Origin of the sequence: Amycolatopsis sp. CA-128772 (genome assembly GCF_002904295.1) — a bacterium.
Lineage (GTDB): Bacteria > Actinomycetota > Actinomycetes > Mycobacteriales > Pseudonocardiaceae > Amycolatopsis.
In genome coordinates, this window is record NZ_PPHG01000083.1 from 115,213 (window position 1) to 171,105 (window position 55,893).

The 55,893-nt window shown below is 69.7% G+C and carries 55 protein-coding genes and 1 pseudogene (2 of these 56 cut by a window edge); 28 read left to right on the forward strand and 28 right to left on the reverse strand.

Translation table 11 applies throughout. The features are described from left to right. From C2L59_RS35585 to C2L59_RS35610, 6 genes are all read left to right on the forward strand, one after another. Nucleotides 1–1,575: the 3' portion of a phosphoenolpyruvate carboxykinase (GTP) gene (locus tag C2L59_RS35585; RefSeq protein WP_103353923.1), read on the forward strand. It extends 246 nt beyond the left edge of the window; only the last 1,575 of its 1,821 coding nucleotides appear in the window; its start codon lies off the left edge, out of view; its stop codon occupies nt 1,573–1,575. Nucleotides 1,576–1,656: 81 nt separating this feature from the next. Continuing rightward, on the forward strand, nt 1,657–2,499 hold the full coding sequence (locus C2L59_RS35590) for a TIGR03621 family F420-dependent LLM class oxidoreductase (protein ID WP_103353924.1): 843 nt from the start codon (nt 1,657–1,659) through the stop codon (nt 2,497–2,499). 14 nt (nt 2,500–2,513) lie between these two features. After that, nucleotides 2,514–3,356, forward strand: a complete 843-nt coding sequence (locus C2L59_RS35595; RefSeq protein ID WP_103353925.1) for an LLM class F420-dependent oxidoreductase — start codon at nt 2,514–2,516, stop codon at nt 3,354–3,356. Beyond that, nucleotides 3,353–3,961 carry an ATP-binding cassette domain-containing protein gene (locus C2L59_RS35600; protein WP_103353926.1) on the forward strand — a complete coding sequence of 203 codons (609 nt, stop codon included), beginning with the start codon at nt 3,353–3,355 and terminating at the stop codon, nt 3,959–3,961. Before C2L59_RS35595 ends, C2L59_RS35600 begins: the two co-directional genes overlap by 4 nt. A gap of 53 nt (nt 3,962–4,014) precedes the next feature. Then, on the forward strand, nt 4,015–5,286 hold the full coding sequence (locus C2L59_RS35605) for a hypothetical protein (RefSeq protein WP_103353927.1): 1,272 nt from the start codon (nt 4,015–4,017) through the stop codon (nt 5,284–5,286). Between the two features lie 31 nt (nt 5,287–5,317). Beyond that, nucleotides 5,318–5,896: an EndoU domain-containing protein gene (locus tag C2L59_RS35610; protein ID WP_103353928.1), complete on the forward strand. Its 579-nt coding sequence runs from the start codon at nt 5,318–5,320 to the stop codon at nt 5,894–5,896. Here the strand turns inward: C2L59_RS35610 and C2L59_RS35615 are convergent. Both C2L59_RS35615 and C2L59_RS35620 read right to left on the reverse strand, forming a co-directional pair. Beyond that, complete coding sequence (locus C2L59_RS35615) at nt 5,893–6,165, reverse strand: helix-turn-helix domain-containing protein (RefSeq protein WP_103353929.1); 273 nt, start codon at nt 6,163–6,165, stop codon at nt 5,893–5,895. The two genes, C2L59_RS35610 and C2L59_RS35615, sit on opposite strands and share 4 nt — an antisense overlap. Before the next feature lie 114 nt (nt 6,166–6,279). Beyond that, nucleotides 6,280–7,899: an alpha/beta hydrolase gene (locus C2L59_RS35620; protein WP_103353930.1), complete on the reverse strand. Its 1,620-nt coding sequence runs from the start codon at nt 7,897–7,899 to the stop codon at nt 6,280–6,282. Between the two features lie 187 nt (nt 7,900–8,086). Between C2L59_RS35620 and C2L59_RS35625 the strand changes: the two genes are divergently transcribed. Both C2L59_RS35625 and mctP read left to right on the forward strand, forming a co-directional pair. Next, on the forward strand, nt 8,087–8,365 hold the full coding sequence (locus C2L59_RS35625) for a DUF3311 domain-containing protein (RefSeq protein WP_103353931.1): 279 nt from the start codon (nt 8,087–8,089) through the stop codon (nt 8,363–8,365). Then, nucleotides 8,362–10,017, forward strand: coding sequence for a monocarboxylate uptake permease MctP (gene mctP, locus C2L59_RS35630; protein WP_103353932.1), 1,656 nt, complete (start codon nt 8,362–8,364; stop codon nt 10,015–10,017). The genes C2L59_RS35625 and mctP overlap by 4 nt, the downstream gene beginning before the upstream one ends. A gap of 4 nt (nt 10,018–10,021) precedes the next feature. On the opposite strand, the gene C2L59_RS35635 is transcribed toward mctP, so the two are convergent. Both C2L59_RS35635 and C2L59_RS49950 read right to left on the reverse strand, forming a co-directional pair. Beyond that, the gene (locus tag C2L59_RS35635; RefSeq protein WP_103354003.1) at nt 10,022–10,615 is read right to left on the reverse strand and encodes a hypothetical protein; all 594 of its coding nucleotides are present in this window, start codon (nt 10,613–10,615) and stop codon (nt 10,022–10,024) included. Between the two features lie 19 nt (nt 10,616–10,634). After that, the gene (locus tag C2L59_RS49950; protein ID WP_255410331.1) at nt 10,635–10,766 is read right to left on the reverse strand and encodes a hypothetical protein; all 132 of its coding nucleotides are present in this window, start codon (nt 10,764–10,766) and stop codon (nt 10,635–10,637) included. A 195-nt stretch (nt 10,767–10,961) separates the two neighbouring features. Here C2L59_RS49950 and C2L59_RS35645 point away from each other — a divergent pair, with 195 nt between their 5' ends. Then, complete coding sequence (locus tag C2L59_RS35645) at nt 10,962–11,537, forward strand: peroxidase-related enzyme (RefSeq protein WP_103353933.1); 576 nt, start codon at nt 10,962–10,964, stop codon at nt 11,535–11,537. Here the strand turns inward: C2L59_RS35645 and C2L59_RS35650 are convergent. The 3 genes from C2L59_RS35650 to C2L59_RS35655 form a co-directional block, all read right to left on the reverse strand. Then, nucleotides 11,534–12,466 carry a bifunctional helix-turn-helix transcriptional regulator/GNAT family N-acetyltransferase gene (locus C2L59_RS35650; RefSeq protein ID WP_103353934.1) on the reverse strand — a complete coding sequence of 311 codons (933 nt, stop codon included), beginning with the start codon at nt 12,464–12,466 and terminating at the stop codon, nt 11,534–11,536. The genes C2L59_RS35645 and C2L59_RS35650 overlap by 4 nt on opposite strands. A 215-nt stretch (nt 12,467–12,681) precedes the next feature. Then, a complete protein-coding gene (locus tag C2L59_RS48315) occupies nt 12,682–12,831 on the reverse strand; it encodes a hypothetical protein (protein ID WP_199199414.1) in 150 nt (49 codons plus the stop codon). A gap of 260 nt (nt 12,832–13,091) precedes the next feature. Beyond that, nucleotides 13,092–14,282, reverse strand: a complete 1,191-nt coding sequence (locus C2L59_RS35655) for an ATP-binding protein (protein WP_003058004.1) — start codon at nt 14,280–14,282, stop codon at nt 13,092–13,094. 108 nt (nt 14,283–14,390) lie between these two features. Here C2L59_RS35655 and C2L59_RS35660 point away from each other — a divergent pair, with 108 nt between their 5' ends. After that, the gene (locus C2L59_RS35660; protein WP_103354004.1) at nt 14,391–14,873 is read left to right on the forward strand and encodes a hypothetical protein; all 483 of its coding nucleotides are present in this window, start codon (nt 14,391–14,393) and stop codon (nt 14,871–14,873) included. A 60-nt stretch (nt 14,874–14,933) separates the two neighbouring features. Here the strand turns inward: C2L59_RS35660 and C2L59_RS35665 are convergent, their stop codons facing one another. After that, entirely contained in the window at nt 14,934–15,662 is a 729-nt protein-coding gene (locus C2L59_RS35665) for a MerR family transcriptional regulator (RefSeq protein WP_103353935.1), read from the reverse strand. Nucleotides 15,663–15,833: 171 nt separating this feature from the next. Here C2L59_RS35665 and C2L59_RS35670 point away from each other — a divergent pair, with 171 nt between their 5' ends. Next, on the forward strand, nt 15,834–16,379 hold the full coding sequence (locus tag C2L59_RS35670; RefSeq protein ID WP_103353936.1) for a DoxX family protein: 546 nt from the start codon (nt 15,834–15,836) through the stop codon (nt 16,377–16,379). 63 nt (nt 16,380–16,442) lie between these two features. Here C2L59_RS35670 and C2L59_RS35675 read toward each other — a convergent pair whose 3' ends face one another. Beyond that, a complete protein-coding gene (locus tag C2L59_RS35675) occupies nt 16,443–17,732 on the reverse strand; it encodes an acetyl-CoA C-acetyltransferase (protein ID WP_103353937.1) in 1,290 nt (429 codons plus the stop codon). Between the two features lie 92 nt (nt 17,733–17,824). Here C2L59_RS35675 and C2L59_RS35680 point away from each other — a divergent pair, with 92 nt between their 5' ends. After that, nucleotides 17,825–19,159 carry a 3-oxoacyl-ACP reductase gene (locus C2L59_RS35680; RefSeq protein ID WP_103353938.1) on the forward strand — a complete coding sequence of 445 codons (1,335 nt, stop codon included), beginning with the start codon at nt 17,825–17,827 and terminating at the stop codon, nt 19,157–19,159. A 1-nt stretch (nt 19,160) separates the two neighbouring features. Then, nucleotides 19,161–20,000, forward strand: a complete 840-nt coding sequence (locus C2L59_RS35685; RefSeq protein ID WP_103353939.1) for a MaoC/PaaZ C-terminal domain-containing protein — start codon at nt 19,161–19,163, stop codon at nt 19,998–20,000. Here the strand turns inward: C2L59_RS35685 and C2L59_RS35690 are convergent. Continuing rightward, nucleotides 19,992–20,648, reverse strand: coding sequence for a TetR/AcrR family transcriptional regulator (locus C2L59_RS35690; RefSeq protein ID WP_086843734.1), 657 nt, complete (start codon nt 20,646–20,648; stop codon nt 19,992–19,994). The two genes, C2L59_RS35685 and C2L59_RS35690, sit on opposite strands and share 9 nt — an antisense overlap. Nucleotides 20,649–20,774: 126 nt before the next feature. On the opposite strand from C2L59_RS35690, the gene C2L59_RS35695 reads away from it, so the two are divergent. From C2L59_RS35695 to C2L59_RS35705, 3 genes are read left to right on the forward strand one after another with little or no spacing between them, the layout of a single operon-like run. Beyond that, nucleotides 20,775–21,431, forward strand: a complete 657-nt coding sequence (locus C2L59_RS35695) for an SCP2 sterol-binding domain-containing protein (RefSeq protein ID WP_199199420.1) — start codon at nt 20,775–20,777, stop codon at nt 21,429–21,431. 57 nt (nt 21,432–21,488) lie between these two features. Beyond that, nucleotides 21,489–22,040: an SCP2 sterol-binding domain-containing protein gene (locus C2L59_RS35700; protein ID WP_103353941.1), complete on the forward strand. Its 552-nt coding sequence runs from the start codon at nt 21,489–21,491 to the stop codon at nt 22,038–22,040. Between the two features lie 17 nt (nt 22,041–22,057). Next, on the forward strand, nt 22,058–22,540 hold the full coding sequence (locus tag C2L59_RS35705; protein WP_103353942.1) for a SitI3 family protein: 483 nt from the start codon (nt 22,058–22,060) through the stop codon (nt 22,538–22,540). 36 nt (nt 22,541–22,576) lie between these two features. On the opposite strand, the gene C2L59_RS35710 is transcribed toward C2L59_RS35705, so the two are convergent. Genes C2L59_RS35710 through C2L59_RS35730 form a run of 5 tightly spaced genes read right to left on the reverse strand, consistent with a single transcriptional unit; the run spans nt 22,577 to nt 29,757 of the window. Continuing rightward, nucleotides 22,577–23,368: a DUF6339 family protein gene (locus C2L59_RS35710; protein WP_103353943.1), complete on the reverse strand. Its 792-nt coding sequence runs from the start codon at nt 23,366–23,368 to the stop codon at nt 22,577–22,579. Then, a complete protein-coding gene (locus C2L59_RS49475; RefSeq protein WP_233223855.1) occupies nt 23,368–24,264 on the reverse strand; it encodes a hypothetical protein in 897 nt (298 codons plus the stop codon). Before C2L59_RS49475 ends, C2L59_RS35710 begins: the two co-directional genes overlap by 1 nt. Continuing rightward, nucleotides 24,261–26,189: a hypothetical protein gene (locus C2L59_RS35720; protein WP_146060478.1), complete on the reverse strand. Its 1,929-nt coding sequence runs from the start codon at nt 26,187–26,189 to the stop codon at nt 24,261–24,263. Before C2L59_RS35720 ends, C2L59_RS49475 begins: the two co-directional genes overlap by 4 nt. Beyond that, nucleotides 26,186–27,187, reverse strand: coding sequence for a PD-(D/E)XK motif protein (locus C2L59_RS35725; RefSeq protein ID WP_103353945.1), 1,002 nt, complete (start codon nt 27,185–27,187; stop codon nt 26,186–26,188). The genes C2L59_RS35720 and C2L59_RS35725 overlap by 4 nt, the downstream gene beginning before the upstream one ends. Further along, on the reverse strand, nt 27,187–29,757 hold the full coding sequence (locus tag C2L59_RS35730) for a Z1 domain-containing protein (protein ID WP_103353946.1): 2,571 nt from the start codon (nt 29,755–29,757) through the stop codon (nt 27,187–27,189). Before C2L59_RS35730 ends, C2L59_RS35725 begins: the two co-directional genes overlap by 1 nt. Nucleotides 29,758–30,033: 276 nt before the next feature. On the opposite strand from C2L59_RS35730, the gene C2L59_RS35735 reads away from it, so the two are divergent. Next, nucleotides 30,034–31,125 (forward strand): DNA cytosine methyltransferase, encoded by a 1,092-nt coding sequence (locus C2L59_RS35735; protein WP_103353947.1) that lies wholly within the window; start codon nt 30,034–30,036, stop codon nt 31,123–31,125. Here C2L59_RS35735 and C2L59_RS35740 read toward each other — a convergent pair. The 7 genes from C2L59_RS35740 to pdhA all read right to left on the reverse strand — a co-directional run bounded on the left by C2L59_RS35740 (nt 31,108) and on the right by pdhA (nt 38,406). After that, complete coding sequence (locus C2L59_RS35740) at nt 31,108–31,503, reverse strand: very short patch repair endonuclease (RefSeq protein ID WP_199199421.1); 396 nt, start codon at nt 31,501–31,503, stop codon at nt 31,108–31,110. The genes C2L59_RS35735 and C2L59_RS35740 overlap by 18 nt on opposite strands. An 81-nt stretch (nt 31,504–31,584) precedes the next feature. Then, nucleotides 31,585–32,052 carry an FxsA family protein gene (locus C2L59_RS35745; RefSeq protein WP_103353949.1) on the reverse strand — a complete coding sequence of 156 codons (468 nt, stop codon included), beginning with the start codon at nt 32,050–32,052 and terminating at the stop codon, nt 31,585–31,587. Between the two features lie 104 nt (nt 32,053–32,156). Continuing rightward, nucleotides 32,157–34,103, reverse strand: a complete 1,947-nt coding sequence (locus C2L59_RS35750; RefSeq protein ID WP_103353950.1) for an ABC transporter ATP-binding protein — start codon at nt 34,101–34,103, stop codon at nt 32,157–32,159. 20 nt (nt 34,104–34,123) lie between these two features. Beyond that, complete coding sequence (locus C2L59_RS35755; RefSeq protein ID WP_103353951.1) at nt 34,124–34,708, reverse strand: TetR/AcrR family transcriptional regulator; 585 nt, start codon at nt 34,706–34,708, stop codon at nt 34,124–34,126. A 146-nt stretch (nt 34,709–34,854) separates the two neighbouring features. Beyond that, complete coding sequence (locus C2L59_RS35760) at nt 34,855–36,192, reverse strand: dihydrolipoamide acetyltransferase family protein (protein ID WP_103353952.1); 1,338 nt, start codon at nt 36,190–36,192, stop codon at nt 34,855–34,857. A 16-nt stretch (nt 36,193–36,208) separates the two neighbouring features. Then, nucleotides 36,209–37,201, reverse strand: a complete 993-nt coding sequence (locus tag C2L59_RS35765; RefSeq protein WP_103353953.1) for an alpha-ketoacid dehydrogenase subunit beta — start codon at nt 37,199–37,201, stop codon at nt 36,209–36,211. Beyond that, nucleotides 37,201–38,406 (reverse strand): pyruvate dehydrogenase (acetyl-transferring) E1 component subunit alpha, encoded by a 1,206-nt coding sequence (pdhA, locus tag C2L59_RS35770; protein ID WP_103353954.1) that lies wholly within the window; start codon nt 38,404–38,406, stop codon nt 37,201–37,203. Before pdhA ends, C2L59_RS35765 begins: the two co-directional genes overlap by 1 nt. Before the next feature lie 372 nt (nt 38,407–38,778). Here pdhA and C2L59_RS35775 point away from each other — a divergent pair, with 372 nt between their 5' ends. After that, nucleotides 38,779–40,197, forward strand: coding sequence for a M20/M25/M40 family metallo-hydrolase (locus C2L59_RS35775; protein WP_199199415.1), 1,419 nt, complete (start codon nt 38,779–38,781; stop codon nt 40,195–40,197). Here the strand turns inward: C2L59_RS35775 and C2L59_RS35780 are convergent. Beyond that, a complete protein-coding gene (locus C2L59_RS35780) occupies nt 40,194–40,754 on the reverse strand; it encodes a TetR/AcrR family transcriptional regulator (protein WP_103353956.1) in 561 nt (186 codons plus the stop codon). The two genes, C2L59_RS35775 and C2L59_RS35780, sit on opposite strands and share 4 nt — an antisense overlap. An 82-nt stretch (nt 40,755–40,836) precedes the next feature. Here C2L59_RS35780 and C2L59_RS35785 point away from each other — a divergent pair, with 82 nt between their 5' ends. Next, nucleotides 40,837–41,841, forward strand: a complete 1,005-nt coding sequence (locus C2L59_RS35785; protein WP_103353957.1) for a saccharopine dehydrogenase NADP-binding domain-containing protein — start codon at nt 40,837–40,839, stop codon at nt 41,839–41,841. On the opposite strand, the pseudogene C2L59_RS50495 reads toward C2L59_RS35785, so the two are convergent. Both C2L59_RS50495 and C2L59_RS47615 read right to left on the reverse strand, forming a co-directional pair. Continuing rightward, nucleotides 41,838–41,984, reverse strand: a pseudogene (locus C2L59_RS50495) (transglutaminase family protein); the annotation flags it as partial. The gene C2L59_RS35785 and the pseudogene C2L59_RS50495 overlap by 4 nt on opposite strands. Nucleotides 41,985–41,994: 10 nt before the next feature. Further along, entirely contained in the window at nt 41,995–42,189 is a 195-nt protein-coding gene (locus tag C2L59_RS47615; protein ID WP_158263132.1) for a hypothetical protein, read from the reverse strand. A gap of 128 nt (nt 42,190–42,317) precedes the next feature. On the opposite strand from C2L59_RS47615, the gene C2L59_RS35795 reads away from it, so the two are divergent. The 5 genes from C2L59_RS35795 (at nt 42,318) to C2L59_RS35815 (ending at nt 47,901) form a co-directional block, all read left to right on the forward strand. Next, the gene (locus C2L59_RS35795; protein WP_199199416.1) at nt 42,318–43,253 is read left to right on the forward strand and encodes an ABC transporter substrate-binding protein; all 936 of its coding nucleotides are present in this window, start codon (nt 42,318–42,320) and stop codon (nt 43,251–43,253) included. A gap of 25 nt (nt 43,254–43,278) precedes the next feature. Next, entirely contained in the window at nt 43,279–44,211 is a 933-nt protein-coding gene (locus C2L59_RS35800; protein WP_103353959.1) for an amino acid ABC transporter permease, read from the forward strand. Beyond that, entirely contained in the window at nt 44,208–44,981 is a 774-nt protein-coding gene (locus tag C2L59_RS35805) for an amino acid ABC transporter ATP-binding protein (protein ID WP_103353960.1), read from the forward strand. The genes C2L59_RS35800 and C2L59_RS35805 overlap by 4 nt, the downstream gene beginning before the upstream one ends. Before the next feature lie 57 nt (nt 44,982–45,038). Then, a complete protein-coding gene (locus tag C2L59_RS35810) occupies nt 45,039–47,354 on the forward strand; it encodes an oxidoreductase (protein WP_103353961.1) in 2,316 nt (771 codons plus the stop codon). A gap of 64 nt (nt 47,355–47,418) precedes the next feature. Continuing rightward, nucleotides 47,419–47,901: an SRPBCC family protein gene (locus C2L59_RS35815; protein ID WP_103353962.1), complete on the forward strand. Its 483-nt coding sequence runs from the start codon at nt 47,419–47,421 to the stop codon at nt 47,899–47,901. On the opposite strand, the gene C2L59_RS35820 is transcribed toward C2L59_RS35815, so the two are convergent. Beyond that, nucleotides 47,891–48,463: a hypothetical protein gene (locus tag C2L59_RS35820; protein ID WP_103353963.1), complete on the reverse strand. Its 573-nt coding sequence runs from the start codon at nt 48,461–48,463 to the stop codon at nt 47,891–47,893. The genes C2L59_RS35815 and C2L59_RS35820 overlap by 11 nt on opposite strands. Before the next feature lie 165 nt (nt 48,464–48,628). Here C2L59_RS35820 and C2L59_RS35825 point away from each other — a divergent pair, with 165 nt between their 5' ends. The 3 genes from C2L59_RS35825 to C2L59_RS35835 are packed head-to-tail and all read left to right on the forward strand — an operon-like array spanning nt 48,629 to nt 53,084. Beyond that, nucleotides 48,629–50,443 carry an NHL domain-containing thioredoxin family protein gene (locus C2L59_RS35825; protein WP_103353964.1) on the forward strand — a complete coding sequence of 605 codons (1,815 nt, stop codon included), beginning with the start codon at nt 48,629–48,631 and terminating at the stop codon, nt 50,441–50,443. Between the two features lies 1 nt (nt 50,444). Further along, complete coding sequence (locus tag C2L59_RS35830) at nt 50,445–50,777, forward strand: co-chaperone GroES (protein ID WP_103353965.1); 333 nt, start codon at nt 50,445–50,447, stop codon at nt 50,775–50,777. Between the two features lie 24 nt (nt 50,778–50,801). Then, on the forward strand, nt 50,802–53,084 hold the full coding sequence (locus C2L59_RS35835; protein ID WP_233223856.1) for a VanW family protein: 2,283 nt from the start codon (nt 50,802–50,804) through the stop codon (nt 53,082–53,084). A gap of 4 nt (nt 53,085–53,088) precedes the next feature. On the opposite strand, the gene C2L59_RS35840 is transcribed toward C2L59_RS35835, so the two are convergent. Next, entirely contained in the window at nt 53,089–53,796 is a 708-nt protein-coding gene (locus C2L59_RS35840) for a leucine-rich repeat domain-containing protein (protein WP_103354007.1), read from the reverse strand. After that, a complete protein-coding gene (locus tag C2L59_RS35845; RefSeq protein ID WP_103353966.1) occupies nt 53,796–54,632 on the reverse strand; it encodes a helix-turn-helix transcriptional regulator in 837 nt (278 codons plus the stop codon). Before C2L59_RS35845 ends, C2L59_RS35840 begins: the two co-directional genes overlap by 1 nt. A 110-nt stretch (nt 54,633–54,742) precedes the next feature. On the opposite strand from C2L59_RS35845, the gene C2L59_RS35850 reads away from it, so the two are divergent. Next, nucleotides 54,743–55,893, forward strand: the 5' portion of a protein-coding gene (locus C2L59_RS35850; RefSeq protein WP_103353967.1) for an MFS transporter. 265 nt of this gene lie beyond the right edge of the window; only the first 1,151 of its 1,416 coding nucleotides appear in the window; it begins with the start codon at nt 54,743–54,745; its stop codon lies off the right edge, out of view.

Genomic DNA, 55,893 nt, shown 5'->3' on the forward strand with positions numbered 1-55,893 from the left:
CGGACCTTCATCTGCTCGGAGCGTCCCGAGGACGCCGGTCCGACCAACAACTGGATGGACCCGGCCGAGATGAAGGCCACCATGACCGAGCTCTTCCGGGGCTCGATGCGCGGCCGCACGATGTACGTCATCCCGTTCTGCATGGGCCCGCTCGGCGACGAGAATCCCAAGCTGGGTATCGAAATCACGGATTTCGCCTACGTCGTCGCCTCGATGCGCGTGATGACCCGCGCGGGCAAGGCGGCCCTCGCGAAGTTCGTCGCGCCGGACGGATCCGAGCGTGAATTCGTGCCCGCGCTGCACTCCGTCGGCCAGCCGCTCGAACCGGGCGAGCAGGACGTTTCCTGGCCGTGCAACGAAACGAAGTACATTTCGCACTTCCCCGAAGAGCGCGCGATCTGGAGCTACGGCTCGGGTTACGGCGGCAACTCGCTGCTGGGCAAGAAGTGCTACTCCCTGCGCATCGCCTCGGTGATGGCGCGCGACGAGGGCTGGCTCGCCGAGCACATGCTGATCCTCAAGCTGATCTCCCCCGAGGACAAGGTCCACTACGTCGCGGCCGCGTTCCCGAGCGCCTGCGGCAAGACCAACCTCGCCATGCTGCAGCCGACCATTCCGGGCTGGCGCGCCGAGACCCTGGGCGACGACATCGCCTGGATGCGCTTCGGCGAGGACGGCCGCCTGTACGCGGTGAACCCCGAGTTCGGCTTCTTCGGCGTCGCGCCGGGCACCGACTGGCACACCAACCCGAACGCCATGCGCACCATCGAGAAGGGCAACACGGTCTTCACGAACGTCGCCCTGACCGACGACGGCGACATCTGGTGGGAGGGCATGGAGAACCGGCCCGAGCACGCGACGTCGTGGAAGGGCCAGGACTGGACGCCGGACTCCGACGAGAAGGCCGCCCACCCGAACTCGCGCTACTGCACGCCGATGTCGCAGTGCCCGATCCTCGCGCCGGAGTGGGACGACCCGAAGGGCGTGCCGATCTCGGCGATCCTGTTCGGCGGCCGCCGCAAGACGACGGTGCCGCTGGTGAACGAGGCCCGCGACTGGCAGCACGGCGTCTTCATGGGCGCCACGATGTCGTCGGAAACGACGGCGGCCGCAGCCGGCGCGGTCGGCAACGTCCGCCGCGACCCGATGGCGATGCTGCCGTTCCTCGGCTACCACGCCGGTGACTACTTCAAGCACTGGCTGAACCTGGGCAAGAACGCCGACGCGAACAAGCTGCCGAAGATCTTCTACGTCAACTGGTTCCGCCGCGGCGACGACGGCCGCTTCCTGTGGCCGGGCTTCGGCGAGAACTCGCGGATCCTGAAGTGGGTCGTCGAGCGCGTCGAGGGTCGCGGGAACGCGGTCGAGACGCCGGTCGGCTTCGTGCCGCGCGCCGAGGACCTCGACACCGAGGGCCTCACCGAGCCGCTCGAGGACATCCAGGCCGCCCTGGACGTCAAGCCCGAGGAGTGGCGCGAGGAGCTGCCGCTGATCGAGGAGTGGTTCGAGAAGATCGGCGAGGTCCCGACCTCGCTGCGTGACGAGCTCGACGCGTTGGCCCAGCGCCTGGGCTGAGCTGAGAGAGACAGAAGGGGACGCTTCCCGGCCGCATCCGGGAGGTGTCCCCTTCTTCCGTTTTCCGGGTAGCTTCGCGCCATGAGACCGTTCCGCTTCGGCGTCGCGATGTACGTGCCCGGCTCCCGGGCCGAGTGGATGGCGAAGTGCCGCAAGGCCGAGGACCTCGGCTACGACGTCGTCGGGGTGGTCGACCACCTCGGGCGGGTCGCGCCGGTGCCCGCGCTGCTCCTCGCCGCCGAGGCCACCGAGCGGATCCGGCTGAACACCTACGTCCTCAACGCGAGCTTCCACAACCCGGTGCTGCTGGCGCGGGACGTCACCGCGCTCGACGAGTTCACCGGCGGCCGGGTGGAGCTCGGCATCGGCGCCGGGTACGTCCGCACCGAGTTCGAAGCCACCGGGATCGACTGGGCCACGCCCGGCCGCCGGCTCGGCCGGCTCGTCGACGTGGTCACCGAAATCGAGCGCGTGTTCAGCGGTCGCCGGCGGCCGCCGCTGCTGCTCGGCGGCCGCGGCGACCGCATGCTGACCTTCGCCGCCGAGCACGCCGACACCATCGCCCTGACCGGCACGGCACCGGGCGCGGCCGAGGGCCGGCTCGCCCTGGCCGGTTCCGCCGCGCTGGCCGAGCGCGCCGGCTTCGTGAAGCGGGTGCTCGACGGCCGGGACACCGAGCTGAACCTGATGGTCCACTTCGTCCGGATCACCGACGACCGGCGGGCGGCCCTGGAGGAAGCCCACCAGCTCGTGCCGCACCTCGGCGTCGAGGAGCTCGGCGCGCTGGCCACCGTCCTGGCCGGCACCGCGGACACCGCGGCCGAGCAGCTGCTGCGCACGCGGGACACCCTGGGTGTCAGCTATTTCACGGTCCTCGAAGACGACCTGGACCGGCTCGCTCCCGTGATCGAGCGCCTTCGCTGAGTACCTTGGTCGGCATGACTGGGGAATTCCGTTTCGGTGTCAACATGGTCGTGCCCGGCAGCCGCGCCGCCTGGGCCGAGAAGTGCCGCAAGGTCGAGGACCTCGGGTACGACGTCCTGTCCGCGGCCGACCACCTGGGCATGGCCCCGCCGTTCCCGGCGCTGGTGCTGGCCGGCGAGGTCACCTCGCGCGTCAAGCTGAACACCTACGTGCTGAACTCCGCGTTCTACAACCCGACGCTGCTGGCCCGGGAGGTCACCGGCACCGACCAGTTCACCGACGGCCGCCTGGAGCTGGGCCTGGGCGCCGGGTACGTCCAGGCGGAGTTCGAGGCGGCCGGGCTGCCGTTCCCGTCCGCCGGCGAGCGCGTCGACCACCTCGAGCGGACGATCACCGAGCTCAAGCGGCTCTACGCCGACCCGGAGCACAAGCCGGCGCCGGTCCGGAAGTCCGGCCCGCCGTTGCTGATCGGCGGCCGCGGCGACCGCGTGCTGGGCCTCGCCGTCGAGCACGCGGACATCATCGGCTTCACCGGCGGCGTGAGCGCGGAGCAGGTCGACGAGCGTGTCGCGTTCGTCCGCGCGAAGCTCGGTGGGCGCGAGGTGGAGTTCAACCTGCTCGGCCAGTTCGTCACCATCACCGACGACCGCGCGGCGGGGCTGGCCGAGCTCGCCCAGCGCCTGCAGGGCCGGCTGACCGTCGATCAGCTCAGCGAGCTCCCGACGGCCTTCGTCGGCACGCCGGCGCAGATCGCCGACCAGATCCGCGGCCACCGCGAGCGGTACGGCTTCACCTACTTCACCATCCTCGAGATGCACCTGGAGGAGTTCGCGCCGGTCCTCGAGCACCTCCGGTGATCGACGCGAAGGCGCTCGGCGTCCGGGCCGGCGAGCTGTGGCTGTTCGACGACCTGGACTTCGCCGTCGACCCGGGCGAGTGCGCCGCGATCGTCGGGCCCAACGGCGTCGGCAAGTCGACCCTGCTGCGCTGCCTCTACGGCATGCAGCAGCCGCAGCGCGGGCGCGTGCTGGTCGACGGCCAGGTGCCGGACGAGCGGGACGTCGGATTCCGGCGCAAGGTGTCGGTGCTCTTCGACGACTCCGACTTCTTCGCCGAGCTGACCCCGGTGCAGCACCTCGAGCTGCTGGCCGGCTCGTTCGGCGCCGATCTCGGCGACCACGAGGAGCTGCTGTGCGACGCGGGGCTGGGCGAACGCACGCGCGTGACGGCCGGGCACTTCTCCGCGGGCCAGCGGCGTCGCCTGCTGCTGCTCGGCGTCACCGCCCGCCCGCACCGGGTGCTCCTGCTGGACGAGCCGGAACGCGCGCTGGACACCGCGGGCAAGGAGTGGCTGGTCGAGGTGATCGCCCGGTCGACGGCGGCCGGCGCGGCGGTCGTGGTGGCCACCCACCACCCACCGCTGCTGGAGGCCGCGGACAGCGTGCTTGAACTGTTTTGCTGACACAGCGGCGCGAAGCGCCTCGGTTGCGGGCGGCGGTGGGGGCAAGGGTGGAAATGGCGCCGAAACGGGTGCGGATCCCCGGCCGCAAGCGGTTCGGCGGGATCTTCAGCGGCGACACGGCCACCTTCGTCTTCCTGTTCGGCTTCGGGTTCCTGTTCACCGCGTTCTTCCACGTCGACGCCTGGCGCCCGGCGTTCTACGGATCGTCCATTGTGGACTTCCCGGCCGTGCTCGGGCTGCTGACGCTGTGCTGCGCGGTGGGCTGGCGGGGCCTGCTGCGCCGCGGCTTCGCGTGGGTCGAACCGGCGCAGCTGACCTGGCTCGACTTCGCCCCGGTGGACCGCGGCCGCGTGGTCACGCTGCGGCTGTCCGGCGCGTGGACCGGGGTCGTCGCGGTGACCGGCTACCTGGCCGCGCTGCTGCTCGCCGTCGGCGGCGCCGGGGCGGACCAGTGGCGGGCGGCGTTCGCGATCGTCGTCGCGACCGGGGTGGCGGCCTTCGCGTCGGCGAGGCGGACGTCCCTGCGCCCGGACGCACTCGGCCCCCTCGTGCTCGCGGTCCTCGGCCTGGCGATCGCCGCGCTCGGCCTCGGGCCGGCCGCCGTCCAGCTCGTCGCGGCCGGGGTGCTGGTCGCGGCGCTGCCCCTGGCGTTCGGCGGCGAGCCGGTGTCGCGCGCCGGCCGGGCGGCGCTGCTCGCCGGGTGGGACGGCCGGGTGCTGCGCTCGGTCGCCGTCACGTTCCTCGACCCGATGATGCTGCTCCCGCCGTCGGCGCCGGTGGGCGGGCACTCGCTGCGCCGTCCGACGCCGCTGCGGCTGGCCTGGGCGGGGACGCTCGGCCGGGCGCGGTACGCGGGTGCGGCGCTGCTGGTCGGCCTCGCGGTCGTCGTCGCGCACATCGCGGTGCCGACGGTGCCGGGTGCGGTCCTGATCGGCATCGGCGGGTACGTCGCGCTGACGCCGTTCGGCGGCGGGCTCGGCGAGCTCTGGCGCAACCCGGGGCGCCGGCGGTGGCTGGGGTCGGCCGACCGCGCCCTGGTGCTGGCCCACGGCCTGGTGCTCGCCGGCGTGGGTTCCTGCTGGGCGGCGGTGCTCGTCGTGGTCACCCTCGCGGGTGGGACGTCGTTCGCCGCGGGCGCGTGGCTCGCCGTGCCGCTGTCGGTGCTCTCGATCCTGCGCACGGTCACCCGGACCGCCGTTGACTACGCGAATCCCGCGTTCGTGGACACTCCGATGGGCCCGATGCCGGCCAACCTCGTCCGGCAGCTCTTCCGCGGTCTCGACCTCCAGCTGGTGGGCATCGTGCTGCTCGCCGCCGCCGTTTGACCTACCCTCGGTGCGACGAAGGGAGCAGCCAGTGGGCGGCGGACACGCACCGGGCGTCGGGCGGAGGGCGACCAGCGAGTTCCCGGCCGGCTGGAGCGACGAGCAGATCATCTCGGTGGTCAAGGACGTCGCCAACGACCCCAGCGAAGCCCGCCGCCGGCAGCGCAACGGCCGCTGGCGCTGCGCCGGCGAGCGGTTCAACGTGCACCTGATCGTGCTGGTCGAGGACAACGGCCAGGTGCACACCGCCTACCCGGTGGCCGGCCCCGGCGTGGTCCGCAACCCCGACACGGCCCGCGACCCGGCGAACCCGACGGTCGCCGACCTCCAGAGCAACCGGATCAGCTTCTTCGCCGACAGCGTCCTGACCCACCTGGCCAACCGGCTCTCGCCGGAGGACTACACGCATTACCGAACGCTGCTGTGGTCCGGCGAGTGGGAGGAGCTGGCCGACGTACTGGCCGCCCACGCGGTCAAGCTCGGCTTCGGCTTCTCGGCCGACGAGTTCTCCGACTTCGAGAAGCTGCTCAACAGCTACGACCTGCCGGTACCGGCCTGCGCGTTCCTCAACGACCGCGAGCACATCCTCAAGCAGCTGCGCCCGGTCTAACTGGCCTGCGAAAGCGGCGACGACCCGGCGGCCGTGACGGCCGCGCGCAGCTCTTCCAGCGGCAGGCCGACCGCGTCCGCGATGGCCGCGACCGTGAAGAACGCCGGCGTCGGGATGCGGCCGGTTTCGATCTTCCGGAGCGTCTCGACGGAGATCCCCGCCTCGGCGGCGACGTCGACCATGCTCCGGCCGGCCCGCGCCGCCCGCAGCGCCTGGCCGAGGCGTTCGCCCCGTTCACGCTCGTCGTCTGTCAGCGGCACTCGCACCATGACAGGGATTCTAATACCAGTAGTTGTCCACTGCCTGTGGACAACTCTGTGCACAGGTGTGGAAAAGGCCCCGCCGGACCGAAGTCCGGCGGGGCCCCACCACATCTGGTGCTCTCAGGCGCCCGCGGGCACCGGAAGTGGCATGCCGGGCAGGCTCTGGTCGTTCGGCACGACGCCGTCGACCAGGTAGGCCTCCACGACCTTGTCCACACCCGCGTTGCCGCCGGCGTAGATGCCGTGGTCACCTTCGCCGGTGATCGTCAGCATCCGCGAACCCGCGAACGCCTTGTGCGCGCGCCGCGCGCCCTCGATCGGCGTCGCCGGGTCGTGCTCCGACTCGACGATCAGCACCGGCGGGACACCCTTGCCGTCCAGGACGGGCAGCGGGGACGGCGGCTTCTTCCAGAACAGGCACGGCTGGATGAACCAGCCCGCGCCGAGCAGGGGCAGCTGCTGGTCGATCAGCTTCTGCGACTGCTTGATGGCGCTCTGGGGCGAGCCGGTCCACGGACCCTCGTTGCACGGGATCGTCCAGAACGACGCGTCGTAGGCGTCGCCGTCGGTCGGGACCATCAGCGGCTGCGCGCCGGAGGTCTCGTTGCTCTTGTCGGCGGCCTTGACCTTCTGCGCGGCCGACGACTTGGCCTGCGCCGACGCGGTGCCCTGGGTCAGCGTGCGGACGCTGACCAGGTAGTCGGCCAGACCCGGGAAGGACCGCTTCGAGTAGATGTTCGACGCGATGAAGGAGTCCAGGCCGTTGGCCGAGACGCTCGAACCGTCGGGCAGGGTGACCGCGCCCTGGGTCAGGGCGTAGCGGACCTGCTCGTAGGTCTGGCGGGCGGCCTCGCCGGTGGTGCCGAAGTGGTAGAGCTTGTCGTACTTCGCCACCCACGGGAGGAAGTCGGCCCGGAAGCGGCGCTCGAAGCCGAGCGGCTGCCAGTCGAACGACTTCTGCCAGGTCGTGGTGAACTCCGTCGAGGAGTCGAGGACGAACCGGCCGGTGCGCGTCGGGTAGGCCTGCGCATAGTGCGCGCCCATCCAGGTGCCGGCCGAGTAGCCGACCCAGTTGATCTTGTCGCGGCCGAGCAGCACGCGCAGCAGGTCGATGTCCTTGACCGTCTGGTCGGTGTTGATCAGCGGGCCCAGCTCGCCGGACTTCGCCTGGCAGGACAGCGCCGCGTACTTCGTCGCCTGGAGGATCAGGTTCAGGTTCTGCTTGCTGCGGTCACGCGGGTCGAGGTCCGAGCCGGTGCCGATGGCGCCACCGCAGGTGATGTTCGTGCTTTTGCCGGTGCCGCGCGGGTCGAACCCGACGATCTCCTGGTGCTCGCGCAGCTTCGGCTGGTTGCGCAGCCGGGCCGGGAAGTTCCGCCCGGGCGCCCCCGGGCCACCCGGGTTGGTGACGACGCTGGCCGTCGCGTCCTTCGTCGCCTTCAGCCGGCTGACCGCGATGGTCAGGTCGATCTGGGCGTTCGCCTGGTACCAGTTGCGCGGCGTCTTGTACGTCGCGCACTCCATGTCCTCGGCGCCCGCGGGCGGGGCCGTCGGCAGCTCGGCGGGGACGGCGCACTTGTGCCAGTCCAGCTTCTGGTTCGCGTACTGCGGCGGGATGTTCGTGGAGTTCAGCGGCTGCTTACCGGCCGCGACCTCCTGACCTGCGAACGCAGGCGTGAACCCGGCCAGCAGGGTGCCGGCGATCGCCGGGATCACCACCGCGTAGCGGAGTCGTGTCATACGGTTGCCCCTTTTGGGTATTCGCGTGTGGAGTCGGGCTATTGATATAGGGCCCGTCCGGGGAGGGCAACCGACGTTGGTCGGCATCGGCGACCGCGGCGATCAAATCGATATCGGACAGACGTGACTCGCTGTCACCCAGGTTCTAAGGTCAGGCGGTCGGTTACGAGGGTGTTAGGTGAGGTCGATGTCGACGGTGAAGCACGACGGAAAGGTGCGCGGGTTCCGGTTCAGCCCGTGGAACCTGCTCCTGATCGTCCCGCTGCTGGTCCTGGTCACGCCCCTGTTCAACGTGGACGGTCCGCGGCTGTTCGGGATGCCGTTCTTCTACTGGTTCCAGTTCCTCATGGTCGGGGTCGGGGTGCTGAGCACCTGGATCGTCTACCTGATGACGCGGGACAAGCCGACCGCTGACGCGCCGGACAAGCTGAGCGTCGACGACCTGGACGAGGGGGACGCTCGATGAGCAACCTGCAGTGGCCCGAGCTGATCATCTTCACGATCCTGTTCGCCCTGGTCACCGTGCTCGGCTTCATGGCGTCGCGGTGGCAGCGGGGCAGCACGCTGGACCACCTGGACGAATGGGGTCTCGGCGGCCGCAAGTTCGGCTCGTGGATCACGTGGTTCCTGCTCGGCGGTGACCTCTACACGGCGTACACGTTCGTCGCGGTGCCCGCGCTGGTGTTCAGCGCCGGCGCGCTCGGCCTCTACGCGCTGCCGTACACGATCGTCGTCTACCCGATCGTCCTGCTGCCGGCGCTGCGGATGTGGTCGGTTTCGCGGGTGCGCGGCTACGTCACCCCGGCCGACTTCGTGCGCGGCCGCTTCGGCTCGCCGATCCTCGCGCTGCTGGTGGCGATCACCGGCATCGTCGCGACCATGCCGTACATCGCGCTGCAGCTGGTCGGCCTCGAAGCCGTGCTGCGGACGATGGGCATCAACGGATCCGGCATCGTCGGGCACCTGCCGCTGCTGGTCGCCTTCGTCATCCTGGCCTTCTACACCTACCAGTCCGGCCTGCGGGCGCCCGCGCTGATCGCGTTCGTCAAGGACATCCTGATCTACATCGTGATCCTGGTGGCGATCATCTACCTGCCCTCGAAGCTGGGCGGCTGGTCGCACATCTTCGACGCGGCGGCGAAGAAGCTCGGCACGCCGAGCCCGGCCACCGGCAAGCCGGCCGGATCGATCCTCCTCACCGCCAACAACCAGCTGCAGTACGCGACGCTGGCGCTGGGCTCGGCGCTCGCGCTGTTCCTGTACCCGCACTCGCTGACCAGCGTGCTCGCCTCGCGCGGCCGCAACGTCATCAAGCGGAACATGGTCGCGCTGCCGGCGTACTCGCTGGTGCTGGGCCTGCTGGCGCTGCTGGGCTACGTGGCGATCACCGCGGGCGTCAAGCCGCTGACGAACGCGGCGACCGGCAAGGCGGACGGCAACACGATCGTCCCGGTGCTGTTCGACAGCCAGTTCTCGTCCTGGTTCGCGGGCATCGCGTTCGCCGCGATCGGTATCGGCGCCCTGGTGCCGGCCGCGATCATGTCGATCGCTGCGGCCAACCTGTGGACCCGCAACATCTACAAGGAGTACATCCGCAAGAACGCGACGCCGCAGGAAGAAGCGAAGCAGGCGAAGCTCGCTTCGCTGGTCGTGAAGCTCGGCGCGGTGGCCGTGATCATCCTGATCGACCCGCAGTTCTCGATCGACCTCCAGCTCATCGGCGGCGTGCTGATCCTGCAGACGCTGCCGGCGGTCGCGCTGGCGCTGTACACGCGCTGGTTCCACCGCTGGGGCCTGATCGCGGGCTGGGTCGTCGGCATCGGCTGGGGCCTGATCATGCTGTACGGCATCCCCAACCCGGCCAACGGCAAGCAGCACTTCGGCGGTTCGGCGCTGGCGCTGGGCAACATGTCGATCTTCGGCTGGCACCCGTTCGCGGGCTCGGCGGTCCAGATCTACGTCGGCTTCGTGGCGCTGATCGCGAACCTGGTGGTGGCGGCGATCGTCACGGTGATCGCCCGCCGGCTGAAGATCTTCAACGGCACGGACGACACCAACGCCGAGGACTACCACGCCGACGAGAACGACAAGGACCTGCGCCCGATCGGCGTCCACTAGTCCGTCAAGGACGAAGGGCCGCGCGGGAAACCAGGTAGAGCACCAGCCCGTTGAGCAGGTGCCAGAGGAAGTGCGTGCCGGCCGGGACGTAGTCGCAGACGTCCCGGTCGAGCCCGCGCAAGCTCAGCGACAGCGCGAAAACGGCGCCTGACACGGCGAAGCGCGTCCAGTGCGCGTCGCGCTCGAAGGCGAGTACGGCGGCGAAGACGCCGAAGCTGATGACGGCGCCGAGGTAGAGCCCACCGCCCAGCACCGCCGTGCCGACGGTGAGGACGAGAAACCCCGGCGCACCAACCCAAGCCCACCGCCGGCTCAGGTGCTCGCGCACGAAGAGCACGGCGTACACCAGCATGAACACCAGAACCGCCACCGAATCCGCGACGGCCGCCCACCGCGTCGCGAGGAGGTGGAAAACGCTGCTCGCCACGAAAACGAGCCCGATCAGCCCGGCCAGCACCCGCCCGCTCCGATCCCCCTTGGCCAGCCGCCAGACGAGCACGGCGGCCACGAGGAAGGCGAGGTTGCTGAGACTGTTGAGCGGCTCACCCCAGAGCCCGGGCGCGACGCGTTCGCAGTACCCGTCGACGTAGTCCGTCACGAACACAGCCAACCAGGCATCACCCGCACGCGGCCAGCCGCTGCTCGAGGAAGGCCCGTTGCGGCGCGGAAGCCGGCAAGGCCAGCGCGCGCCGGTAGTGCCGCGCGGCCTCGGCCGGGTCGCCGGCCCGCAGGTGCAACGCCCCGAGCACCGCGGGCAGCGGCAGGTGCCCGGTTCCGCGCGACCCGGAAGAGCCAGCCGTTCCGGTCCGAGCGCCCGGGTCAACGTGGCGAGGATCGGCCCCGTGCTCTGGCGGAACAGCCGCTCGACGAGGTAGCCCGCGACCACGACAATGCCCTCCAGGCGAACAACGCGCCACGGAATCGACACGACTAGCGTGAAGCCCATGAGCGACGCGGTGAGCCGGTTCCCGGTGACGGAACTCGAAGACCTGCCCGACGACCTCCGCGAGCGCGTCGGCGTGATCGCGGAGAAGTCCGGGTTCACGCCGAACATCTTCCGCGCCCTCGGCCACCGGCCGGCCGAGCTGCGTGCGTTCCTCGACTACCACGATGCCCTGATGGACCGCTCCGACGGCCTCACCAAGGCCGAGCGCGAGCTCGTCGTCGTCGCGACGTCCGGTGCCAACCACTGCACGTACTGCGTCGTCGCGCACGGTGCCATCCTGCGCATCCGCGCCAAGGACCCCGAGCTGGCGGACCGCGTCTCCAGCAACCCGTGGCAGGTGGAGCTGGACGAGCGCGGCCGCGCGATCGTCGATCTGGCCCTGGCGCTCGCCCAGGACTCGGCGTTGTTCGGCGAGGGCGACCTCGAAGCCGCGCGCAACGCCGGCCTCACCGACGACGAGATCTGGGACGTCGGCGCGATCACGGCGTTGTTCGCGATGTCCAACCGCCTGGCTCACCTGACGGCGCTCCGGCCGAACCCGGAGTTCTTCCTGCTCGGCCGGACGCCCCGCTAGAACTCCAGGCGCCACGTCTCGTCGGTCAGCTGTGGGCCCCAGTCGTCGAAATCCTTCTCGGCGACGAGCTGGAACCCGGCCGCACGGTAGATCGAACGGGCCGCGGCCAGGACGGAGACCGTCGACAGCTCCATCGCGCGGTAGCCGTGGGCCCTGGCGAACGAGATACACTCGGTGACCAGCCGCTTGCCCACGCCGTGGCCGCGCGCCGCCGGCTCGAGCAGCAGCAGCCGGATCTTCGCGGTGTCCGCGTCCGGCCCGTGACCGCAGCCGATGCTGCCGACGCGTTCTCCGTCGAGCTCGGCGATCCAGAACGCCTGGCCCGGGTCGTCGCGGCCGTCGAGGAAGTCCGCCGCGATCCGCGCGACGAGCGCCTCGAACCGGGCGTTCAGCGCGTACTCACGGGCGTACAACGCGCCGTGGCGTTCCACCACCCAACCGAGGTCCCCCGGTCGTGGCGGGCGGAGGACGAGCGCCGGGTCGCGCCGGCGGTCGCCGACCAGGTCGCCGATCGTGCGCATCGCGGTCAGCAGCCGTTGCTGGTCTTCGTCGGCGAAGCGCCGCAACAGGCCGCCGATCTGGTCGGTGGACCGGCGGTTCAGAACCGTGAAGGCGTCCCGGCCGGCGGCGGTCGGCCGCACGAGCTGACGGCGGGCGTCCTCCTCGGACCGTTCCCGCACGATGAGCCCGCGGGATTCCAGGCGCGCGAGCAGCCTGCTCGCGTAACCGGCGTCGAGATCGAGACGTTTCCGCAGGTCGGTGACCGGCATCGGGTCCTGGTGCGCGAGCTCGAACAGCACGCGGGCTTCCGGCAGCGAGTACTCGGCGCCGGCCGGTCCCTCGTCCAGCACGCCGATCACCCCGGTGTAGAGCCGGTTGAAGGCGCGAACCGCGGCGACCCGGTCGGCTAGCTCGGCGCTGTCTTTCATTGACCACCTCAACAAGTTCGTTGACGAAGTCAAAGATTAACCGACACGGGTGGCCTGGCAAGTGCGGAAATGGGAAACCCCGCGATGCTGCCAGGTCGGGGGTCCGCCAGCATCACGGGGTCGTACTGGGTATCGACGCCCCTCTGGGCGGCGTTACACCGTGAGCACTTTGTGGCCTAGGTCACTCGAATGGGCGACCGCCACGGGGTGAGAGATCAGCGCATGTAGCCGGAACGAGCCTGCGCGATCGCGATGAGTTCCTGACGGACCGTCGCGGTGGCGGCGGTGTCGATCGCCCGGTTCAGCGCCCGGTGAGTGCGAGCCTCGGCGCGACGGGCACGGAGCTTGGCGGCGATGTTGTTCATCGGTTTCTGCATCCCCTTCGGAGGGTCTCGGTGGTTGTGCCTCCAGTATGCGCCTTTTTTCACAAGGAAGCCAACGAATATCCGGTGACCTGGCGCACTTGCCGATGAATCATCGGCAAACTTGGGTATGCGCCGGAGAGATGTGGGGTGGCGGCGGTCACGGCGAAGCAATCGGCTACCGGTATCTAGTCGTATCTAGTAAAAAAGCCAGACAAACTTAGTGATGCCCATAGACCGCGAGACAGCCGGAAAAGCCCAGGTCAGTCGCGTCCGAGCAGGTAGTGGCCGAAGTGCGGGACGGTGAAGGCGATCTGCCCCCGCTCGGCCGAGTACACGAGGCCCTTCTTCATCAGGCTGTCGCGCGCCGGCGACAGTGACGACGGCTTCCGCCCGAGGAACACGGCGACATCGGCGGTGCCGGCGGGTTCGTCGCGGCCCTGGGTCAGCGAGGCCATCGCCTGCAGGTACTCGCGCTCGGCCGGCGTCGCGCGCTCGTAGCGCGAGCCGAAGAAGCCGACGGCCAGCTCCGACTCCGCTTCGGGCGCCGCGACCTGGACGTCCTTGACCGTGATCGGGTCGGACGGCGCCGCGTCCCAGGCCGCCTTGCCGTAGGCCTGGATGAAGTAGGGGTAGCCACCGGACGCGTCGAAGAGCGCGTCGAGGGCTTCCGGCTCGATGCCGGCGTCCTCGCGCTCGATCGGCGCCATCACCGCGAAGTCGGCGTCCTCGCGGCTGAGCCGGTCGATGCGCGCGTACCGGAATAACCGCTCGGAGTAGGACTTCGACGCCGAGAGCACGGCGGGCACGTGCGGCAGCCCGGCCCCGACGACGACGAGCGGCGCGCCGGACTGCGACAGCTCGTGGCAGGCCGCGCACAACGCCGAGACGTCGTCCGGCTGCAGGTCCTGGATCTCGTCGATGAGCAGCGCGACGCCGGTCCCGACGTCCGCGGCCAGCTCGGCGACGTCGGTGAACAGCTCGACGAGGTCGATCTCGATGTCCCCGGAATCGGCCCGGCCCTGCGCGGCGGGCACGTCGATGCCCGGCTGCCACCGGTCGCGCAGTTTGGCGTCGGGCTTGTTGGCCCGCAGCGCGAACGCCTTCAGGACGCCGAGCACCTCTTCGACCCGGTCCGGCGCGCGGTGCCGCACGGCGAGGTCCCGGATGGCCCGGTGCAGCGCGGCGGAGAGTGGCCGCCGCAGCTCGGCGTCCGGCCGCGCCTCGATCTTCCCGGCTCCCCACTTGTGCCGCACGGCCATCGCGCGCAGCTCCCCGAGGAGCACGGTCTTGCCGACGCCGCGCAGCCCGGTGAGGACGAGACTGCGTTCGGGTCTCCCTCGCGCCACCCGCTCCAGCACCACTTCGAACGCCTTGAGTTCGCGCTCGCGCCCGGCCAGCTCGGGCGGCCGTTGCCCGGCGCCCGGCGCGAAGGGGTTGCGGATGGGGTCCACTCTGCCAAGTTATCGGCGTTTCTAGGGTGAGCCCGATATTCCGCCATAGACGGCTAGGCGTGTCGCCGGAGTTCGATCGGATGGCCCAGGCTGTGCCAGGGTGGTGTGGTGACCGGCTTCGAGGTGGGTGCCGTGGTGACCGGTACGGTCTCCGCGATCCCGCGGCCGGGTGCCATCGGGCTCTTCGTGGACCTCGACGGTGAGCGGCAGGGCTTCGTCGACGTGCTGATCCTGCCGCGGCGGCCCGAGTCGTGGCCCGCGGTCGGCACGAAGACGACCTTCGAAGTGCTGGCCCGCCGCCCCGGGCAGGTCCGCCTGTGGCCGCTGGCGCCGGAGTTCCGGTCCGGGCCGCTCGACAACGGCGTGTCGGAAGCCCAGTGGCGAGCGCGTAAGGCGCGTTACCCGGAAGGCGCGATCCTCGCCGCGGAGGTGAGCGACGTCTACGCCGGCTCCTACCTGGTCCGGTACGAGGGCGGCTGGTCGGTGCTCGAAGACGACGGCGAGCCGCCCGAAGCCGGCACCCGCGCGGTGTACCAGGTGGTCCGGCACCTCGACACGACCCGGCGCACCCTGCTGCGGCCCGGTACATAGAGCCGAACAGGTCTGCAGCCCTGCTCGGCTCTACCCCCAGTGCGCCCCTACGACGCACCGCTAAACGCCCAGGTTCCGCTCCGCGTAGATCTTCATCGCGTCCCGGACGAACTCCGCCGTCGCGCCTTCGAACCCGTAGCGCGGGTCGTCGACGTACAGCTGCCCGAGCCCCGCGAAGTACCCCGCGGACACGGACGAAACCGCCGGCTTCAGCCACTGGTGCAGCCGCCGCGTGATCGCCTGGACCTCGTCGGAGCCCGGGGCGAGCCCGGAAGCCGCGCCGAACGCCGCCGCGATGTCCCGCTGCTCCTGCTGGTGGGCCTGCTTCTCGTCGGCCGAGAGCGAGCGCCACCACTGGTCGCCGCGCCGGTACGCGTCCGAGTCCCAGCGGGACGTGACCTCCTCCTCGTAGCGGGTGTGGTCGAAGCCGTCGAAGACTTCTGCTGCCATCAGTTGTTCACCTCCCTTCAGTTTCCGGAGGGTCGTGCGGACCGACTCGATCTGCCGTCCGATCCGCCGCTGCTCCCGTTCGAGCAGCTCCAGGTGGGTCTCCAACGCCGCGGCGCTGTCGCGCTGGCCGTCGAGCACCTCGGCGATCGCCGGCAGCCCGAGGCCGAGCTCGCGCAGCAGCAGGATCCGCTGCAGCCGGACGAGCGCCTGCTCGTCGTAGTAGCGGTAGCCGTTGCCGCCGATCCGGCTGGGCTCGAGCAGGCCGACCGCGCCGTAGTGGCGCAGCGTCCGGCTCGTGGTCCCGGCCGAGCGGGCGATGTCCTGGATCGACCACTCCATGCCGTCGACGATAGAAGTTAACGCTGCGTCAAGGTCAACCGCTAAAGCTTTATAAGGACCTCTAGCGAACGGACTATAAAAAGCCAGAAAGCCCGATGAGGATTCGAGCCCGGGCCGAGCGGGCACCCACGGAGTAGGTTCGACCAGGCAGCGGCCCGTACGAGGAAGGCTATGACCGTGATACTCCGTCGAGTGGCTCGTCCCCTGCTCGCCACGATCTTCGTGACGGGCGGGATCAATGCGCTGAGGCAGGCCGAGGGCCACGCCAAGGCGGCGGAACCGTTCCTCAACAGCGCGCTCGAGAAGTTCGGCGACAAACTCCCGGAGCAGATCCCGCGGGACCCCGTGACGCTCGTCCGGATCGACGCCGCGGTGAAGATCGGTGCCGGTCTCGCGCTCGCCTCCGGCAAGGCGCCGCGGCTCGCGGCGGGGCTGCTCCTCGGCAGCCTGGTGCCGACCACCCTCTCGACGCACAGCTTCTGGACCCTCAAGGACCCGGGCGAGCGCCAGCAGCAGCAGATCCAGTTCTTCAAGAACGCGAGCCTGGCCGGTGGCCTGCTGCTCGCGGTCAGCGACACGCACGGCAAGCCGTCGGCGGCTTGGCGCGCGCGTCACGCCGCGAAGGACGTCGGCGCCGCGGCCGGGAAGCTCAGCCGTCGCGGCCAGAAGCGCGCCAACAAGCTCGCGAAGCGGGCCCAGAAGGCCCTTCCCAACTAGCCGGCACTTTCACGTGAAAGTGCCGCCCCCGCAGACTCCGAGGGCGGCACTTTCACGTGGAAGCTACTTCTCCAGGATCGCGGTGACGCCCTGCCCGCCGGCCGCGCAGATGGAGATCAGGCCGCGGCCGGACCCCTTCTCGTGCAGCAGCTTCGCCAGCGTCGCGACGATCCGGCCGCCGGTCGCGGCGAACGGGTGCCCGGCCGCCAGCGACGAGCCGTTGACGTTCAGCTTCGCCCGGTCGATCGCGCCGAGCGGCTCGTCCAGGTCCAGCTTCTCCTTGGCGAACGCCGGGTCCTCCCACGCCTTGAGCGTGGCCAGCACCTGCGACGCGAACGCCTCGTGGATCTCGTAGAAGTCGAAGTCCTGCAGCGACAACCCGGCCCGCGTGAGCATCCGCGGCACGGCGTACGCGGGCGCCATCAGCAGGCCCTCCTCGCCGTGGACGTAGTCGACGGCGGCGGTCTGCGAGAACGTCAGGTACGCCTGCACCGGCAGCTTGTGCGCCTTCGCCCACTCGTCGGTGGCGAGCAGGACCGTCGATGCGCCGTCGGTCAGCGGCGTCGAGTTGCCCGCGGTCATCGTGCCGTCCGGGCCGCCGAAGGCCGGCTTGAGCTTGGCGAGCTTCTCCGCGGTCGAATCCGGGCGCAGGTTCTGGTCGCGCGCGAGCTTGAGGAACGGCGTCACGAGGTCGTCGAAGAACCCGCGGTCGTACGCGGCGGCGAGGTGCTGGTGGCTGGCCGCGGCCAGCTCGTCCTGCGCCTCGCGGGTGATCTCCCAGATCTTCGCCGTCAGCGCCGCGTGCTCGCCCATCGACAGGCCGGTGCGCGGCTCCTCGTTGCGCGGGATCGCCGGGACGATGTGCCCGGGCCGGATCTTCGCGACGAGCTTGAGCCGGTCGCCGAGCGTCTTGGCCGCGTTGAGCTGGATGAGGATCTGACGCAGGTTCTCGTTGACGGCCAGCGGCGCGTCACTGGTGGTGTCGACACCGCCGGCGATGGCCGAGTCGATCTGGCCGAGCGCGATCTTGTTGGCGACGTTGACGATGGCCTGCAGGCCGGTGCCGCACGCCATCTGGACGTCGGCCGCGGGCGTCGCGGGCGAAAGCTTGCTGCCCAGCACGCTCTCGCGGGCCAGGTTGAAGTCCTTCGAGTGCTTGAGCACGGCGCCGGCGGCGACCTCGCCGATCACCTCGCCCTGCAGCGAGAAGCGGCTGACCAGACCGTCGAGGGCGGCGGTGAACATGTCCTGGTTCGACGCCTTCGCGTACGGGCCGTTGGACCGCGCGAAGGGGATCCGGTTGCCCCCGATGATCGCGACCTTGCGCACGGCGGGCGTCTTCTTCGGTGGCATGACTTCACCTCTCTGGTCGTGTCCCTCACACTGTAACCTACTAGCGAGTAGGTTAGACTGCGACGTGACGCAGACTGCACGGGAGGCAACCGATGGCTGACAGGTACCAGCAGTTCACGAAAACCCCGGTGGGGAAGTTCGTGGTGCCGAAGCTCGGCCTGCCCAACCCCGCCACGCTGCGCCGGTACCGCCCGGGGCAACCCGCCCTCGAGGGTCCCGCACTCCTGGGTGCCGCGCCCGGCGGGCGGCTGGAGAAGACCCTGCGTGACCAGCTCGCCGACGCCGGCATCGAGGTCATCGGCACCCCGGCCGACCGGCACGCGGCGCTCGTCTTCGACGCCACCGGCGTCACCGACCCCGCGCGCCTGCGCGAGGTCTACGACTTCTTCCACCCGGTGATCCGCAGCGTCGGCCCGTCCGGCCGGGTCGTCGTCCTCGGCACCCCGCCGGAGCAGGTCGAGGGCCGCGAGCGGATCGCGCAGCGCGCCCTCGAAGGGTTCGTCCGTTCGGTGGGCAAGGAGCTGAAGCGCGGCGCGACCGCCCAGCTCGTCTACGTCGCCGACGGCGCCGAAGAGGCCACGGAGTCGACGCTGCGCTTCCTGCTCTCGGCGAAGTCGGCGTTCGTCGACGCGCAGGTCATCCGGATCGGCGCCGAGGGCAAGACCGCTTCCGCGCCGGCCAGCTGGGAGAAGCCCCTGGACGGCAAGGTCGCGCTGGTCACCGGCGCGTCCCGCGGCATCGGCGCGGCGATCGCCGAGGTCCTGGCTCGCGACGGCGCGCACGTCGTTGCGCTCGACATCCCCGCCCAGGGTGGCGACCTCTCGAAGGTGGCCAACAAGGTCGGCGGATCGTCGCTGCAGCTCGACATCACATCGCCGAGCGCGCCCGCGAAGCTCGCGGAGTACCTGAAGGAGCGGCACGGCGGCGTCGACATCGTCGTGCACAACGCGGGCATCACCCGCGACAAGACGCTGGGCAACATGAGTGAGAGCGCGTGGGATTCGGTCATCGCCGTCAACCTCGCGTCGCAGCTCGCGGTGAACGACAAGCTCCTCGACGACCACGTGCTCAACGAGAACGGCCGCATCATCGGCGTCTCGTCGATCGCGGGCATCGCCGGCAACGTCGGCCAGACGAACTACGCGACGTCGAAGGCGGGTGTGATCGGCATGGTGAACGTCGGCGCTCCGCAGCTCGCGGCGTACGGCGGCACGATCAACGCCGTCGCGCCGGGGTTCATCGAGACCAAGATGACGGCCGCGGTCCCGCTGTTCATCCGAGAAGCCGGGCGGCGGCTGTCCAGCCTCGGCCAGGGCGGCCTGCCGGTCGACGTCGCCGAGACGATCGCCTGGTACGCGAACCCGGCGTCGGCCGCGGTGAACGGCAACGTGGTCCGCGTCTGCGGCCAGGCCCTGCTGGGAGCGTGACGTGGCGATCCGCGAACTCGACAGCACGCCGAGCCTGGCCACGCTGTACCCGAAGGCGCTGCTCGGCGGCGTCCTGCGCAAGCCGGCCGGGGATTCGCTGCCGGACACGGAGCTGGTGCGCACCGGCGTCGTCGTCGATCCGGCCCACCTGGCCGCGTACAACACCGTGTGCGGCTTCCGGCTGAGCGACGAGCTGCCGGCGACGTACCCGCACATGCTGGCGTTCCCGCTGCAGATGGCGCTGATGACCGAGCCGGGGTTCCCGTTCCCGCTGCTCGGCATGGTGCACGTGGCGAACCGGATCACCCAGCACCGCGCCCTGCGGATCGGCGAGCCGCTGACCGTGCGCGTCCGGGCGGAGAACCTGCGCCCGCACGAGAAGGGGCGTCAGTTCGACGTCGTCAGCGAGGCTTGGGCCGGCGATCACCTCGCTTGGTCCGACGTCAGCACGTACCTGCGTCGCGGTGCTGGTTCGGGTTCGTCCCGGCGGGACCAGCTGGCGCCGCCGACGCCGGACGCGATCTGGCGCGTCCCGGGCGACATCGGGCGCCGCTACGCGGAGGTCTCGGGCGACCGCAACCCGATCCACCTGCACCCGCTGACGGCCCGCCTGTTCGGCTTCCCCCGCGCGATCGCGCACGGCATGTGGACGAAGGCCCACGCGCTGGCGGCGTTCGAGGGACGGCTGCCGGAGGCGTTCACGGTGGACGTCCGCTTCAAGCAGCCGGTCCTGCTGCCGGCCAAGGCGGGCTTCACGTCGTGGTCCACTCCGGAAGGATGGGCCTTCGAGCTGTGGAGCGGGTCGAAGCCGAACCTGGAGGGCACGATCAGCTCACTCTGACGGCTTCCAGACGGCGCCCTCGATGAGGTCGTTGAAGCCGAGCCAGACCAGGTTCATCATCCAGGAGGCGAGGACGCCGTCGGAGATGTCGGGGTGGTCGAGGGCCCAGTCGGCCAGCGACTCGGCCCCGCCGACCAGGGACGCGGCCAGCCCTTCGCCGGAGAACTCGGCCTGCTCGCCGACGCCCTTGCGGGTGCCGGCGGACACCACGAGCGCGGCGACGAGCTGGATCGCGCGCGCCCGCATGTCGGTGATTTCCGCGGCGAAGGCGCCGCCCACGGTGAGGGCCTGGCGGTGCAGGACCGTCCACGACTCGCGGTACTCGGCGACGAAGCGGTAGAAGGACCGCAGGCCGTGCCAGAGCTGCATGTCCGGCGGCAGGTCGGGCTGAACGCCGGCCTGGATGGCCTCCAGCAGCCGCGTCGCCTCGCGGCGGATGCACGCGCCGAAGAGGTCTTCCTTCGAGCCGAGGTAGGTGTAGATCATCGGCTTCGAGACGCCGGCGACGTCGGAGATTTCGTCCATCGACGCGGCGTGGTAGCCGTGGCGCGAGAAGACCTGGACGGCCGCGTCCAGGATCTGCCGCTCGCGCACGGCACGCGGCAGCCGCCTGGCCCGTTCGGGCGGACGCTGATCTTCCTCTGACACGCTGGACCTCCTCGTTGCTGCCCGGAGACGGTACCGGGCGCGGCCACGCCCGGGTGATTTCGGCACGCTTGCCCGCATACCTACTGGCGGGTAGCCTTACGCATGAGTAACCGGAGAGGGGTGACCATGGCCGACAACGCCGGGATGACCAGCGCCGATCGGATCGCGGAACTCCGCGGCGCACCGCTGCTCGACGCCCTGGAGCGGCTCGACCCGCTGAGCCCCGAAGCCCACGCCCTGGACGTCAACGAGCTGGCCCTCGACCCGGCCGAACTCCGGCGGGACGACTTCCGCCGTCTTTTGAAGGCCCTCCTCCGGCTGGCGGCGCAGGCCCCGGCGTTCGACCTGAGCAAGGTCGAGCCGGCCCGGTTCGCCTCCCTGGTGGCCTCGGCGTCGCGCGCCCAGCTCGAGAGCGTGGTCGCGGACCGCCCCCTGCGCGAGCGCATCCTGGACGAGATCTTCGCCCGCATGGGCGCCCACATCCGCCCCGACCGCGCCCGCGACCTGCAGGCGGTGGTCCACTGGCGCCTGTCGGGAGGCGCCGGCGAAGGCGGCTACGACCGCTACGAAACGGCGATCGCCCACGGGTCCTGCACGGTCAGCCGCGAGATGCACTCTGCGGCGCGAGTCACGATCACTATCGCACCGGTCGACTTCTTCCGGCTCATCACCCACCAGGCCACCCCGGCGGTGTTGTTCGTCACGGGAAGAATCAAAGTAAAAGGCGACCTGGCCTTCGCGGCGGGCTTGATCGGTTTCTTCGACCTGCCGCAGCCCGTATAGTTTCGGACCGTGCCCCGAAACGCAAAATGGCGCCGCCCCCGCCGTGGTGGCCACGCGGTGAACGCGTTCGCGGAGAAGCTGGTCATCGGCAACTTGACGCCACCCCAGTTCATCCAGGTCCTGGAAACCCTCCACATGCTGGGTTCGGCAGGAGCGGGCATCGAGCTGAGTTCCCTGTCAACGGACGTCCTGGTGGACGTGGTCCGCCGAGCCTCCCGCGACCAGCTGAAGGCAATTGCTTCGCATCCAGAGCTCCGCGCGGTGTTCTTGGACGAGATATTCCGCCGGATGTCGGAGCATTTCTCACCGGCGCGGGCGAGGCACGTGGATTTGGTGCTTTCTTGGCGCTTTTCGGAGGGCGCGGGCGAGGACGGTTACGACCGTTTCCAGACAGTGATCGAGGACGGGATGTGCGTGTCTTCGGCGGATCTGTCCCGCACCCCGGACACCACGATCACCGTGTCGGTGGACGACTTCATCCGCATGGCGACAGGCAATGCGGCAGTGGCGGCGATGTTCGTGACGGGGAGGGTGAAGGTGAAGGGCGAGTATGCGCCGGCTGTGCGGTTCTCGAGCTACTTCGACATCCCCAAGCCCACGACGGACTAGTCGCAGGATCAGCGCGGATGGCCATCTCTTACGATCTCGAAATGGCGACGTCATCGTCGCCGGAGCAAGTCGCACACGCACTGCTCGACGTCGGTCGCCCCTTGGCGCTCTTCGCGGCATCGGTCACCCCTGACCAGGTGTGCCGCGACGGAGCGGTGACCCCGCTCCGCACGTGGGTCCGAGTCTACGAACGCAACGCCGCACCTTGGTCACCACTGGTGACGGACTTCGGAATTTCCCCGACCGTGGCCATCGGTTTCAGCATCTACAAACACGACCACATTCCCCAACAACAGGACGACTTGGTCCGCCTCACTACCGGCTTGTTGGACAGCGTCACCGGCGACGCAGTGCTTTCCGGCATGGACATCATCTGGCTCATGCGCCGCAACGGTGAGCTGACCCTGAACGAGCGGGACGACGTCTGGCTCGAGCGCCGCCTCGCCACACTGCACCAGCCCTACCGGCGGGAAACCCTCGCCTACGCGGAGGAACCGTAGCGATAGCGAAGCGGCACCCTTGGCCTGGCTGTCGGGTTACCCGCGGGTGTGCTCGAGTGCGTGCCGAGGTCGACGTTCCGCGTGAAACGCCTGCAGGGAATCATGGGCCGCGCGGCGTACCTCGGCGTTGAGCTGGTCATCGTGGAGCGTCTCGAAGGACATGAAGGCGCCGAGTCGCAACAAGCGCTTCAGGAAATCCTTCAGCAGCTCGGTCTCGTTCAGCCCGCCGGCGTCGATTTCGTGCCAGACGTGCAGGATCGAGCGGACCAGTTGGGGGCTGCCGCCCAGCGCACGCCGGCGTGCGTAAATCTGGTCGAAGGCGCCCTCGCCGAGGATGTGCAGGGCGGCGTAGGGATCGGAGCTGTCGGGGTCGTGGACCAGGTGGGCTCGCCACCAAAGGCGACCGAACACGTGCCGGGTCAGGTCCTTGGCCAGGAAGCGCTCGTCGGTCCGCTTCTCGAATCGCCAGAACGAGACGTCCGGCAGCACGACCAGGGCCAGGAACACCCAGATGTCACGAGCTGCGGCTTCGGCCGGAGCCAGCCCGGTCGTCCGGTGGAGCAGCTCGGCCACTCGCCGGTCGAAGTCGTTCTTGGTGGCGGGTGTCGACCGATTCGGGAAGCCGGCCTCGCGAGCCACGCCGAGAATTGCCTGACGCAGCTGGTCGAGGTCCTTCTCACGGACTCGATCGCCACCCGTGGCGGCGTAAACAGCCGAGTCGTGGCGCAACGCGGTGCGAAGTTCGAGCTCCTCGATGGTCAGTGACTTGTATTCTTGATACAGCTCGTGGGCCTGCCGAGGCAGCAGACGCGGGAACAAGACGCTCATCAGGACTCCTCGAAGATCCGCACAGCGTGCTGGAGCTCGGTCGCGAACGCAGTCGGTGACTGCCCTTGCCGCCTGCGCAGGTGGGCCAGGCTCTGGCCTGGGAAGAACCGACCGACGAGCGCTTGGAGCGTGCTGCCGATCGTCTCGTCGCCATAGTCGTTTTCGAGGCTGAATTCCTGGTCGTTCAGTGCGTGCTCCACCAAGGTGCGAGCGACGTCCGCGTGCACGCTGGACAACACCACGCGGTCGACCGGCCGGGGCTTGGCCGCGTTGCGCATGGCGTCGACCAGTACTCGTTTGCGTTCGTTCACCAGCAGGAGCAACGCGCCCATGGTGGCCGTTTCGAGGTCGCCACCGATCTCCACGTGCCAGCCGGCGTCCTCGGGATACTGGGTCTTGGAGAAGTCGACGACCGCGATGGGGAAGAGCGGCGCGTCACCCTGCAGTCGGGTCTCGTACTTGTTGGTCCAGAGGATCGATCCGGCCCGGCGGGGCGAAGCCGAGTCGCCGGCTTCGGAGAACTCGGCGAGCACCAAGGTGGTTTCCAAGCCCAGTACGCCACCGAGTTGATTGCCGGGCAGGACCGCGGTCAGGTCGACGGTCGCGGTACCCGAATCCGGCAGCGGAATGCGGTCGCCGGCGGCCTTCAGCCCCGAGCCGGACGCTGTCCAGATCATCGCGAGGGTCAACTTCGCCGTCGGGGGAAGCCCGGTGGCCTGCCTGACGAGACCTACGTCCACGGTCACCGTCTGCCGCAAGGACAAATCCATGCGATAGTCCCAGTCGCTCAGGGCATCCGGCAGCTCGGTGGGAGCATCATCGATGAGCCACTGCCACGGTCCGGCCACCACCGAGTCCGCCGGTGCCGTGCGATAGGGCGGTGCTTGCATGCTCATCGCAGCGTCTCCTCGCGCTGGGCGTGCACCGCGATCTCGGTCGTCGTGTCGGGTGCCGGACGGACGAGAACGCGCCAGACGTCTTCGCCGCCTTCGAGGGTCTGTGTCGGGTCGGTGTGGAGTGCACCGTCAGGGCTTTCCCATCCGAATAACCGAGGTTCGTCGGCTCCCCGCGGCGGATCTGTTTCCCTGCTGCTGGTACCGGCCAACGCGATGCCGAGGTCGGCGACGCAGCGGTGCACGCCGAGTGCGGAGACCCGGAACGCCTGGATCAGTAGGACTTGGCCCGCGCGGACTTCGAAGTACGGTGCATCCAGGTACTCCACCCGGGGTTGGCGTCCGCCCGGCTTGCCGGCTGCCGGACCGGTTTGATCCACGGATGAAGACGGGGCTGCGCCGGTGCCCGCGTCGTATAGGTCCCCGGACAGGTGGACAGTCCCGGCCGGCGGTGTCGGCTTCACCGGTTTGAACGCGCGGCGGTAGTCGGACGCTCCGCCGAAGCCCGAGGCGCCCGCCACGAGATCGGAGAACGAGCGGCTTGCGGCGCCCAGCGAAATCTCCGATGAGCTCGTCCGGATCCGGCCGTCGATTTCGATCAATCCTTCGATCGACTCCTTGATCCGGGTGAACGCCATCTTGACGAATCGTTTGTCCTGTCCTTCGAGCGATTGCCAGTTCCAGGCGTCGTGAGTGGGCGGTTCCGACGACGCGAACGTGCTGTCCAGTTCGATGTCCGCGCGGAAGACGCCGGCATAGGACACGTACTCGGCCGCCGGTTTCGGTCCGGCGTGGTAGGTGACGACCAGTTCCGCCGTACGCATGAGACAGACGTGGTGAACGGTGCTCTCGACCCCCGCCGTCTCTGCTGCGGGAGTCTGGGTGAACGGCGGGAGGAAGCGCTTTTCGAGCCCCAGCATTCCGAGTTTCGTCCGGGGATGACCCTGGTACCAGAGCTCTTTGGCGTCTTCGGCCGATCGCATCGCTTCGTACGCGGAGACGAACATGTCCAGCGGAGTCGTCTCGCGAGGGTCCGGCACCGGAACCGTGATGCCGTCGCACTGCACGGAGAACCGCATCGGCGGAGTGCCGTCGTCGGGGGCGGCCAGCATCTTCGGCCAGAGGTTCCAGGCTATCGTCTCCGCCAGGTAGCTCCCGGCGTCCTGGATCTCCCGTTCGCCGAGGTCGGGGTCGATGACGACGACCGTTGTACCGGTCTCGTCCGGGCCGAAGCCGCGCAGACCCAGTCGCTCCGCGGTGGTGTCGGCTTCGGCGCCGATCAGCGGTTCGACGACGCCGTCCGCGGAATGCGTTCCCCACCAATGCCGTCCGGTGTACCGGCGACCGGAGAGCCCTTCACCCTCGGCGTAGCTCTTCCAGAGTGCACAGCCCATCAGTCGTGTCTCGAACCCGCCGTCGACTCGACATCGCGTGTGCACTAGCACGGTCCCGGGTCGGCTCAGCAGGTAGAAGATCCCCTTGCCGAATCCGTAGGTGCCCCCGCCGAGTTCGGTGTCCCTCGGTTCGCCGATGTTTCTGATGAAGGACACGAAGTCGTGGTTTTCGACCACCGCGTTGTCTGCGCGGGTGGGGCCACCCAGTCCGGTCGTCCCACGGTCCGAGATTGTCAGGACGCGGATCACCGGACTCGAGATCGACTGCCGCAGCGGCAGGTGCTCGGGTGCGGGTACGTTGCGGGCGAGCAGCTCCCGCCACGCCGGTGCGTGTGCCGGACTGACGATTCTCAGATCGAGGTGGTAGTCGACCGCCGTCTTGCCGGTACGTGCATCCCAGCTGTTTTGGGCGGACTCGCGTACGAGGATCGTCAGCAGATCCAGCTCGGGCCTGCCGAGTTGGTTGCGGATCCCTTCGGCCGCACTCGCCCCTTCGGGCGGGAACATCTGTGAGTGCCAGGCCGCTGTGGTCACTTGCTCTCCTGGGTGATCCGGGCGATCCGATCACGGATTTCCCGGGAGTCGGTGACTTCCGGCTGCTGCTGGTCCAGGTCGACGGTGTAGTCGAGGTCGGAGACTCCGGGGGGAACCGACGAAGGCGTGATGCGGGGAAAGTCGTCATCCACCTCGTACCACCGTTGTTCGCGAACTGCGAAGCGCACATCCTGGTACAGGTCCGCATCGGCCGGTCGGTAACCGGCTTCGGCGAGTTTGAAGAGCAATCCGGTGTCGTCGTCGCCGGTTCGGCGCGCACGATCCACGAGATCGGAGATCGTGCTGCCCTGCTCGGCGACCCGTTCCACCCTGACCCACACCAGGTCGAGGGCGCCATCCGGCGGCGGTTGGAGCTGCTCGACGCCGTGGATGCGAACTTTCCGCCCGGTGGCCGCGGTGGAAGTCTTGACCTCGATCCCTTGCGTGCCGACGGTGAAATCGTGACGGTGCCCGGCGGGCCCTGTCCAGAAGTCGACCGCCGTGCTCTCCTGCGCGAGCAGTTCGTTCAGCACCACCAGCTCGCCGAACAGGCCCGCCAACCGGTCGGGACTCAGCGGTGCCGGTGAATGCTGGAACAGGGCACGCCATTGACCGACCACGGTGTACAGCACCTTCAGCGGCCGATCGGGATTTTCCCCGACTGCGTCGAGCACATCGACGACAAGGCCGGTGAACACACCGTCGAGATCCCGCCGGTCGCAGCCCAAATCGGCGTACCGCTCGTAGACCTGATCGTTTTCGAGCGGTCGTTCACGCACGGTCAATGCTGCGCCGCCCCGATCGAGCCGGACGTGCTGATGAGCTGTGAGCGGTACGAGGAGGTGGCGGTTACCTGCGTGATCCACTGCCGCGAGCAGCGGGCCCACCGGGGTCGCGACCGGGAGGTTCGACGTGCGTACCCGCTGCGGGCCGGAAACCTGTTCCTCTTCGAGGCGCCCCCAATGGTCATCGACGACCTTGCGCAGGTGCGCACTCATCAGTCGTCCACCGCGTCGAGGCCGCTCAGGTCCTCTTCCTCGATCCGGACCTTCGCCAGGTTGGTGGCCACGTACTGCCACTCCACCGTCGAATCGTCCGACGACGGCGGGGGGAATACGAGGCCGACACCGATGACGTCTTCGGCGGCGTTCAGCGCGCGACGGCTGAGGATGCGACGGGCCTCGGGTTCTGAGTCCTTGTCGATCACGTAAAGCGCGAGAAGGGCACTGTCGGGGCTCTGCTGCAGCCGCAACGCCTTGATCTTGTCTTCGGTCAACTCCCCCTGCACCGATGAGATGTCGAGATCGATTGCCGCGTCCCGGCGGCTCATCAGAGTCTTGATGTCGACAGTGTCGTTGTCGTCGCCGGGCAGCGCCGAACGAGTGGCCATCCGGACTGTGCAACCGTCGGTGAAGGTGAACTCCTTCGGAGAATCCGTGCCTGCCGAACCACCGATGACGGCGACGTTCCAGCCGCGCAGCGCGCCGGACTTGGCGATGCGCCTCGCGATGTAGTCGGTCAACAGCTTGGAATCGCACTCCTGCGACTTCTCGTGGAATCGGTACTCACGCAGGAAGTCCGTGACCAGCTCGTGCGGGACCCCGCGGATCAGCACGTTGCCGTCCTGCCTGTCGAGTTCCGGGCTGCCCTCCAGCACGGCCTTTCCGACGAGCTGACGAGCTGCTGCTTGGTTGCCTGCGAGCCAGTCGTGGTCGGTGCGGAAGTAACGGGTCTGGATGCGCAGGCCGCCGTACGCCGATGCCGAGGGGACGGCGTTGGCCATCTTGGCGGCTGCCGTCACGCGGAGTGCCGGATGCGTGCGCAGCCGGACGGCGAAAGTCATCGGAGTCTTGTCTTCGACCATGTACACGTCGATGTCGCGCCGCATCTCGCTCTCGACTGTCGCGATGTGGCGGAACCAGTCGCGAAGCTCGTCGGTCATCCAGATGCGGGGCAGGTCGGCGTAGCCGTTGCGGAAGCCGAACCACCGTCCCATCTGGAGCAGCGTGTCGTACGCGGAGACAGAGCGCACGAAGAAGCTCACGGCGAGACCTTCGAGCGTCAGGCCACGGGACAGGGTGTTGCCACCGACCGCGATGGCGACGACGGGACCGTTCTCGTAGTCGAGGCGGTCCTTGCTCCCGGAGTTGTCCATGATGATCCGGCAGTCGTGCAGAACGCCGGGAAGCAGTGGTGCCAGCTCGTCGAACGTCACCTGCTGCTCGTGGAACAGGTCGGCGGGCACGCGCGCCGTCTCGCGCTCCCAGATCTGGCGGAGCTCGGTCAGGAGCTCGGCGTCCCCGGTCCGGAGCAGGGCCTCGCTCTCGTTGCGGAGCTTGGACAGGGGGTGTTTGAAGCTGTTGTGAACGGCGGTATTGACGCTGGTGTGCACCAGCATGGTCGAGTGCGGATTGCCTGTCTTGCGTACCCGGCGCGCAGCAGTGCTGAGCCAGAAGTACCGGATTGCCGTGCGGAGTGTGTCCGTCAGCACCGGGTGGAAGCCGTCGGCATCAGCGCGTGAACTCGGGCGTACGAGTTCGACCTCGGATTCGGGGACCTGCCGGATCATGTCGAAGCCGTCGAAGACGTCTTCCGGGTCTTCTCCGTCCATGACGTCGCGACCGAACAGGACCTCGGTCCCGAAGTGTCCCGTCGGCTTGGGCAGGTTGACGATGAAGTGCTCGGGATACAGGTCCTTGGCCGACGGGTCGATCAGCAGGTTCGCGAACGGGGTGGCGGTGTAGCCCACGTAAGCCGACTTCGGCAGGCGCCCGAGGATCTCGATGATCAACGGATTGATCGTTTCGGTCGCGACCGTCGCCTGGTCGGCCTCGTCGTCGATGATCAACGCCGGGCAGTCCGCCAGGTACTCCGAAGCCGTCTCGAGCCACGCCGAGAACTTCTCGAGGACGCGAGGATTCTTCTTGATCACGCACAGGACGTGCTGTTTGTTGTTCTTGGAGAGGTAGGCGGCCGCATTGGCGGGCGGCGTGAAGTCCTTGTCGGGATCAGTGAGCTGAAGCCAGCGCGAGGGGTTCGGCTTGACCAGCTGGTCGACGAGGCGAAGTTGTGTCTGTCGGCGGAGGCCGTTGTGGATACCGGCGAGCACGATGAAGAGCTTGTAGCCGCGATCGGCCGCCTTCGCCGTCACGGCGGTGAAGTTGGTGGTCTTTCCGGACTGGACGTAGCCGACGACCAGGCCCTTCGTCGAGAACTTCGGCACCTGGGGGTGACTCAGCAGGGAGACGACCTTGGTCGATGCGCCGTCGAGATCGTCGAGGCTCTGCTCCGACCACCCCGACTTCCGCAGCAGCTCTTCGAGTGCCGGCCAGTACCTGTCACGTGGCCGCGGTCCGGTGTACCAGGTGTAGCGGTTGTCGAGGATGACGCTGCGCGGTTCCTCGCGCTCCCGGATCCTGATGGTCTCGCGCTCGTGCCGCTCGGCGATCCGCTGAAGCAGTTCGTCCTCGGCGCCGAACAGTTCCATCTTCTTGATGGCGGTCTCCGGGGTGCCGGTGTCCACCAGGTCGAGAAACGCGGCGTACTGCTGGTCGAACTTGTCGGTCACCGATCCTCCAATTCCGTCTCCGGGCGCATCGACGGGACGAGCTACGCCGACCCGCTTCACGGTAGGTGCTGCCGGCCTCACCGTCAGGTGCCTCGAACGGGTGACCCTGTTCGGCGCCTCGACGCAATCCCCTCCGTGATCGATCACGTCGCGCGGACGGCCGCTTCTGTTACTCCATGTGGTCACGGACGCGTCACGCACTGAGTGGCCTGCTGCCGGCGTGTCGAATTCATGGCTCGTCCACCCTGTCGTACCCGACTTATAGACTCCCGTCCTATGACCGACGGACAGTTGGCCTTGCCGCTACCGGCGCAGGTCGAGATGGTGGACCTCTTCGCCGGTCCGGGCGGGCTCGACGTCGCCGCTCACTGGCTGGGCGTGTCCGTGGTCGGCATCGAGTGGGACGACGACGCCTGCGTCACCCGCGAGCAAGCGGAGTTGCATACGAAGCACGGTGATGTGCGGCTGTCCAAGCCTGCCGACTACCCGAAGGCCCGGTTCCTGACCGGCGGCCCTCCGTGCCAGACGTATACCGTCGCCGGGCATGGGACCGGCAGACGAGCTCTGGAACGGGTGCTGTCCCTCGTCGACGTCGTCGCCGACCCCGACGGTGACGGCCTCAGCGAGGAGGACCTCGCGCAACTGGAGGACGAACGCACCGGGTTGGTGCTGGAGCCCCTGCGGTGGGCGCTCAATGCGGGCGTTCCGTACGAAGCGATTGTTCTCGAACAGGTGCCTGCGGTGCTGCCGGTGTGGCAGGCGTATGCACGCGTGCTCGAAAAACGCGGCTACAACGTCGACTGTGGAATCCTCCACACCGAGGAATTCGGGGTCCCGCAGACGCGTCGCCGGGCGATCTTGATCGCTCGGCGTGACGGAGAAGCGAAGCTGCCCCAGCCTACGCACCGGCGTTATCGGAAGGGGTCGGCCCGAGGTGAAGGCGATCCCCGCTTGCTTCCGTGGAAGACGATGGGAGAAGCGCTCGGCTGGTCGGAGCAGTTCACCGTGAGGTCCAACTACGGCACGGGTGGCGACCCGAAGGCACGTGGGGAGCGGCGGTCGACCGAACCCGCTTTCACCGTCACCGGCAAGGTCTCCCGCAACCGTCTGATCGACAGACCGAAGGGCCGGTCTGATCGCTTCACCGACCAAGAAGCAGGCAGGCTGCAGACCTTCCCGCCTGATTACCCCTGGTCAGGGCGGGGCATCGCCCAGCAGATCGGAAATGCGATCCCGCCGCGGCTGGCTGCTCACGTCCTGGCCGCCGCCATGGGCAAGGAACTCGATACCGCGAAGCTGGACCGCTGCGTCAAGCGAAGCTGGAAGGAAACCCGCAACGGGGTCGAGGGGCTATTCAAGGACGCCTGACGCCCGGCGGCGCTCCCGGACGGCGGAGATGACGCGGTCGGTAGCGACCTCGACAGACTCGTGTTCCCAGATCCGGACGGCGAGCCAACCTGCCTCGCGGAGCCGTTCGTCGGTGTCGGCGTCCCGTCGGCGGTTCGTCTCGATCTTGTCGCGCCAGAACTCCGCGTTGTTCTTCGGCCAGGTGGCGTGCTCCGGGCAGCCGTGCCAGAAGCACCCGTCCACGAAGACCGCAACGCGGGCCGGGCCGAACACCAGGTCAGCCTCGCGGCGAACGCCCTTCACCGGCCGGCGGTGTACCCGGTAGCGGAAGCCGGCACCGTGCAGGGCCTTGCGCAGCGCCATCTCGATCCCGGTATTCCGGGACTTCTGCTTGCTCATCCGAATGCGCACGGCGGATGTGGTCTTCAGACGCTCCACGCGCACATTGTGGCAAGGTTTGATCGCCCAGGCCGAGCGTGGCTAGCCTTCGATGACCCTGCCCTCGATCACCGTCGGCTGGTCACGACGTGGCTCCTCCGGCGGCACCACCTCGCTGTCCACCACCATCACCGGCCCTCGACGGCGGTTGGCGAACCGGACCGCTCGCTTCTCCATCCGCTTCAGCCACAACCGCCGAGCCACCGCGCGTGACGGCGGCAGGATCAGCAGCAGCCCCAGCACGTCGCTGACGAATCCCGGTACCAGGATCAGCACCCCGCCCAGGCCGACCAGCATTCCGTCGGTCAGTTCCTTCTCCGCCGGGCGTCCTGAGCGGGCCGCGGACGTGAATGCCCTCATTGCCTTGCCGCCCTCGCGGCGGGCCAGCCATGAGCCCAGGAACGCGCCGGCCAGCAGGAGGCCCAGCGTGCCCAGCACGCCGACGGCCGAGCCCACCGCCCAGATCGCGGCGATCTCGGCGAAGACGTAAAGCAGGAACGCGACAGCCATACCCCGTACAACGAACAGCCTGTCCGATTTGCTCCCGATCAACGCAGCAACGTTGACACCATCGACCGCAGCCCCGCCGCCAGGCGGTCCGGGCTCGCCGAACTCTAGCTCGGCACCTCGTCCAAGTACGCCTGCGCCTGCAATGTGAACAGCTCCGCGTACCCCGCCTTCGCCGCCATCAGCTCCTCGTGTGTGCCGTACTCCGCCACCTTCCCGTGGTCCAGCAGCAGGATCCGCTCCGCCTGCCGTACGGTCGAGAACCGGTGCGAGATGTACAACGTCGTCCTCCCCTCGGACAACGACCGCAGCCGCGAGAACAGGTCGTGCTCCGCCTGCGCGTCCAACGCCGATGTCGGCTCGTCCAGGATCAACAGCGGCGCCTCCCGCTGGAACGCCCGGGCCAGCGCGATCTTCTGCCACTCACCGCCGGACAGCGAGACGCCCTGGTCGAACCAGCGCCCCAGCGGGCTGTCGTAGCCGGACGGCAACCGCTCGATGCGCTCGTCCGCGCCCGCTCGGCGGGCTGAATGCTCGATGTGGGAACGATCCTCCAACCGGGACAGATCGCCCAGGCCGATGTTCTCCGCCGCCGTTCCCTGGTACGTCACGTAGTCCTGGAACATCGCGCTGATCCGCGTGCGCAGCTCGTCCGGGTCGTACTCGCGGATGTCCACGCCGTCGAGGCGAATAACCCCGCCCGTCGGGTCGTACAGGCGGCAAAGGAGCTTGAACAGCGTCGACTTGCCCGCGCCGTTGCGGCCCACCACCGCCACCGTCTCGCCCGGGCGGATCTCGAAGCTGACGTCCTCCAGGGCCGGCTCCTCCGAACCCGGGTAGGCGAACGTCACCGAGTCGAACTCGATGTGACCGTCCACAACGGACGGGAAGGGCCGGGGCGACGCCGGCGCGGTGATCTCCGGTTTCGTGTCCAGGAACCGGTACAGCGTGTCCAGGTAGAGGTTGTTCTCGTACATCCCCGAAAACGCCGTGAACAGCCCCGACACCGACGCCTGCACGGACGTCGCCGCGGCCGTGTACAGCGCCAGGTCCCCGAGGGTGAGCCGGCCGCCGACCGCCTCCAGGGCGATGTACAACGCGATCGCCGAACCCGCGAGCGTGCTCAACAGCCCCCAGGATGTCGAGCTGACGTTGCGGTTGATCGTCAGCTTCCGCTGCCGCTCGTACGACACGAGCCCGAGCCGGCGGAAGCGGTCGACGAAGTACGGGCCGAGCCCGAACAGCTTCGTTTCCTTGGCGTAGGTGTCCGTCGTGACCAGCGACGACAGGTAGTCCATCCGCCGCTTGATCGGCGACATCAGGAACGTCAGCCAGAACGCGCGCGAGCCGTACTTGGACTGCGAGATGAACGCCGGGATCGGCGCGACCAGCGCGACCAGCGCCAGCAGCGGGCTGATCGAGACGAGCAGCGCGATCATGCTGCCGAACGTGATCAGCGTCCGCACCAGCCCCAGCGCGGAGTTCATCATCGACAGCGGCCGCGTCGGGGCCTCCTGCGCGGCCTGGCGCAGCATGTCGTAGGACGCCGAACCCTCGAAGTACGCCAGGTGCAGCTCGCTCGCGTGCGCCATCACCTGGTGGCGGATGGTCAGCGTCATGCGTTCCTGCAGCAGCGACTGCGCGATCGACGTCAGGGCGCTGCTGATCGCGGTCGCCGCGAGCACGCCGAACTGGAACAGCGCCACGTTCACGATGTCCCTCGTCGTGCCGCGGTGCTGGATCGCCGCGACGACGGAGTCGAGCAGCAGCTTCGCCACGTACGCGGTCACGGTCGGCAGCAGTCCCGACAACAGCGTGATCAGGGCCAGCAGGATGGTCAGGACCGGGCTGGCCTGCCACGTCAGCTTCACGACCTTCGGCAGGCCGCGGACCGTGCCCGCGATGGACGTCTTCGCGCGCGACAGCCGCGAGCGCAGGTCCTTCGGCTGGTCGTCCTGCTTCGGTTCGGGGATGTCGACGGGCCCGGTCAGCCCGCTTTCCGGCACCGTCACGGCGTGCCGCCGCCGGCCGCGCCGGGCCAGCATGAACTCCATGCCGCCCCCACCGCCCGGGATCACCGAGCCTCCACGGCGCCGTGCAGGAAGACGTCGACCACCTGGCGCGTGGTGGCGGCGTTGTCGTCCGGCGCCATCCGCCGGCCGCCGAACAACAGGGTGAGGAACAGCGCGGCCAGCTGCTCCGGGGCCAGCCGCAGCTGGTCCTTCTCGGGCTCGAACAGTTCGGTGATCGCGCCGCGCATCGCGGCCATCGACTCGCTGCGGCCGCCCTTCATCGTGCGGTTCTTCAAGCGCTGCTCGGGGTCGCGCTGCTTGTGGCGTCCGGACGCGTGCAGGGCGCCCATCAACGCGCCCATCCGCTCGAAGTGCGCGCCGAGTGCCTCGGCGGCCTCGACGAGCCGGTCTGCCAGGGGCTGCTCGATGGGGATCTCGGCGATCGCGTCGAGGACGTGGTCGGGGCGCAGCACCTCGGCGGTGCAGGCGTCGTACAGCTCGTCCTTGTCCTTGAACGCGCGGAAGATGGTGCCCTCGCCGATGCCGGCGGCGCGGGCGATCTGGCTGGTGGTGACCGCGGTGCCGTGCTCCATCAGGAGCGGCAGCACCGCGTGCACGATCATGGCGCGCCGGTCTTCGGCGCTCATGCTCGGCGCTCTGCGCCGGGTCTCGGGTGCTGGGGTCATGCCACCAGTGTGCGGAGTGAGCACTCACTCCGTCAAATGAATATGCCGAGGGCGAACCGGTGAAGGGCCGCCCCGGTACGCCAGGACGGCCCTTCACCTGCAGGAACTCAGTAGGTCATGGCCATCGCTGGGTCGGCCAGCAGGGCGCCGACGTCGGCGAGGAACTCCGAACCCTGCTGGCCGTCGACCACGCGGTGGTCGAAGCTCAGCGACAGCTGGAGCACCTTGCGGACCTTAATCTCGCCGTCCACGACCCACGGCTGGTCCTTGATCGCGCCGAGGCACAGGATCGCGGACTCGCCGGGGTTGATGATCGGCGTGCCCGTGTCGACGCCGAAGACGCCGACGTTGGTGATCGTGATCGTGCCGTTCGCCATGTCCGCCGGCGACGTCTTGCCTTCGCGGGCCACGTCCGTGAGCTGCGTCAACGCGACAGCCAGCTCCTTCAGCGACATCGCGTCGGCGTCGCGGACCTTGGGCACGATCAGGCCGCGCGGTGTCGCCGCCGCGATCCCGAGGTGCACGTAGTCCTTGAAGACGATCTCCTGCGCGGCCTCGTCCCAGACCGCATTGATGTCCGGCGTGCGCTTCGCCGCCAGGCAGACGGCCTTCGCCGCGAACGTCAGCGGCGTGACCTTGACCCCGGCGAACTCCCGCGACTTCTTGAGCTTCTCGCGGAACTCCATCATCGGCGTGACGTCGATGGTCAGGAACTCCGTGACGTGCGGAGCGGTGTACGCGCTCTGCACCATCGCCGCCGCGGTCATCTTGCGGACGCCCTTGATCGGGACGCGCCGCTCGCGCGCTCCGCTCTCGACCACGGGCGCGACGACCGGGGTGCCGTTGGCGGCGCGCTCGACGTCCTCGCGGGTGATCACGCCACCGGAAGCGCTGCCGGTCAGCGCGTGCAGGTCGACGCCGAGGTCCTTGGCCAGCTTCCGCACCGGCGGCTTCGCCAGCGGGACGTACCCGCCGCGCGGAGCCGCGACCGCGACTGGGGCCGGTGCAGACGCCGGGGCCGGCACAGGCGCAGGAGGAGCGGCGACCGCGGCCACCGGAGCGGGTTCCGCACCCTTGCGGGCGCGCCGCTGCGTGACCACGGCCTTGGAGCCGTAGCCGACCAGCGGCTTCATCTCTTCTTCTTCGACCGGAGCCGAAGCGGGCGCGGGAGCGGCGGCCGCAGGCGCGGCCGCCCCACCCGGGTCGACGTCGATGGTGAGGATCGGCGTGCCGACCTCCACCGTCTGCCCCGGCTCGACGTGCAGCTCCGTGACGACCCCGGCCCACGGGATCGGCAGCTCCACGGCGGCCTTCGCGGTCTCGATCTCGACGACGATCTGGTTGACCGTCACCGTGTCGCCCGGCTTCACGTGCCAGGACAGGATGTCGGCTTCGGTCAGCCCCTCCGCGGTGTCGGCGAGGGGAAATTGTTTGTACGTGGGCATTGCGCGGAAATCCCCCTTACCAGGCGAGTGATCGGTCGACGGCGTGCAGCACCCGGTCCAGGTCGGGGAGGTAGTGCTCCTCGAGCTTGGCCGGCGGGTACGGCGTGTCGAACCCGGTCACCCGGAGGACGGGCGCTTCCAGCGAGTAGAAGCACTCCTGCTGGACGCGCGCGGCGATCTCCGACGTCAGCGACGACTCCGACGGCGCCTCCGACAGCGCGATCAGCCGTCCGGTCTTGCGCACCGACTCGAACACCGGGCCGAGGTCCAGCGGCGAGAGCGTGCGCAGGTCGATGACCTCGAGGGACTTGCCTTCGTCCTCCGCCGCGGCGGCCGCGTCGAGCGCGACCTTCACCGACGGGCCGTACGCGACGACCGTCGCCGTCGTGCCTTCGCGCACGACCTGCGACGAGAACACCTGCGCCGGGGTGCCGGCCACGTCGATCTCCGCGCGCAGCGCACCCGAGTGGTACAGCCGCTTCGGCTCGAAGAACAGCACCGGGTCGTCCGACTTGATCGCCTGCTGGATGCCCCAGTAGGCGTCGACGGCGTTCGAAATGGACACGACCTTGAGGCCCGGGATGTGCGCGAACAGCGACTCCGGCGACTCCGAGTGGTGCTCGACCGCGCCGATCCCGCCGCCGAACGGCACCCGGATCACGACCGGCATCTTGATCTTGCCCTGCGTCCGGTAGTGCAGCTTCGCCAGCTGCGACGAGATCTGGTCGAAGCCGGGGAAGATGAAGCCCTCGAACTGGATCTCGCACACCGGCCGGAAGCCGCGCACGGCCAGGCCGACCGCGGTGCCGATGATGCCCGACTCCGCCAGCGGCGTGTCCAGCACGCGCTGCTCGCCGAAGTCCTTCTGCAGGCCGTCGGTGATCCGGAAGACGCCGCCGAGCTTGCCGACGTCCTCGCCCATGATCAGGACCTTGGGGTCCTCTTCCATCGCGCGGCGCAGGCCGAGGTTGAGGGCCTTGCCGATGGTGAGTTTCTGGAGGTCGGTCATCAGTGCTCACCCGCCGAGACGAAGCCCTCGAGGTAGGACAGGAACTCTTCGCGCTGCGCCTCCAGCACCGGGTTGCCCTCGGCGTAGACGTTGCTGAAGATCCGCTCCGGCGGCGGCTCGGGCATGTTGAACGTGTACTCGCGCAGGTCGGCCGCGAACGCGTCGGCGTCGGCCTGGACGCCGTCGAAGAAGTCGTGGTCGGCGTAGCCGTTGCGGGCCAGGAACGCGCGGACGCGCTCGATCGGGTCCTTGAGCTTCCACTCCTCCAGCTCGTCGGAGAGCCGGTAGCGGGTGGGGTCGTCGGTCGTCGTGTGCGCGTCCATCCGGTAGGTGAACGCCTCGATCAGGACGGGTCCGTTGCCGTGCCGGCACTCGTCGAGCGCCCAGCGGGACACCGCGAGGCACGCCAGGACGTCGTTGCCGTCGACGCGGATGCCGGGGAAGCCGTAGCCGCGGGCGCGCTGGTACAGCGGCAGGCGCGACTGGCGCTCGGTCGGCTCGGAGATCGCCCACTGGTTGTTCTGGCAGAAGAACACCAGCGGCGCGTCGTAGACGGCGGCCCAGACGAACCCTTCGTGGACGTCACCCTGGGAGGTGGCGCCGTCGCCGAAGTAGCAGATCGTGGCTTCGCCGTCGTCGTCGCCGACCTTGCCTTCGAACTTCTGGCCCATCGCGTAGCCGGCGGCGTTGAGCACCTGGTTGCCGATCACGATCGTGTACGGGTGGAAGCCGGTGGCCCGGTAGTCCCAGCCGCTGTGGTCGGTGCACCGGAAGATGCCCAGCAGATCCTTCATGTCGACCCCGCGCGCGTACGCGACGCCGTGCTCGCGGTAGCTGGGGAACGCCATGTCGTTCGCCTTGAGGGCGCGGCCGGAGCCGATCTGCGCGGCCTCCTGGCCGAGCAGCGGGACCCAGATGCCGAGCTGGCCCTGGCGCTGCATGGCGTTCGCCTCGCGGTCGGCCCGCCGGACCAGCACCATGTCGCGGTAGAGGCCGCGGAGTGCTTCGGCGTCGACGTCCTCGACGTACTTGTCGAACCGGGGCGACGGAACCCGTTCGCCTTCGGGGGTGAGCAGCTGAGTCAGCTCAGCGCCACCTTCACTCGTCGCTCGCAACCCGGCGATCACCTGTTCCGGCGACGGCTGGGCCGCTACCGCGGCCGGCCCGTCGCCGGGCTCCGGGTGCGTCCACTGTTCGGACGGCATGCGCAGTACTCCTCGGTGTCGGTGCCTCTGGCGGCCGCTTGTGGCGACCACAGCGACTGCACCGGCGGGGACCAGCGCGTCGGGTCCGAAGCGCTCAGTCACCGTCGGCGTTGACGGTTCTCGCGGACATCCTGGCACGAAGGTCGCCGTCTTGGTGAGACGCGGTTGCTGATTTGTTGCTGAGAAACCGGCCCTGAACAGGGAAAACGCTAGGAAGCCCGAGCATCGGAACTACGAGAGTTGGGGATCAGCTCCGGCGCTCACCAGGCTCGTGAGCGGGAAACCGGGGTGGAACACCGTTTCCCACTCACGAGGCGTGAGGCGACGTTGTGATGTGCCGCACTGTCGGACCCCCGTGGCACGATGGGCCGGGTGGAGCAAAAATCCGTGCGTGAATCCGTAGTGGCGTCGTGGACCGGCGACGTCATCCCGAGCCTGTCCGGGCTGGTGGCCATCCCCGCCCTGTCCCCGGCCTTCGACGCCGAGTGGGCGAAGAGCGGCCACCTCGCCGCCGCCGTCGACCACGTCCGCGAGTGGATCGCCGGGCGTGACCTGCCCGGCGCGACCATCGAGGTCGTGCAGCTCGAAGACCGGACCCCGCTGTTGCTCGTCGACGTCCCGGCGACCCCGGGCGCGACGGACGAGGGCACCGTCCTGATGTACGGCCACCTCGACAAGCAGCCCCCGGTGGGCGGCTGGTCCGAGGGCCTCGACCCGTGGACCCCGGTGATCCGCGACGGCCGGCTGTACGGCCGCGGGTCCGTCGACGACGGCTACTCCGGCTACGCGGCGACGACGGCGATCGAGGCCGTGCACGCGGCCGGCGGCGAGCACGCCCGCATCGTGCTGCTGCTGGAGACCGGCGAGGAGTCGGGCAGCCCCGACCTGCCGGCTTACGTCGAGCACCTGGCCGACCGCATCGGCGCGGTGTCGCTGGTGATCTGCCTCGACGCCGGCGGCAGCGACTACGAGCGGTTGTGGCTGGTCACGAGCCTGCGCGGGATGCTGCACCTCGACGTCACGGTGCAGTTGCTGGGCGCGGCGCAGCACTCCGGCATCGCGTCGGGCGTCGTCGCGAGCTCGTTCCGGGTTCTGCGGCACCTGATCGAGCGGCTCGAGGACAGCGCGACCGGCGAACTGCTGCTGGACGAGCTCAAGGTTGAGGTCCCGGCGAACCGGCTGTCGGAGCTCAAGGCCGTCTCGCAGGACTTCCCGGAGGCGCTGTCGAAGGCGTTTCCGCTGGTCGAAGGCGGGCGGGTGATCACTGAAGACGCGCTGGAGCTGATGCTCAACAACGCGTGGCGCCCGACGCTGGCGGTGATCGGCGCCGACGGCTTCCCGAAGCCCGCCGACGCCGGCAACGTCCTGCGCGAGAGCACGACGTTGACGCTGAGCTTCCGCCTCCCGCCCACGGCCGACGCCGAGAAGGCGCTCGAAGCCGTGAAGCACGCCCTGACCACCGACGTCCCCTACGGCGCGAAGGTCACCCTCGACTCGCCGCAGGCGGAGAACGGGTGGAACGCGCCGACCGAGTCGCCGTGGCTGACGACGGCCCTGCGCACGGTCAGCGACGAGGTGTTCGGCCGCCCCCACCGCGCGACCGGCATGGGTGGCTCGATCCCGTTCATGGGGCTGCTCTCGCGCAAGTACCCGGAGGCGCAGTTCCTGGTCACCGGCGCGTGCGGGGCCGACTCGAACATCCACGTGCCGGACGAGTGGCTGCACCTGGACTACGCGCAGCAGGTCACCGAGGCCGTCGCGCACATCCTGGACGCGCACGCGCGCGGCTAACCGCAGGCCTCGCGCAAGGTCGCGGCGGCCGTCTCGAGGTAGGCGGGGAACTCCCGTTTCCCGCCTTCGTCGATCCAGCGGTCGAAGGCGTCGCCGAAGACGATCGCCGCGACCTGCGCCGCCGGTTTCGCCAGCTCGGGCCGGACTCCTCGGCGTTCCAGCGCGTCTTGGATCGCGGCCGTGATCGCCGCGCCCTTACTCCGCTCGCGTTCGCGGAGTTCGGCGCTCGCGGCGATCACCGCCCGGCGTTCCGGAGACGGGTCGACGAGCTGCGTGACCCGCGTCCCGACCTTGGCCAGCGCGGCGAGGGCCGTGCCTAAGGGCGAGTCGCCTTCTTCGGCGGCGAGTACCGCTTCGCCGACCGCCGGCGGCAGCTGCTCCGCGCCCGCGAAGAGGACTTCGCGCTTGTCGGGGAAGTAGCGGAAGTACGAGCGGCGGGTGATCCCGGCGCGCTCGGCGATCTGCGTGATCGTCACGGCGTCGTAGCCGTGCTCGGCGTACAGCTCCAGCGCGGCTTTCCGCAGCCGGTCCGCGGTCCCGGGATCCCATCTGGCCACACCCCAGCCTAGCTGACGTCTCAGTGTGTCATCACGTGCTAGTCTCGGTGACGACACACTGAGACATCACTGGAGGGTCGACATGGAGATTTGGGTACTCGGCGCCTTGGGCCGCACCGGCCGCGCCATCACCGCCGAGCTGGCGGCGCGCGGACTGCCGGTCGTGCTGGTCGGACGCAACCGGGAACAGCTGGCGGCGACCGGCTCGAAGTTCGTCGTCGCCGACGGGGTCGAGGCCATCGCGGCGGAGATCAGCCGGCAGCGCCCGGCGGTCGTCGTCAACACGATCGGCGAGTACGCCGCCACGGCCGCGACGATCGCGCGCGCGTGCTTGCCCGGTGGCCACTACGTGGACATGGCCGCGGACCCGATCGCGGTCCAGCGGCTGCTCGACCTGCACGACGAGGCCCAGGCCGGCGGCAGCACGTTTGTGACGGGCGCCGGCTTCGGCGTCCTGGCCACCGAAGCCGTGGTCGCTTCACTCTGCGAAGGACGTCCGACGCCCAGCCGCGTACAGGTGGACGCGCTGGCCTCGGTCGCCACCGAAGAGGGGGCCGTGGGGGTCGCGCTGGCCGCCAGCATCGTCGACGCCCTGACGGCGGTCTCGGCCAGAGGCGCGAAGCCGCGCACCCTTGTCCTGCCGGACGGCGAGACGGGCAAGGTGGCGGGCGTCGACTCGGGTGAGCGGATCGCCGCCCAGCGCGCGAGCGGCGCGCCGGACGTCACGGTCTCCTCCGGGCTGGCACCGGCTGCCCCGGTGGTCCGGGCCCTGCTTCCGCTGCTCGGGCGAGTGGTGTCAATCCCGGTCGTGCGCCGCTTCGCCGTCCGGCGGCTCGCCGCGGTCCGGACAAAGGGGGCACCCCGCCCCCGCACGCACACCTGGGGGCACGCGGTCGTGACCTGGCCGGACGGAACCACCCGCGAAGGCTGGCTGCGCGCGGGCGAGGCCATGGACTTCACGGCGGCGGTGGTGGCCGAGGTCGCGGCCCGCCTGGCCCGCGGCGAAGGCAAGCCGGGTGCGCACACCCCGGCATCAGCCCTCGGCGCAGACGTGGCCGAAGCGGCGGGTGGGACCTTTTTGCTCTAAGCCAGCCGGGTCAGGTGGACCGATACGTCCAAAGCAGACTGTCCACCCCCGGTGAAGATCCCCTTCAACGGCGTCACATCCGCATAGTTCCGGCCCATCGCCACCCACACGTGCCGCGGTCCGACCGGGACCGCAGGCGTGGGACCCGGACGATCAGGTCTGAGAACACCCGATGCGGAACGTGCCCTCTTCGTCACGCACGAAGTCCACACCGGACACGTAGTTGCGCACGCCGTCGCGCAGGATCTGCCCGCCTGCGGCCGCTCGGGGGAAGGTACCCGTCGAACCGGGCCCGCGGACGTAGGCAGCCGCGGCGGGGTGGCGTTCATGAGCGACATCCTTGCTCACCGTGCGCTTCGGACGCGACACTCGCGCGCTGCTCTAAACATCGCTGTAACTTCACGGTGCTGTGCTTTGGTATGGATGAGTGGCAATATGCGTGCTCTCAGAACCTGAGAACTACGAGGAGTGACGACGTGGCCCGAGGAACCCAGCTCAAGGCGATCGCCCTGCTGCCTGCGTTCGCCCTGGTCGGCTTGACCGTGGCGTGCGGAGCGGGAGGGAGCGGCGCGGGCAACGTCGGCAGCAGCTCCGCTGCCGCCCCGGGCACCGGATCGGGTGACGTGGGCGCGGTCGCCAAGGACGACGCGCTGGCCGGCATGGTGCCCGCCGAGGTCAAGGCGGACGGCAAGGTCGTGGTCGGCCAGGACCAGAGCTACCCGCCGAACGAGTTCGTCGACGGCGGCAAGCCGGCCGGCTTCGACGTCGACCTGGGCACCGCCATCGGCCAGGTGCTCGGCGTGCAGATGGACTTCCAGAACGCCGCCTTCGACGGGATCATCCCGGGTATCGGCGCCAAGAAGTACGAGCTGGCGATGTCCTCGTTCAGCATCAACGCCGAGCGGCTGCAGTCGGTCGACATGATTTCGTACTACAGCGCGGGTACCTCGCTGGCCGTGCTGAAGGGCAACCCCGACGGCCTGAAGGTCGACGACCTGTGCGGCAAGAAGGTCGCCGTCCAGAAGGGCACCACCCAGGTCGAGGACCTGGACAAGAAGAACGCCGCGTGCACCGGCGCGGGCAAGCCCGCCATCGACATCACGCAGCTACAGGCCCAGACCGACGTCAACCTGGCCCTCACGGCCAAGCGCGTCCAGGGCGAGCTGGCCGACTCCCCGGTCATCGACTACGCGGTGAAGCAGACCAACGGCCAGCTCGAGTCGGTCGGCGCGCCGTACGACACGGCGCCGTACGGCATCGTGCTGCCGAAGAACAGCGGTGACTTCGGCAAGGCCGTCCAGGGCGCGATCCAGAAGCTGATCGACAGCGGCGCGTACAAGAAGATCCTGGACAAGTGGGGTCTCAACGCCGCGGGCGCGGTCACCAAGTCGGAGATCAACCCGGCCTCCTGAGGCGTTTGAGTTAGGACTGGTTTCCGTGAGTTCCTCCGAAGCGCCTCCAGCCGAGGCGCCGGCCGAAGCCGAGCCCATCCAGGCCGTCCCGGTGCGCCACTACGGGCGCTGGGTGGCCGGGGTGGTCATCCTTTTCGTGGCGTTCATCGTGGCCCGCAGCGTGATCACGAACGACGCACTGCAGTGGCCGGTCGTCGGGGACTACCTCTTCGACGACCGGGTGCTGCGCGGCCTGCAGAACACGCTGATCCTGACCGTGATCGCGATGCTGATCGGGATCGTCGGCGGGATCCTGCTGGCCGTGATGCGCCTGTCGCCCAACCCGCTGACCTCCGGGGCGGCGGCCATCTACATCTGGCTGTTCCGCGGCACGCCGCTGATCACGCAGCTGGTGATCTGGAACTTCCTGGCGCTGGCCTACCCGCGCCTCGGCCTGGGCATCCCGTTCGGACCGGAGTTCGTCAGCTGGGACACCAACCAGCTGATCACGCAGTTCACCGCGTCGCTGCTCGGCCTCGGCCTCAACGAGGCCGCGTACATGGCGGAGATCGTGCGCGGCGGCATCCAGTCGGTCGACTCGGGCCAGCTGGAAGCGGCGAGCGCGCTCGGCATGAGCCGGACGAAGACGCTGCGGCGGATCATCCTGCCGCAGGCGATGCGGGTGATCATCCCGCCGACCGGCAACGAGACGATCTCGATGCTGAAGACGACGTCGCTGGTCGTGGCCATCGGCTACTTCGAACTGATGGTCGCGGTGCAGACCATCTACTCGCAGAACTACAAGACGGTCCCGCTGCTCATCACGGCGGCCGCCTGGTACCTGTTCATGACGTCGGTGCTGACGCTGGTCCAGATCCAGATCGAGAAGCGGTTCGCGCGCGGCACTTCGCGTGACGTGGTCCAGCGGCAGGGCTGGGCGTCGCGGATGTTCAGCCGGGGTGGAGGGAACGTCACATGACCCCCGTGGTGTCCGCGCAGCGGATCTACAAGAGCTTCGGCAGCGTCCACGTCCTCAAGGGCATCAACCTCGAGGTGCACGAGCGGGAGGTGCTCTGCCTGATCGGGCCGTCCGGCTCGGGCAAGTCGACGCTGCTGCGCTGCATCAACCACCTCGAGAAGATCGACGCCGGCCGGCTCTACGTCGACGGCGTGCTGGTCGGCTACAAGCAGCGCGGCGACAAGCTGCACGAGCTGCGCGAGAAGGAAGTGGCGATGCAGCGCAAGGACATCGGCATGGTGTTCCAGCGCTTCAACCTCTTCCCGCACATGACGGCGGTCGAGAACGTCATGGAGGCGCCGATCCAGGTCCGGCGCGAGCCGAAGGCTCAGGTCCGCCAGCGCGCGCTCGAGCTGCTGGAGCGCGTCGGGCTCGCCGACAAGGCGAAGAACTACCCGGCGCAGCTGTCCGGCGGGCAGCAGCAGCGGGTCGCGATCGCCCGGGCGCTGGCGATGGAGCCGAAGCTGATGCTGTTCGACGAGCCGACGTCCGCACTGGACCCGGAGCTCGTCGGCGACGTCCTCGGCGTGATGAAGCAGCTCGCCAAGGACGGCATGACCATGGTCGTCGTCACGCACGAGATGCAGTTCGCGCGCGAGGTGGCGGACAAGGTGCTGTTCATGGACGGCGGCGTCGTCGTCGAAGAAGGGCCGCCCGAACGGGTGATCGGCAGCCCGCGCGAGGAGCGGACCAAGTCGTTCCTGGCCCGGGTGCTGAACCCGAACGCCTGACGGAACCCATCGGGGTTCGCTATTTTTGAAAGTGGGTGAGGGAGGGGGCGGGGCGTTTTGACGACCGAAAGCGTGCTGCCCCCTCTCGACCCGTTCGCGGGCATCCCCGATCGCCGCTACGAGGTCCGGGCCGCCGACCTGCTGAAACCCGGTAACGCGGGCCTGATGCGCTGGCGGCGGCAGGCCACGAACGCCCCGATCGTCTACGTCGAGGACGCCTACATCACCGGGACGCTGGACCTGCGGGCCGCGGACCTGAAGTACCTGTTCCGGTTCGAGCGCTGCCGGTTCGAGCAGCCGCCGGACGTGCGCGAGGCCAACCTGCTCGGGCTCGTGTTCCGCAAGTGCTGGCTGCCCGGGCTCAAGGCCCGCAACATGCGCAGCCGCAACGACGTCCGGCTGATCCGCAGCGTCGTGCAGGTCGACGGCGACGTCCGGGAGATCGAGGAGACGACGGTCCAGCGCGGCGACGACCGCGAGCGCGGCATGCCGAACGCCGCGGTCAACCTGACCGACGCGGTGATCGAGGGATCGATGGTGCTGACCCGCACGGTGATCTCGCACCCGCACGGCAAGGCGATCCAAGCGGACCGGCTCGTGCTGACCGGCGCCCTGCTGGCGTACCGGATGGTCGCGAACGGCGAAGTCCGCCTCCCCGGTCTCCGGACCGGCGGTAACGTCAACTTTTCCGGCGCGACGCTGAACAACCCGGACGGCTTCGCGCTCAACGGCAACGGCCTGCACATCGGCGGCAGCCTGCTGTGCGAGGTGGACAACTACGGGCCGGCCAGCCAGCGCAAGCGGTTCTCGGCGACGGGGATCATGTACCTGCCGAGCGCGACCGTGGACAGCGACATCTCCCTGCGCGAGGCCAAGCTGACGGTGTCCCAGCACGGCCCGATCGCCATCGACGCGTGGAAGTCGAACGACCCGTACATCGACCCGCGGCCGGCCCTGGTGGCCGACCGGATGCGCGTCGACGGCAACGTCGAGCTGTCCGACGGCCTGCAGGCCCTGGGCACGTTGCGCATGGTCAACGCCCGCATCGGCGGCTCGTTGCGGCTGGCCGGCGCGGAGATCCGGGTCGAACGAGGCAAGTCGGTGCCGTACTACGACCGCGCGTTGCACCTGGACGGCACCGAGATCGGCGGCGACATCGAGGCGACGAGCCTGCGCGTACCGGCGGGCCAGCTGCGCCTGGCCGACGTCGCGGTCGGCGGCAACTTCCTGGCGTGGAACTCGATGTTCCGCCACCCGGGCCGCGACGTGTTCTCGGCGCGCCGCTCGAAGATCGCGGGCAACTTCCAGCTCACGGACGCCACGATCCACGGCACGCTGCGGCTGCAGGGCGTGGACGTCGGCGGCAGCATCAACCTGGCGGGCACCCGCCTGACCGACCCGGGCCGCCGCGCGACCAGCAGTTATTCGCTCGACGTCCGCACCGGCCGGGTCGGCCGCGACCTGACCCTGCGCGACAACAACGGCCGCCCGTTCGTGGCCGAAGGCGGCGTGAACCTGGACGGCGCCCAAGTGGCCCGCCGCGTGGACCTGCGCGGCTCCCAGCTGGGATCGCTACCGCCGTTCGGCGTGGCCCTGGACGCGGGCGACGTGGCGTCGGACGAGTTCATCCTGACCCCGAGCTCCCCACCGGCGGGCCGCGTGATCCTGCGCCGGGCGCACTGCGGAACGCTGAGCGACAACAACCAGTTCTGGGCGGCGTCCGACGGGATCGAGCTGGAGGACTTCCGCTACGACGCGTTGAAGAAGGGCATCCCCCTCACCGACGACAAGGCGTTGGACGAGCGGATCGAGCTGCTCCGCAGCGCAATGCGCGGCTACCGCCCGGGCCCGTACGACCAGCTGGCCCACATGCTGCGCGCGGCGGGGAACGAAGAGCACGCGTCGACGGTGGCGCTGCGCAAGCAGCAGTTCAGGTACGAGGCCCTGGCCCGCGGCTTCAAGTTCTTCGGCCCGGGGGTGCGGCTGTGGAGCTGGCTGCAGCGTTCGATGGTGGGCTACGGCTACCGCCCGGTCCGAGCCCTCGGCTGGCTCCTGACGCTCCTGGTCCTGGGCAGCCTGTGGTTCGGCCTGGGCTCGGACGACTGCATCGGCTGGAAGTCCCCGGACCCGGCCCACCAGATCATCGCGAACGGCGACCGCTGCGTGGTGAACCAGCAGGACACGGGGTTGCAGTGGAACCCGGTGATCTACACGGCGGACCTGCTGGTCCCGATCGTCGACTTCGGCAACAAGTCGAGGTGGTACATGCACGGACCGGACAACTGGGTAGCGGCCGGCTTCACGGCGTCGGGCTGGATCCTGGCGACCACCGTGGCGGCTGGTGTGAGCCGGATGCTGCGCCGGGAGAACTGAGCCGGGCAGGGCGTCCAGTTCACTCGCCACCTTGCCGAAGGGGTGCCTGACATACCCTCGGTACGTGGAAGCCCCGTTGAACGCACCCGACGCCACCGGCCGAATCGAGGTCGACGCGGCGCCCGAGATCGTCTACGCCCTGGTCAGCGACCCCGCCCAGCTTGCCGATGTTGCCGAGGAGTACGCCGGGCACCGGTGGGTCGGCGGCTCCTCCGGGCCCGTCGTCGGGGCGAAGTTCCGCGGGCGCAACCGGCGTGGCTTCCGGCGTTGGAGCACCCTCTCCACCATCACCGATGCCGATCCCGGCTGCCGGTTCGGGTTCGAAGTCACCTCCGTCGCCGGGTTGCCCGTCGCGCGGTGGCAGTACGACTTCGCGCCTGCCGGTGCTGGCTGCCTCGTCGTCGAAAGCATGTGGGAACGGCGGCCCGCCTGGTTCAAGGTGCCCACCTCGACCGTCACCGGCGTGTGGAACCGGGACGAGGCCAACGCCGCCAACATCGCCGCCACCCTGGCCCGGCTGAAGCGGGCCGTCGAAGCTAGTCGATGAAGCGGGACCAGAACGGTATGTAGCGGGGCCCGTCCGGTGGGGCTGTGCTGATGCCCGTCCCGAACTCGCGGTGCAGGTAATCGCGCAGGTCGCTGCCGTACACGATGATGTCCGTCTGGTACACCGACAGGACCGGGTAACCCACTGTGTCCGGCACGCCCGGCAGGTAGCGGTGGCCGCACACCGGGACCAGCTGTGGCACGTCCGCCAGGCGGCGGCGGGCTTCGCGGACCGCGTCCTCCGGGCCGACCGGGCGGGTGCCCCAGTCCGGGAGCCAGAAGGCGTTGTGCTCGACGTCGTACAGCACGCCGTCGACCGGCCATGCCAAACGTTTGCGCAGCTGCTCCGGGTTGCCGCAGCGCCAGTCGGGCCAGCGGTCGCCGATCGGGATGCCGGCGGACAGGAACGTGCGGTGGTCCGCGGCGAAGCGGAAGCCGAACCGGCGCTCGACGTCGTCGAGCTCGGTTTCGCTCAGCCCGGGGCGGACCGGCTCCCGGAGGTTCTCCTGCAGGTGCCGCGCCTCCTCCGGGGTGAGGGCGCCGGCCGGTTGGACGGGGGTCATGGCCCGAGCCTAAGCGGCGGCTCACCCGCCCGCGCGTCCTTTTTCGCGCTGACCTGGCCGTCCACGGACGGGTGAGTTTGTTCTCTCATCGGAGCGGACCGGGGAACAGAGCGTGAACGTGTGTAGTTCACTCAAGCCGTGACTTCTCCACGACCGCAGAGCCGCGTGCGTGCTTCCGAGCTGCGCGGCGACGTCTGGCTGAACACCGGCGGCCACCCGATCACCCTGGCCGAGCTGCGCGGCCGCGTCGTCCTGCTGGACTTCTGGACCAGCGGCTGCATCAACTGCCTCCACGTGCTCGATGAGCTGCGGCCCCTGGAGGCCGAGTTCGCGGACGTGCTGGTCACGATCGGTGTCCACTCGCCGAAGTTCCTGCACGAGGGCGAGCGCGCCTCGATCGAAGCCGCCGTCCGCCGCTACGAGGTGCACCACCCGGTCGTCAACGACCCGAAGATGGAGCTGTGGTCGCAGTACGCGGTCCGCGCGTGGCCGACGCTGGTCGTCGTCGACCCCGAGGGGTACGTCGTGCACGTCGCCGCCGGCGAAGGGCACGAAGAGGCGCTTCGCCGCGTCATCGCCGAGCTGGTGGCGAAGCACGAGGCGAAGGGGACGCTGCGTCGCGGCGGCAGCCCGTACGTGCCGGTCGAGGAGCAGCCCGGCGAGCTGCGGTTCCCGAGCAAGGCCGTCGCCACCGCCGAGGGGCGCGTGCTGGTCGCCGACACCGGGCACCACGCGATCGTCGAGTTCGCCTCGGACGGCGAGACCGTCATCCGCCGCTTCGGCAGCGGGGCCCGGGGTGGCGAGGACGGCCCGTTCGACCTCGCGACCTTCGCGGAGCCGTCGGGCATCGCGCTGCTGCCGTACGACGTCGCCGAGCGCGTCGGCTACCACGCCGTCGTTGCCGACACGGCCGGGCACCGGCTGCGCGGCCTGGACCTGATCACCGGCGAGGTGACGACGGTCGCCGGCACCGGCGCGCAGTGGCGCAACGGGCCGGACGCCGGCAAGGGCGCCGAGGTCGACCTCACCAGCCCGTGGGACGTCGCCTGGTGGGGCCCGGCCGGCGGGGTCGTCGTCGCCATGGCGGGCAACCACACGCTCAGCGTCTTCGACCCGGTCAGCGGCACGATCCGGCGCTTCGCCGGGACGACCGTCGAAGGCCTGCGCGACGGCGACGTCACCGAAGCGTTCTTCGCGCAGACGTCCGGCCTCGCCGTCGACGGCGACAAGCTGTGGCTCGTCGACGCCGAGACGTCGGCGCTGCGCTGGATCGAGCCCGACGGCGAGTCGTTCACCGTGCACACCGCGATCGGCGTCGACCTGTTCTCCTTCGGCCACACCGACGGCCCGGCCGACAAGGCCCTGCTCCAGCACCCGCTGGGCCTGGCCGTGCTGCCCGGCGACAAGATCGCGATCGCCGACACCTACAACGGCGCCGTCCGCCGTTTCGACGTCTTCACCCGCGAGGTAACCACGATCGCCACCGGGCTCGCCGAGCCGCAGGGCCTGCTGCTGCACGACGGCGAGCTGCTGGTCGTCGAGTCCGCGGGCCACCGGATCGGCCCGCTGGACTCGTCGTCGGAGCCGGCGGTCGTGGCCGGCGACGCGCACGCTGTCCGCCGCCCGCCGACCGTGCTCGCGCCGGGTGAGATCGACTTTTCGGTCGTGTTCACGGCGCCGCCCGGCGAGAAGCTGGACGACCGCTTCGGCCCGTCGACGCGGCTGGAGATCAGCGCGTCGCCGCCGTCGCTGCTGGTCGACGGCGGTGGCACGGGCACGGACCTCAGCCGCAAGATCCGCCTCGCCGCGGGGGAAGGGGTGCTGCAGGTGGTCGCGCAGGCGGCGAGCTGCGACGACGGCAGCGAGCACCCGGCGTGCCGGATCACCCGGCAGGACTGGGGCGTGCCGGTGCGGCTCGAAAGCGGTGGGGCGAGCGAGCTGAGCTTGGTCATGGCCGGTGCGCCGCGGACTGCCGAGTAACATGCAGGCCGTGTCAGCCGGGCCGAAACTCGAAATCCAGATGCTGCACGACCGCGTGCTCGTGCGGCTGTCGCCGGAAGAGGGCGAGCGCCGCAGCAGCGGCGGCATCGTGATCCCCGCGACGGCGCAGGTCGCGCGCCGGCTCGCCTGGGGTGATGTACTGGGCGTGGGCAACAGTGTGCGCAACGTCAAGACGGGCGACCGCGTGCTGTTCAACCCGGAGGACCAGCTCGAGGTGGAAATCCAGGGCGAGGGGCACCTGGTGATGCGCGAACGCGACATCCACGCGGTGGCGACCGAGCGGACCGAGCACGGGACGGGGCTTTACCTGTAGGTCGGTCCCGCGGAAGGCAGGGGCGTGGCAGACGAAGAGGTGACCGAGGGCGCGGACGTGCGGACCGACCCGCCGGCCGAGCCCGCGGAGTTCGCGGTGCCGGCCGCCGAGGTGTGGCCCGACGCCCAGCCGGAGCTGCCGCCGGGTGAGCGGACCGCCGCAGCGGCCGCTCCGGAGCCGGTGATCGAGCAGGGCGGCGCGGAGCCACCCAAGCGACGGCCCGCCCCGGCTGAGGCCGCGACCGAGCCGGACTTGCCGGCGGTCGCCCCCGAGCGGCCCGCCCCGGCTGAGGCCGCGACTGAGCCGGACTTGCCGGCGGTCGCCCCCGAGCGGCCCGCCCCGGCTGAGGCCGCGACTGAGCCGGACTTGCCGGTCACCGAGACCGTGCCGGCCGTCGAGACCGGAGCCGAGCCGTCGTCGGCTGAGGCCACCGTTGCTGCCGGATTGCCGCCGGTCTGGCCCGTCGCGGAACCCGATGTTCCCGCCAAACCCGCCGGCGCGGAGGCCGCCCCCACCACCGATCTCTTCTCCGACGATCTGCTCGGCGAGCTGCTCGAAACCCCCGTGCCGCCGGCCGTTCCGGATACCCCGGCTCGGAAGCTGCGCCAGGGCGTGGCCCGGACCATGATGGCCATCGGGCTCGCGCTCGGCCTGTTCGTCATCTTCTACGCCATCGATCTCGCCGTCAGCGCCGGGGATGTTCCGCGCGGGGTGACCGTGGCCGGGATCGATGTCGGGGGGCTCTCCCACGCCGAGGCCGAAGCCAAGCTGCGGAAGGAGCTCGAGCCGCGGCTGATCCGGCCCGTGGTCGTCCACGGCGGGGATGTGCAGGCCGAGCTCGCGCCCGCGCAGTCCGGCCTCGGGCTCGACTGGCCGAACACCCTCGGGCTCGCCGGGCACCAGCCGCTCAGCCCGATCACGCGGATCATGTCCTTCTTCACCAGCCGCGAGGTCGGGGTCGCCACGCGCACCGACCAGAACCGGATCGGCGACGCCCTGCGCGAGCTCGCCGAGGGCAGGCTGAACCACCCCGCCACCGAAGGCTCGGTCGGGTTCACGCCGATCGAGGGCAGCGACGGCGGCGTCACGCCCTACCCGATCCTGCCGCGGCAGGGGCAGCAGCTCACCGATCTCGCCGGCGCCGTGCACACCGTCACCGACCACTGGCTCGACCCGGGCGGGGTCAAGCTCGCCATGGCGATCACGCCGGTGCGGGCCACCGCGGCCGGGGTGCAGGCCGCCTTCCAGCAGACCGTCGTGCCCGCCGTGGCGAAGCCGGTCGTCGTGCACGGTCAGGGCAAGGACGTCCCGCTGAAGCCGGTGGCGATCGCGTCGGCGTTCCAGTTCGCGCCCGTCGAGGGCGGGGCCGTCGAGGTCCGGATCGACCAGGGCAAGCTGCAGGCCGCGCTCAAGGACGACCTCGCGAGCACCGAGACCGACGGCAAGGACGCGCAGGTCGTCTTCAGTGGCGACCAGCCCACCGTCGAGCCCTCCGAGGACGCCCGCAAGGTCGACTGGGGGAAGACCTTCCTCCCCCTCATCGAGGTCCTCAAGAAGACGGACCAGCGCGATCTCCCGGTCGTCTACAGCGCGTCGGCACCCAGCGTGACCACCGACGCCGCCAACGCGCTCGGCATCAAGGAGGTCATCGGCGAGTTCACCACCGGTGACCTGGCCGGCCCGGCCGCGACGAACAACGGGACGCTCGCCGCCCGCGTGTCCGGCACGATCGTCAAGCCCGGCGAGACGTTCAGCCTCGGCGGCCGCTCCGGACCGCGCACCGCGGACGCCGGCTACGTGCCCGCCCCGGTCGACGAGGACGGCACCGGCCCGGACGTCGTCGGCGGCGGCGTCTCGCAGCTGGCGTCCACTTTGTACAACGCCGGCTACTTCGCCGGTCTCGCCGACGCCGGTCACCTGAACCACGACCACTACCTCGACCGCTACCCGGCCGGCCGCGACGCCAAGGCCGTCAACGCCGACGGCAGCCCCGTCGAGCTCAAGCTGACCAACGACGCGGCGACCGGCATCGCCATCCAGGCCACGGTGTCCGGCGATTCGGTGACCGTCCGGATCTGGGGCACCCGGCGCTTCCGCGTCGAGAGCCAGACCGGCGCGCAGACCCCCGGCGACCCGCCCCCGATCCAGTTCGGCTCCGGTGGGAGCGGCCCGTGCCGGCCGTCGATCGGCTCGTCCGGGTTCAGCGTCACCGACACGCGCGTCTTCTACGACATCGCGAGCGGCGCCGAGGTCAGGCGGACGTCGCACACGGCGACCTACGGCCCGCTTCCGACCGTTCTGTGTTGAGTTGTCAGCGAAGGACCATGCACCCCGCCTCCTCGAAGTCGCGCAACCAGGCCGGTTCCCGGAGCTGCTTGTTCCACCGCAGATCCAGTTTGTCCAGTTTGGACAGCCGGGCCAACGACGCGGGCAGCGTCGTCAACGAGTTCTCCCGCAGGTCCAGCTGACGCAGCTCGCCCAGCAACCCGATCGACGACGGCAGAGATGTCAGCCAGTTGCCGCGCAGGTGCAGCTCCCGCAACGCACCCAGCGCCCCGATCGACTCCGGCAACGCGGTCAGCTCGTTGCGGTAGAGCCGGAGTTCGCGCAGCGCCGTGAACCCCGAAAGGTCCGCCGGGAGGGCCGTGAGCCGGTTGTCCGTGCACCCCAGGTACCGCAGCTTCCCCAGCCGGCACCAGGCGTCCGGGAACTCCGTCAGCCGGTTGTCGCTGACGTACAGGTACTCGGTGAGCCCGGCCAGCTCGCCCAGCTCGTCCGGCAGCGAGTCGAACCGGTTGTGCGCCAGGTCGAGCGTGTGCAGTGACGTCAGCGCCGAAATCCCCGGCGGCAGCGCGGAAATCCGGTTCGCCGCGAGGTTCAGCACGCGCAGCCCGGTCAACGACCACAGCGACCCGGGCACCTCCGAGATCGAGTTCTTGTACAGGTCGAGCTGCGTGACGTCGACCGGCACCGAAGGCACCGACGTCAGCCCCTGACCGCTCAGCTCCAGCACCGTCATCACGACCGCCGGGTCCGGGACAGCAACGCCCACGTCGAGGCATCGTCCGGAGTGGACACCTGGATCCGCAGGCCCGGCGCCTCCGACACGGCCAGCTCGGTCAGCCGGAAGTGCATCCGGCCCGCCCGCGGGTGCTCGAACCGCCGCAGCCTCGGCCGCGGCTCCGCCACCTCGTGCCGCGCCCACAGCCCGGCGAACTCCGGGCTCAGCGCGGACAGCCGCCGGATGTCCTCCTCCCACGACGGATCCCCGACGTGGCTGCCGTACTCGGCGCGCATCCGCGCGACCATGTGCGGCACCTCCTCGTCGTAGTTCAGCAGGAACCGCCGCGCGTTCGGCTCGGTCACGCAGCACCACAGCAGGTTCTTGTGCAGGCAGGGCAGGCTGTGCCACTCCCAGAACAGGTCCTCCTGCGCCGCGTTCGACGCCAGGACGTCGAACCGGCCGTTGACCACGGTGGCCGGCAGCGGGTCGAGCGCGCGCAGCACCTCGCCGACCGCGTCCGGCACCACCTCGACCGACGACGGCAGCCGCGACGGCGTCAGCTCCGCCAGCCGGTACAGGTGCTCGCGCTCGGGGTGGTCCATCCGCAGCGTGCGCGCCACGGCGTCGAGCACCTGCGCGCTCGCGTTGATCGGCCGCCCCTGTTCGAGCCACGTGTACCAGGTGACGCCGACGCCGGCGAGCAGCGCGACCTCCTCCCGCCGCAACCCGCTGGTGCGACGGCGCACGCCGGGCGGCAGCCCGACCTCGGCCGGGCCGATCCGCGCCCGGCACGCCTTGAGGAACTGGCCGAGTTCCTCCCGGCGGCTGGTGTGGACCTGCGTTGACGTCATACCGGCATGGTGCCCGAGGGGTACGACATTTTCCGGAGAAGCAGGTGTTCCCAGTACCAGCACCAGCAGGCTCTCTCCGGAGGAAACCGGAGAACCCCAAGGTCGGACGCATGACACTGACCACCCCTGTCCCGGCTACCCCGGACCGGGCCGCCCGGCCGGACCGGCGGCCGTGGTTCATGCTGGCCGTCCTGCTGCTCGGCCAGTTCATGGCGCTGCTCGACGTCACCGTCGTGAACGTCGCCATGACCGACATCCGCTCCGACCTGCACGCGTCCGGCGCCGCGCTGCAGCTCGTCGTTTCCGGCTACACCGTGGGCTACGCGATGTTGCTGATCACCGGCGCCCGCGTCGGCGAGCTGTTCGGACGGCGACGGCTGTTCGTCACCGGCGTCATCGCCTTCACCGCCTGCTCGCTGCTCTGCGGGTTCGCGCCCGATCCGGTGACGCTCATCGTCGCGCGGATCGCCCAGGGCGCCGGCGCCGCGTTGATGATGCCGCAGGTCATCAGCGTCATCCAGGCGCAGTTCACCGGCCCGGCGCGGGCCCGGGCGCTCAGCGCGTACACCGCGGTCATCTCCGTCGCCTTCGTGGCCGGCCAGGTCCTCGGCGGGGTGCTCGTCGGCGCCGACCTCTTCGGCGCGGGCTGGCGGCCCATCTTCCTGGTGAACGTGCCGATCGGCGTGCTCGTGGCCGTGCTCGCGCTGCGGCTGGTGCCCGGCGGCGCGGCGAAGGCGGGCCGCCGGCTCGACCTGGCCGGCCTGGCGATCGCCGTCCCGGCGGTGGTGCTCGTCGTGCTGCCGCTGGTTCTCGGCCACGAGACCGGCTGGCCCGCGTGGACGTTCGGCTCCCTCGCGGCGGGCGTGCTGCTGGCCATGCTGTTCGTGGTGGTGGAACGCCGCGTGCGCGACCCGCTGGTCAACCTCGGCGTCCTCAAGGTCCGTGGGGTCGCACCGGGCCTGGCCGCGCTGGCCACCGGCGTGGCGTCCTACGGCGGGTTCCTCTTCTGCGTGGCGCTGCACCTGCAGGGGGGCCTCGGGGAGACGGCGCTGGCCGCCGGCCTGACCATGGCGCCCGGCGGCGTGGTCTTCGGCATCTGCGGCTTCTTCTGGCACAAGCTGCCGGAGCGCGTCCACGCGGCGTTGACGCCGAGCGGTTACGTCGGGTCGGCGATCGCGTACGCGCTGCTCGGGCTGAGCCTGCGCGACGGCGGCAAGGGCGGCGTGCTGTTCTTCGCCGCGCTGCTGCTGTTCGGCCTGTC

Excerpts from the sequence above, each read along its gene's own strand:
- C2L59_RS35590 (WP_103353924.1), top strand. The coding sequence starts at position 1,657 with ATGAGACCGTTCCGCTTCGGCGTCGCGATGTACGTGCCCGGCTCCCGG.
- C2L59_RS35595 (WP_103353925.1), top strand. The coding sequence starts at position 2,514 with ATGACTGGGGAATTCCGTTTCGGTGTCAACATGGTCGTGCCCGGCAGC.
- C2L59_RS35605 (WP_103353927.1), top strand. The coding sequence starts at position 4,015 with ATGGCGCCGAAACGGGTGCGGATCCCCGGCCGCAAGCGGTTCGGCGGG.
- C2L59_RS35615 (WP_103353929.1), bottom strand. The coding sequence starts at position 6,165 with ATGGTGCGAGTGCCGCTGACAGACGACGAGCGTGAACGGGGCGAACGC.
- C2L59_RS35620 (WP_103353930.1), bottom strand. The coding sequence starts at position 7,899 with ATGACACGACTCCGCTACGCGGTGGTGATCCCGGCGATCGCCGGCACC.
- C2L59_RS35625 (WP_103353931.1), top strand. The coding sequence starts at position 8,087 with ATGTCGACGGTGAAGCACGACGGAAAGGTGCGCGGGTTCCGGTTCAGC.
- mctP (WP_103353932.1), top strand. The coding sequence starts at position 8,362 with ATGAGCAACCTGCAGTGGCCCGAGCTGATCATCTTCACGATCCTGTTC.
- C2L59_RS35645 (WP_103353933.1), top strand. The coding sequence starts at position 10,962 with ATGAGCGACGCGGTGAGCCGGTTCCCGGTGACGGAACTCGAAGACCTG.
- C2L59_RS35650 (WP_103353934.1), bottom strand. The coding sequence starts at position 12,466 with ATGAAAGACAGCGCCGAGCTAGCCGACCGGGTCGCCGCGGTTCGCGCC.
- C2L59_RS48315 (WP_199199414.1), bottom strand. The coding sequence starts at position 12,831 with ATGAACAACATCGCCGCCAAGCTCCGTGCCCGTCGCGCCGAGGCTCGC.
- C2L59_RS35665 (WP_103353935.1), bottom strand. The coding sequence starts at position 15,662 with ATGGAGTGGTCGATCCAGGACATCGCCCGCTCGGCCGGGACCACGAGC.
- C2L59_RS35670 (WP_103353936.1), top strand. The coding sequence starts at position 15,834 with ATGACCGTGATACTCCGTCGAGTGGCTCGTCCCCTGCTCGCCACGATC.
- C2L59_RS35675 (WP_103353937.1), bottom strand. The coding sequence starts at position 17,732 with ATGCCACCGAAGAAGACGCCCGCCGTGCGCAAGGTCGCGATCATCGGG.
- C2L59_RS35680 (WP_103353938.1), top strand. The coding sequence starts at position 17,825 with ATGGCTGACAGGTACCAGCAGTTCACGAAAACCCCGGTGGGGAAGTTC.
- C2L59_RS35695 (WP_199199420.1), top strand. The coding sequence starts at position 20,775 with ATGGCCGACAACGCCGGGATGACCAGCGCCGATCGGATCGCGGAACTC.
- C2L59_RS35705 (WP_103353942.1), top strand. The coding sequence starts at position 22,058 with ATGGCCATCTCTTACGATCTCGAAATGGCGACGTCATCGTCGCCGGAG.
- C2L59_RS35710 (WP_103353943.1), bottom strand. The coding sequence starts at position 23,368 with ATGAGCGTCTTGTTCCCGCGTCTGCTGCCTCGGCAGGCCCACGAGCTG.
- C2L59_RS49475 (WP_233223855.1), bottom strand. The coding sequence starts at position 24,264 with ATGAGCATGCAAGCACCGCCCTATCGCACGGCACCGGCGGACTCGGTG.
- C2L59_RS35725 (WP_103353945.1), bottom strand. The coding sequence starts at position 27,187 with ATGAGTGCGCACCTGCGCAAGGTCGTCGATGACCATTGGGGGCGCCTC.
- C2L59_RS35735 (WP_103353947.1), top strand. The coding sequence starts at position 30,034 with ATGACCGACGGACAGTTGGCCTTGCCGCTACCGGCGCAGGTCGAGATG.
- C2L59_RS35740 (WP_199199421.1), bottom strand. The coding sequence starts at position 31,503 with ATGAGCAAGCAGAAGTCCCGGAATACCGGGATCGAGATGGCGCTGCGC.
- C2L59_RS35745 (WP_103353949.1), bottom strand. The coding sequence starts at position 32,052 with ATGGCTGTCGCGTTCCTGCTTTACGTCTTCGCCGAGATCGCCGCGATC.
- C2L59_RS35750 (WP_103353950.1), bottom strand. The coding sequence starts at position 34,103 with ATGGAGTTCATGCTGGCCCGGCGCGGCCGGCGGCGGCACGCCGTGACG.
- C2L59_RS35755 (WP_103353951.1), bottom strand. The coding sequence starts at position 34,708 with ATGAGCGCCGAAGACCGGCGCGCCATGATCGTGCACGCGGTGCTGCCG.
- C2L59_RS35760 (WP_103353952.1), bottom strand. The coding sequence starts at position 36,192 with ATGCCCACGTACAAACAATTTCCCCTCGCCGACACCGCGGAGGGGCTG.
- C2L59_RS35765 (WP_103353953.1), bottom strand. The coding sequence starts at position 37,201 with ATGACCGACCTCCAGAAACTCACCATCGGCAAGGCCCTCAACCTCGGC.
- pdhA (WP_103353954.1), bottom strand. The coding sequence starts at position 38,406 with ATGCCGTCCGAACAGTGGACGCACCCGGAGCCCGGCGACGGGCCGGCC.
- C2L59_RS35785 (WP_103353957.1), top strand. The coding sequence starts at position 40,837 with ATGGAGATTTGGGTACTCGGCGCCTTGGGCCGCACCGGCCGCGCCATC.
- C2L59_RS35805 (WP_103353960.1), top strand. The coding sequence starts at position 44,208 with ATGACCCCCGTGGTGTCCGCGCAGCGGATCTACAAGAGCTTCGGCAGC.
- C2L59_RS35820 (WP_103353963.1), bottom strand. The coding sequence starts at position 48,463 with ATGACCCCCGTCCAACCGGCCGGCGCCCTCACCCCGGAGGAGGCGCGG.
- C2L59_RS35830 (WP_103353965.1), top strand. The coding sequence starts at position 50,445 with ATGCAGGCCGTGTCAGCCGGGCCGAAACTCGAAATCCAGATGCTGCAC.
- C2L59_RS35840 (WP_103354007.1), bottom strand. The coding sequence starts at position 53,796 with ATGACGGTGCTGGAGCTGAGCGGTCAGGGGCTGACGTCGGTGCCTTCG.
- C2L59_RS35845 (WP_103353966.1), bottom strand. The coding sequence starts at position 54,632 with ATGACGTCAACGCAGGTCCACACCAGCCGCCGGGAGGAACTCGGCCAG.